Raw genomic sequence first — 57671 nt, 5'->3', positions numbered from 1 at the left:
TATTAAGTACCGCAACCAGTTTGTTTTTAAAAGGGTGTTCAACCATACAGTTCTCCACAATCTACTTCCCAATTCGTGCGTTATAACGCATAATAAACCAGTATATGCCCGTGCGCTAAAACGCACAAGCTTTTTTATTAAGAGATATCATGCAAGAAATTTCAAAACGTATTGCAAAAACATTAAAATCATTAAGACAAGAACGAGGTTGGAGTTTAGACAAAACAGCGCTTGAAACCGGCGTTTCTAAAGCGATGCTCGGGCAAATTGAACGAGAAGAATCAAGTCCAACGATTTCTACCTTATGGAAAATTGCGAGCGGCTTTCAAGCCTCCTTTTCTTCGTTTATTGAAGACAGTCTGGATAATTCAACCAATCCTGTTTATAGGGCGGGACATGCTGAAACCTTGCATCCAGATGATGAAAAAATACGAGTACTGCCTCTATTTCCTTTTGATGAGCAGTTACATTTTGAATTGTTTGTTATTGAGTTATTGCCCGAATGTGAACATCTTTCACCTCCCCATAAACATGGAGTCATTGAGCATGTCATTGTTGTGGATGGAACCATTGAGCTTTTGTTAGGCGGGAGCTGGAAAAAACTTTCTAAAGGAGAAGGGCTTCGTTTTAATGCCAATCAACCGCATGGCTACCGGAATCCAACCAATGAACTATCGCGCATCCATGATATTATTCATTACCCACCCCAATATAAATCGCCTTAATCGATTATGGTACATAAAACAAAGGCGTTAATGCCATAGTTTTTAAGTCATGAAGCCACTCATTGCGTGGCTTTCCTCCTGGCGCTGTTTCTTCAAACCAGTTGTATTTACACCAAAGGTAGATATCCAAGCTTTTCATTTGCGAAAAATGATTCATTTCTTTTAATTCGTCTGAACTCAATGGCCGGATTTGCCTATACCCTTCTATAAACCATTCAAACAGGGGTTTCCAGAGAGGCCATGGCTTATTGCATAAGTCCAAAAAAGGTTTAGCGATATCGGCAAGATACCAATGATAAACTGGCTCATCAAAATCAATCAGATGAACGCTCTCACCATCATAAAGCACATTGCCAGGACGATGGTCCCCATGGGTTAGGCCAAAATGTGCTGAGTTGATTGAAAAAGTTTTGAAGCGTGTCGTGATGGTTTGGTATAAATCCTGGATCAGAGCCTCTTCTTGACGCGCATAATCCCAAGTTTCACGCCACAAATCTTCCCAAGTTAAAAAATGATGTTCCGATGCAACATAACTTTGCGAGGCTTGATGCAATAGACCTAGGGCACGGCCCCATGTTAGATAAGCTTTTTTATCTGGATAATCAAAATTCATGATTTGCCCTGGCACCTCACGGCAAACATGAACAAAAAATTCCAAATCATCTTGGTGTACCGTTTCGACATCATTTCCTTCTTGGGATACAACCGGTTCACAAATAGGAACCTGATGCAAATATAAATGCTTCTGAAAATCAATGGCACTCAAAAGTTCATGAGCTTTTCGTATTTTTTCATGCGTCATGCGAAGGTAAAAGCCTTGGTTCTTAGATTCAAATCGATAAACACAGTTAATTTGATTATTGATAAGCTTAAGATGGGTAGGGTTTTTTACCCACTTATTAGCAGCACGATTTGCCGTTTCATCCGTAATTTTTTTTAATGTGGTCTCCCAAATCATTTTTGGATACTCTTACTGTTCAGATAATCAGCTCTGGATAATCGATAAAGCACATGTCGTTTCAATGGACTATTGTGCTCCAATTTGGGATGATCAAAATCATCCTTTGTATTATGTTGTAAACCAATTTTTTCCATAACACGTCTTGAAGCTAGATTATTCACTGCTGTAAATGAAACTACTTCGGGAAGATTTAAAGAGGTAAATGCATAATGCAAAACCGCTTTTGCTCCCTCCGTAGCATAACCCTGATTCCAATGCGTTGAGGAAAGTCTCCAGCCAATTTCAACAGCAGGGGTAAAGTGCGCTTCAAAAGAAGGGGTCATTAACCCTAAAAATCCTATCATTTCTCCAGTATTTTTTAGTTCAACAGCATACAAAGAAAATCCCTTCTCTTTATCATGTGCAATCATCCGCTCAATGCCTGCTTTTGTAGCACTCCTGTTCCCTATTCCGGGTAAAAATTGGCATACCTTTTTATCTTGATCAATAAGTGACATAGGATCAAGATCAGCTTCTCTCCAAGTACGTAAAATCAGACGGGAAGTTTCAAGAATATTCATAGGAGCCTCTATAAGAAAGCATGTTTATCATGAGTAGGTAATTAGCGTCTTCACTGTATTGCGTGGGAAGAAAACCAGCCTTTTGATAGCACGCAATGGCTTGCTCGTTTCCAATTTGTGGATCAACCACAACGGCTTTAAATTTGGAGAGTTGTTCGGCAATAAAACGCCTTATAATTTGTCTGCCCAACCCTACTCCACGAAACGATGGCTCTGCAATAAAAAGGTCGATACCAGCCAATTGTTCAGGTGTTGCCTCGTCAAACAAGGAAGCATTATGTCCTGAAATTCCTTCGGGTAAATGGTCGGAAAGACAGTAATATTGAATAAAACCAATTGGTTTTTGATTTAAATAAATAATAAAACTGGGGATACACTCAATGCCTTCAATTCGGGGTGAGTACTTTGCACTAATATCTTCCAAAGAAAACTGTTGATTTCGTGCGTATCCTTGTTTTACCGTAGGCTCTGCAAACCATTGGGTCATTAAGTTCAAATCTCTTTGACCCAATGGTTTAAATTCAAGATTCTGATTTTTACTCCCATAAACTAAGGAAGTCCAATCCAAAATACGACGCGCTGACTCCTCTGCTGAAAGACAGCTAACATCTAGAGTCATTTCATACGGCTCTTTGCTAAAATAAACGTCTTCTTCAAACAGTCTTTTTGTAATGAGTGCCTCATCCTGTGTTTTAAAATAGCCTTTTCGATCTGAATATTTTAAGCGTTTAACAAGCTCTGCACCATTACAAATCAATCGGATAGGAACAAACATAGCTTCCCGTTTTTGAGCAACGGCTTGTACTTGATTAAAAAACTCCTGATGCCAAGAATTATTCGCTAAGAGCTCATAGGTAATAACAAAGCTCGTTTCTTTAGAACAAACCTCAGTCATCGTATCAAAAATCACATCTCGGGCCTTGTTAAGCGCTGCCCATCCTTTATCATCAAGAGACCAAAATACTTGATCATCGTTACCTAGAAGTTTTAGAACCGGATCGATCCAAGCATGGTGATGCGCTAATCGAAACTGAGAAGCCAGTGTTGTAATTGCCTCGCCTATGGTTTTTTTACCGGTACCTGCAATACCCATCAAGAGTATCATCATATTCGTCGGCATCATTTATTAAAATCCTGTCACAATACTGTACTCTTCTTTATGTGTAAGCACACGCATCAAGTGCGCCACATCATATGGACTACGCAGCTCAATGAATTTCACTTTTGGATATTGGTTCTTTAAAGCATTTAATAAAGGGTTAATCCGTTGTTCATAGTTCCACATATAACTTAATAGCGACCATCGTACCGTTTCATTGCAACCAGCGGCTCTATCATCGATTTCTGAAGCCTTATAAAACAAGCGTTTAAATACCCGCCAATAACATAGCCATTTGGGTAAATTAAAGTACAAGCACATGTCGGCTTCGCGATAACGTATCTCGAATGATTTACTGGAATTACCATCAATAATCCAGCAAGGATTAGCAACTAATTCTTTTTGGAGTGACAAAAAATCCTCATATTCTCGTGGCACCCAATCGGCAATAAAAAAATATTTGTCTAAATGGAACAAGGGAATATTTAGACTCTTTTGCAACTTAACAGAAAAAGTGGATTTGCCACTTCCTGGTCGACCAATAATCATGATGCGTTGTAAGTTTATCATTTCATTCAGAGTTTAATTTACTGTGTTCTTTTCTTAAGGATGCAAATGATTGTTGTACTCATCCACTACACTATCTAAAACTTTAAGTAGTCTGTTCTTCACTTAACTGTTTAAGTACGGTTTTTATCGTAGCATGGGAAAAACCTCGGCCACTTAAGAAACGAGCCAATTTTGTATTTATCGTCTCATCTGTATCATTTTTAAATCCACGCATTTTTTTCCGAGCTTCATCTAGGGCGCGAACTTCTTCCAGTTCAATATGTTCTAAGATTTGCTCAATCACCTCTTCTTTAACGCCCTTTTGTTTTAATATTTGTTGAATAAAACGGTTTCCTTTATGGATATAACGGGCACTTAATGATTCAGCCAAACGATTATCATTAATTAAATGTAATTCCCGAAGGCGAGCTATGGTTGCATGAATCTGAGCATCTAACTCGGGTACATGCGAAAAATCCCTCTCTAATTGCCTTATGAGCTCTTTTTCACTGCAATAATGATTGGAAAGATATTTTATTGCTGCATCGATGAGTGTATTCATACTAAAGCTCTACTATAAACCACAATTTTATTTTTGCTTTTGCCAAGACAGCCTGATTTATTTAGAATACCATTATAACAGGAAAATATTGAGTCTTTTATGCCAAAAGAAGGAAAGGCCAGAGTCTTAAGTGAAGCAGAGTTTAAGCGACTGCTTATTGTTGCCAAAGATGGGCAATTCGCTATAAGAAATAGTGCCCTTGTGTATTGTTCTTTTGGACTTGGATTGCGAGTGAAAGAAATCGCCTCTCTCACTATTGCAGATGTAGCCGATTACAACTATCAATTGACTGAAGAGATTTGTTTGAAGCGCTCAATGACCAAAGGTGAAAAGCAGCGTTACGCTTATCTTGCCAATGAAAAAATCCGTAAAGCACTCCAAGCTCATCTCGATACCCTAAAACCTGTTGCACGAGACAAACCCTTATTTCAGACCCAACGTAAAAGTCGCTTTACACCCAATAGTTTGCAAAAATGGTTCAAGTCACTCTATGATAAGGCAGGAATCATTGGGGCAAGCTCCCATTCTGGTCGACGTACTTTCATTACCCGCTTAATTGAGCAAGGCGCTGATATTAAAGCAGTCTCTCGTCTTGCAGGTCATGCCAACATTGTCACCACCGCAATTTATGTTGAAGACAACCCTGATCGCCTGAAACGTATTGCTAACTTGGCTATTTTCTAAATGACACCATGGTTTATTACTTTACCTTGGTTACACTATTTGGATTTTACCTACAATGAAGTCTACCATGAGGCACGCTTTGAAAAAGACAAACGCTATTATGTACTTCGTTTAGAGAAAGATTTACTAGATGATTGGACAATCACCGCTATTAACGGACGAATAAAATCCAAGTTGGGACAAAGAAGAATATTGGATTTTTCAACGTACACAAATGCGTTTGCTCAATTCTTAATCATGATAAAAATCCGTTATCAGCATAATTATCGACTTAAAATTTTGTATAGTGAAAATATTTTTTCCCTTCACAATCTGCTGTTTCTTTTAGTATCACAAAAATATGCTAATAAAACCCATGCCAAAAGGAAGGAAAAACCAAGATCCGAGTTGAGTCAAAATAATTGTTCCACGACTGTTCAAAACAACTTATCTCATACAAAAGCATTCCAACTTGACTTATTTTTTTAATTTCTAAAAAGAAAAGTGATCATTAAATAATCAGACCGATTTAAGAGCGCTCTAATAGTGATTAGAAAGAAGCTGAGCTCTTGCCACACTTTACCATTCGCCGTAGTCCAATCGTCTCTTGAAGGTAAAATTTGGAGGTCATTTTTTTCCAGTATACCAGTAAAATTATAACTACAGACTCGAGGGCAAACATCTTCTAATTTTTCCACATAGTTATCCACTAATTTTGTGAATAAAAAAATAGCCCTACCCTTCCACCTTAAGATGGGCCATTAACCAATCTGCTTCCTCTAAAGAGTCAAAACTTATCACCACCCTACCTTTTCCTCCATCATTAAAATGCATGTTAACTTTGGATGAAAGTTTTTTCGATAATTGTGCCATCCAATCTTTCGTTTTTTGTTCAAATTGGGGATCTAGAAAAAACTCTTGTTTATCTTCTGGCATATTTAAGCGCTGAACCAATTTTTCAGTTTCCCTAACGGATAAAGACTTATTGATAATTATTTTTGCTGTTTCTGCTTGTTGTATACTCGACAAACTTAATAAAGCTCTGGCATGCCCCATTTCTAGTAATCCCATTTTTAACATTTCTTTTACTTCATCCGTGAGAGTAAGCAATCTAAGAAGATTAGTAACTGTTGTTCGCGATCTACCTAAAGTTTCAGCAACTTCACCATGCGTCATGTAACACTCTTCTATTAACCGCTGTATAGCTTGTGCTTCTTCCAATGGGTTTAAATCTTCTCTTTGAATGTTTTCAATTAAAGAAACTGCCATCCCGTTTGCTTTATTATATTTTCTGATGATTGCAGGGATTTTTTCTAATCCTACTATTTTAGCTGCACGCCAACGCCGTTCACCCGCAATAATTTGATATTCATTCCTATTATGATCTCTTTCTTTGACAAGAATAGGCTGTATAATCCCATGCTGTCGAATTGACGAGGCCAGTTCTTCTAGTGAAGCATCGCTAAAAAACTTTCTAGCCTGATTTTGATCTGGATAAATTTTTGATAAACACAGATCAATTGCTTCCAAGGATTGTATGTCATTTTTTAGATTAATTGGTTCAAAGGCAGGAAATTTCATATTAAACCGCCTCCATTTTAATGGGCTTCTCTAAATAATGTTGCTTTAATTTTTCCCGGGTTTCCAGAACAAATTTCTGCATGTTTTTAACATGCTCTTGATTATCTCCAGCTTTAGTATAACCTGATAGTTTTTCCCAATGATTAAGCTCTGCCTGTAAAGCGAATAATTTCTTTTCCCACTCAATTTGTTCATTAGATTCTTTTTCTTGAGAACCGTCTGGCTTAGATTCTTCCTTGAATTTATAATCATATTTTAAAGCACTAATAAAATATGGAATTGGATAAAAACCTGTGCGCTCTTTTTTTGCATATTTCTTGGTATAGTTAATCTTCTCTTGAATATATTCTTCTGAGTAGTTATTTATAATATTTTCTAATATAGACTCATTTAATATACCAAAAGTTACTTTTATTTCTTTATGCATCTTCTCATTTTCATAATCAATACAGCTGACTTCTGATTTTATTGTATTTTTTTTATTCTGGACTAACACCTCAAATCCAGTAATTTTTCTACCAACTCTTATTGATCCAAACTAACAGCAAAATTAGCTCGATCATTAACCTCTTCTAATGAAGGCGAAATGACATTTCTTGTAAGTTCCCGCATACTTGGATATTTATCTTCAGGAACTCCTAAAATTTTTCTAAATGTATCTAACGAAATAATTTTATTTTTTTGTAAGTTAATAAACCGTGTACTATTTTCATAAAGAGCATGACCATATTTCGATTCAAATTCAGATTGCAGATCAATGTCAATAGTACCGTATATAGATGGATTAACTAGTAAATCAAGCATGATTTTATGAAAAGAAAAATTGATGGTATTATCCTGATAGAACGTAGGTGCACCATGTAAAACTCGTAAATTTAAAAAAGAGATATCTGTAGGTACCTTATCTTTCAATAAATTCCATTCTATTTTTAATGATGCCAACCCATCAATGGACTCTTTTAGATATTGGGTATTATTACTATTGAACTTAACTGCTTTTAACAGCTTAGAAAAAGGCATATTGCATTCGACAGCGACCGAATTTTGATGGTTATTTATGCGGCCATCTCCTTTTATTGCTTCATACAAAAGCACATTGACAATTTTCCGTTGCAATACACTCATTAAAGAGTATGCATGAATAATTGTTACATGTTTACGTATTGTTTTTTCAGCGAACATTACCCATTCCGTTTGGCCTTTTTTCTTATTTTTTCCTCATCATTCTACTCAAAATAGCAGCGCGTATTATGGCAGTTTGAGGGCCTCTTATATCAGGATATTCCTTTACAACTTCACTTCTCATATCAGAAAAAAAACATCGTTGCTTAAATGTCATGTAAATTTTATCAAATACAAAATTTTCACTATTCCCTTCTGCATTGAGTACCATTTCTTTGTAATCAGGATTTTCCTTTAACATTATGATGGCTTCGTTTACCCAATCAGTTTTCTTTTTTAAATTATATTTTTCAGAATTTAACAGAATTTCTCTGAGTGACTCTTTAATTTCTTTATTAATAGTAAATGTAATAATTTTCTTATCGTCTTCATTATTATTGAGTTTCAGTTTATTCATTTTAATCACACTTCCTGAGCAATTAGAGGAATTATTTTTTTAAAGCACTCCTCAACTGATTTACCATTATTCCATTGGACATTATTGCTTAACATATTCATTTGCTCGACGATGCTCTCGTGTAGAATGTTGCTTGAAACTAAGGCATCAAAGATAATTTTGGCAATATTGGGTTTTACCTTACCTAAACTAACATTTAATTGTTTACGTCCTCTTATTTCTTTTTTTGTAACTAATGAAAATTCGAGTTCTTTTTTTAGCTTAACAATTGCTTCAAAGGATAGATTTTCTATGGCAGCCTTTAAAAGAACTTGTTGATGTTCTGCATTTTCAACTGAAATAATTAATTCAATTAACTTTATATTCTCTATTTTTCCTTCAACAATCGCTTGTTTTATGTCTGGGCTAGCTTGCAGAATCAGAATATATCTTCGAGATTGTGTTATGGACATTCCTGTTAAGTCACTTAAAACTTTTGATGTTATTTTCTCGTTATCATTTTTTCCTTTATTTTCGTTTAAATATTCCTTAACAATAGCCTCAATGCTCGCAACTCTTTCAGCCAGAGATAAGTCAACACGCTCATTATTCTCAATCCACTGTAGAACTCTTAACTTTGTACCAACAGGTCGTTGACTTGCAATTCTTGCTATAATTTCCTTTTTACCAGCAATCGCTGAGGCCAAGGTTCTACGTTCACCAGCGATTAAACGACATTTGTTCCCAAACCTGTATACAAATATGGGGTTAATTAACTGATCATCTAGTATAGTTTTTGCTAATGACTCAAGTGACTTCCAATCATTTTTCTTTTTTGCATAGTCAGGATCAGAAGGATCTATTCCATTCATAGCATCATGAAGAGTTAGTGCTAGTTCACGATTGTTTTCTGGATCAAGTTCTATTTTATCTAAGGATAATACTTCTATTGACAGTTCCCCAGCATAATCATTGGCAATCGCCAGTGTTCTTGATATGGCTTCCTTTGTCTCTCCGGTTTTGACTGGATTTAGTTTGAATTTACTAACCATAAGAAGCCTCCTTTTCTTCTATTTTGTTGTATACATTATGAAATACCCTGTCATATACATAAGAACACCATTTTTCACTCTCAATTCTAGCTAGATGTGTTTGCGGTAGATTAAATACACAATTAGGTTTTGCATCTTCTACTACCAATTCTGAATAAATAGTTCTTTGGGCGATCGGAGGTAACAACCATTCTTCTGATTTCTCTATCGAACGCAAGTCATTAAGGAACTTAGTATGTACTGCTGTTTTACGAACTTGGTTAGGTAAAATTCCCGCTATTTTGATTGTGTCATCTTTTACTCTTCTAAGTTGCTCTTGTGAAATTGCTTGGATCATACCTATGGTTCCATTAATACCATATTGTTCTAGTTCGGTTGGCAATAGTCCATGAGTTGCTGCTCGCAACCCTGCCATTGTTAGTGGGCCAAACTGTGGATTCGTATCAATAATAACAAATTGGTAATCACTGTGGGTTGACAGCATTTCGGTAAATTCTTTAAGACGATTTATAACTTTTTCTTTTACATCAACTTTTAGAACACGTTGTGCATCTTCCAGTAATGAAGCAAAAGAAGGGAAACAATGTAAATTGTCAACCCATGTTGGGTATGGATAAATAGATTTACCTATGAATATATCTGCAATACTACTAACACCATCCCAATGTGGATCATCTTCTGGTAAGTTATTAGGATCCCACTCTGGATGCGCTTTAGGCATATAACCCGTTGGGTGAGCAGGATCTCTGGTAGTTGGAATTAGGCTAGATGAAGAATTACCTTGTGGGTCTAAATCAATAAATGCCCCTTTCATGTTTTTACATTTAGCTAGATATTGTGCAAGAGTGAGTGCAATAGTTGATTTGCCAATCCCTCCTTTGTTTCCGGCTGTTGTAATTACTTTCATCCATCCCCCTTCTTACAATAAGGTGTTTTGTACTATTTGTTATTAGGCTATCTTCTTTGAAATGAATTTGCAAGCGGTAATTTGTACTATTCTTTTAAATTTATAAAAAAGAAAAATATATATCTTTTTTCTTCTATTCATAGATTCCTTATATAAAACACAGTAACTAATTGATTTTAAATGATTTATGAAAGGATAATTGTGTATCTATTTGGGAGTGATAGTGTAGGTTTATGAGTTTTTCTGTGTAGTAATATGGGGTTCAAAAGGTTTTTTAATCATATGTGTAGCTTTATGGGGTATTGTGGTGTAGTTATATGATAATGGTGTAGATTTATGGGAGAGATTTTAACTTTTATCCATAATCTACCTAATGCAATGAATGCTAGATTTTAGGCGGCTGGATCTTTTGCTCTAGAAACTTTGAAAATTCGGAGTGGCAAGTGGTATTGCGAATCTCAGTAAAAGATTATCCTGATGTTTGTTTGGGTATACTTATCTTTTGTATTAAATCTCTACCCTGCAATAAGATATGTTTAACTGGATAGTACCACACTATACTTTTTGCGTTTGCTCGAATAAGTCGCACATTGATTAACTTTGATAATAGAATAAATTCGGGAATAGATATAAACGAATGTTATTTCCATATTCTAGATTTCATTTCTAGTTGTAACAGAATAACTTCATTTGCGATTAAATAATCATACCAATTGCTACTTTGTAGCGGTGTTAGTTTGTGATTAATTCTTGCTAAGTATCTTGGTTATTCAGCTATATATGCCCGTAATAAGGGTCCACGTATTGAGTTAAATCTATTATAAGTAACCATCCAAAAACATTTATAACAACTCCCGATATGCGTTAAACTCAAATTGAATAGGGTCAAGCAAATTTATTTTCATTGTAATGCCAGATAAATTTTCTAATACGAGCAATCAATTGCTCAATACAAGTAAATCCATTCGCACCATATATTTTCCTCTTCAACCACTTCCAAAATAGCTCAATTGGATTATATTCAGGTGAATATGGTGGTAAAAAAAATAACTCCACCCATTCGTGTTTTTTCACAAATTTTGAAACCTTTTTGCTGCGATGAATAGAGCCATTATCAATAATCATCACTATCTTTTTGTTGGGTTTAGCTTTTATGTAATTGATGTAGAAATTGAATAAATATCTTAGAGTTCCTCTTTCGGCTTGTTTCCAATAAAAAGCTTGTGAGCTTAAACTCAGAGCACCAAATAATGTTTTACTTTCTCTCATTTTGTTGGTGTGGACGGGTTTTTTTTCGCCACGTTTAAACCAACCTCTCTCTACATAGGGTTCGTTTGAGAAGTGAGACTCATCTGCAAATAATATTTCTATTTCATGCTCTAACTTTTGTTTACTTAGCGATGCAACCATTTTTTCAATATAAGCTGCTTTATCTTCTTTACTCGGCGCATTCAGTGGGGGCTTTTTAGAATAGCGTTTATATACCCATCCATGCTCATGAAGTGCTCGCTTTACTGTTGTCGCACTCACAGAGCCAACCGTTTTAGTCAATTGATCTAATTGAAGATTAATTTGCCATCCAGACTGTTGGTAACCGTACTCCTTGGGCGATACACTTAGCAATTGGTTGAGCTCTTCCTTGACTTTTTCTCTCAATTGATTCGGTCGACCGCTTGAATTTTTATCTATTAATCCTGAAATGCCAAAATGTAAATAACGTTTTATCCAACATCTCACCGTGTGTGGATTACGACTCAATTGCGCTGAGATTTCACCTATACTTTTGCCTGATGAGGACAGTAAAACATAATACGCTCGCTCCCCTATATTTTTTCCCGTTCGCGAGCCTCTTAGTTTTAGAAGTGTTTGTTTTTGCTCTTGCGTGATAATCACTTTTATCGCTTTACCCATCCTTAAAACTCAGCTACTCCTTAAAAGTTGATGCGGACATTACACTATCTTTATGTTTTATAAAAGATTATGGATGGTTGCTTATTTGTCTTTGTCCATAGCGAAGATTATATTTTTTTAACGAATATTGATCGCTGGTGTTGTTGGAGCTGAGATTAGCTTCTCTACTTGAATGGATAAATTAGTTTTTATAACTATGTATCTATTATCAAGTTAAATAGGTTTATCGCTTAACATTTTTCAATAATCCATTTAACGATAAGATCTTTTCTCTCGCAGTATTTATTTAACTCATTTATAGATCTAAGAAATTTATTCCTGATTTAAGCAAAGCTTGTTTTTTAAATATTAAAGTAATCAACCTATACTAAATGTGTGACGAATTAATTATCTACAAATATTAATTAATAGGGTTGCATTCTAATTTTATGATAATCTTAATTATCTTTAGGATGATGTTTTTTGTTTTTGGACTGTTGAATTTTTTATTAAATTCGATCCTGTCTCTGTTTCAACAAGCGCTTTTAATTTTACGAAACTTCTACTAGGAATTATCGGTTTCATAAATTGTCCCCGGGGATAATTTTAGTAACTTATTGATTATAAACAATAAAAATAAACAATATTCTGTAATTCACATGGGGTTATGGAATGGTGTAGATTTATGAGGCGGCAAATTTTAAAGCAAATTATGGTGATTACAAATTAACAAACGTTTGAGAGAAAAAAATTAACAGGAAAAGTATTCAAACTTAATCGCAAAATATAAACAACTACAACTTAAGTGACAAAATATAAAATTGAGGAGGAAAAATTTGAATAATCATTTATTATACAAAGCGACATCCATGTTAGTTTAATTTTCCTTAACAGCAATGATAATGGAACAATACAGTATAAATTAGGAGTCTGAAATATTGGCGATTTATCATGGGTGTGATGCAATTAAAGCTGTAACGTAGAGGAATTACTATATGACTATTATTGATGCAAGACCTACCTGTTTTTATCATCCGATAAAAGTCATTTTTTTAGATGATAACCGTGCATTTTTGGATGCGTTAGATTTAGAATTTGGCGAAAAATTTAATATACTGACACTTACAAGCTCAGATATGGCTTTTCATCTGATTGATAATGATAGTCAGGATGTTACCCAATCAATTTTCAAATTGATGAATGATGTTAATCTAGATACTACTAATGATCGGGTTATTGGCTTTGATGTTAGTAAAATGTTAAACCTGATTTATGATAAAGCAAGGTTTGAGCATGCCCCACTGTTAGTAGTGGATTATCAAATGCCCGTTATTAATGGAATTGAATTTTGCAAAAAATTAAAGAGAAAAAATCTTTAAAATTATGCTAACGGCAGAAGCAGATAAAGATACAGCGATCAGCGCGTTCAATAACGGTTTAATTGATAAATTTATACTCAAGACAAGCGAAAATCTATATCCAGAAATTACATTAGCTGTCGATGACCTAACTCAGCGCTATTTTAGAGAGTTAACAAAGAATATAGTTAATGCGTATGAAAACTCCATTAGTGATTTATTTGGTAATGAATTATATCAACAATTATTTGCCAGTGTTTTACTGCAAGCACAGGCTGTTGAATATTATCTAGTTGATAATTCAGGGAGTGTTTTATTTCTTGATAAAGATGCCAAACCTACATGGCTTATCATTAGACATGTAAAAGAGCTATCTGATCAATTAGATTTAATGCAGGGATATGAACTACCCAAACAGACTATAGCCGCTGTTGCAAAAAAAGAGAAAATATTATTCTTGTTATCAGAAAAAGAATATAAAAACCAATAAGTGAGTGGATTAACTATTTATTTGATGCGAAAAAGCTAGATAACAATTACTACTACAGTATTACCAAAGATCATTTAACTGATTCTATAAATTGGGGAAGGGTGGTTTCATATTCCTCATATCTAGCAGAGAGATAATTTGGCAGAATTATTCATTCAAAAGAGATAGAAAATAATTTTCAATCTTTACAGTCTGCTCACGAATAGTGCTCATGGAATATAAAAATTTTTCCATCTGTTTTTGATTAATATCGCTGGTCTCCATTGACTGTGAAATTGTATTAATGAAACTCGAAGCCGATTTTGTCATGCTGTTGATGATAACAATTGAGTTTAAAAAATCGTGTTTTAATTTATCTTTATCCGTTGAGTTCATGTTAAATTCCCGTGTGCAAATCGAAAAGGTGGTTCTTTACCAACAATGGATTTAATCCATGGCATTTGGCTAAATCGATCTCTTGAATGGCCAGTGGCAAGATGAACATCAATAAAGCCCTTATCAAAAAGGAGTTTTGCACAATCCTCGCCTCTAACTGTCATTCAGCACCCTAATGGGACCACTTTGTCATCACCTAAAGGGACCACCCCATTAGCACTTAATGGGACCACCTAGTCATCACATAAAGGGACCGGGCTGTCAGCAGCTAAAGGGACCACCCCACCTATCAAACTTTGGTTAAAAATGAACATAATTTTTCTCTGTTTATTCATAAATGGGGAAATGGATGTCAAACCGGAGATTTGAGATGCACGAATATATCATTATTATTAGCCAATTGCGTCAAGGCGCTACGCTCAGAGGGCTGTCCCGTGACAAACTTGCCGATAGAAAAACGCTTAGGAGGGTGCGTGACATTGCGATAGAGCAAGGCTGGTTAGAAAAGGATAAGTCAATCCCCACAGAACAGGAACTGGCGTTATTTTTGAAAAGAGCAGTGCCAATAGCTTTTTGAGCATACAGCCATACCGGGTGAAGATTGAAGAATGGACCAGACAGGGCGTTCAGGCCAGCACTATCTATGCTCATTTACAACGAGAACATGGTTTTAAAAGTAGTTATAGCGTTGTTCAACGCTATATCAAGTCTTACAAGGAAAAACAACGAGCGGTCACCACGATATTAGAGTTTAAACCGGGCGAATCAGCACAGGTTGACTTTGGGCAAGGACCTAAAATTACTGATGGCAAAGGAGAGGAACAGAAGACCTGGATCTTTGTGATGGTGCTCTCCTGGAGCCGTCATATGTATGCAGAAATGGTCTTACATCAGGATGTTGAGACATGGCTTGCCTGCCATCGGCGTGCCTTTGAATGGTTTAATGGTGTTCCAGAAAAAATAATTATAGATAACGCGAAGTGTGCGATTACGAAAGCTTGTTACCACAACCCTTGCGTTCAAAAGGCATATGGGGAGTGCGCATCAGGCTATGGTTTTATTATTTCCCCATGTCCTCCGTATGATCCCCAGAAAAAAGGCCGAGTTGAATCCGGGGTTAAGTACGTTAAAAACCGCTTTGTTCCACTGCGCCAGTTTAGAAGCTTAAACGATGCGAACGAGCAGTTAAAGATCTGGTTAATACAAGAGGCTGGCGCGCAACCACGGCACTACTCATGAAAAGCCTTTGGTTCTATTTGAAATTGAACAACCTCTTCTTAAAAAACTGCCTAACCATCCGCCCGAGTTTGCGGCGTGGGAAAAGGTCAAGCTTCATGGTGATTGCCATGTGCAATACAAGAAATGCCGATATTCAGGTCCATATCGCCTCGCACGGCAAGAGCTTTGGCTTAGAGCAACGGATACAACTATCCGACTGTATTTCAATCATCAACTGGTAGCACTCCATCCGAAACTCGAAATACCAGGCACCAAACATACAATACCAGAACACCTTCCACCGAATGCTTTGGCTTACTCGATGCGAGATGCCCAGTGGTGCCTAAAGCAAGCACATGAAGTTGGAAGCCAATGCGTGATTGCTATTGAGGGACTATTAAATGATTCAGTCGTAGATTATCTTCGGGCTGCACAAAGCATTCTCGGTCTTAGGAAAAATATGGCGATGACCGTCTGGAGGCTGCTTGCCATAGAGCGCTTGTTTTTCAAAGCGTGCATTATAAAACAATCAAGACGATGCTAGAGGTTGGGGCTGAAAAGCAAGCCTTACCGCATGAGGAAGAACCGACAACATTGGCCAAACCCTATTCGGTAGGGGGAAAGTTCTGCCGGAATACGTCCCACTTATTACACTAATACAAACAACAGGAGACAAATGATGATAAACCCGATGCCCGAGCTATCTTCGCAGTTAAAACAACTACGGTTATCGCATGTTGCTGAGAACATCCCGCTGCGTAACCGTGAGTCTATAGAAAAGAAGCTAAGCTACCCTGAGTTTCTGGGATTACTGCTTCAAGATGAGTTATTAGGAAGGGAAAACAAAAATTAAGAACACGAATGAAGCGTGCACGTATCCGTGGTGACAAGACGATAGAATCATTCGATTTTGACTTTAACCTTAAAATCAATCGCGCTCAAATACAGGAGTTAATCTCGTGTTCATTTATTGCAGAAAAAGTTCCCATTCTCATCGTAGGACCTTGTGGAACAGGGAAATCTCATATTGCTCAAGCCATAGCTCATTGTGCGATACAAAGAGGAATCGATACACTCTGGCTTTCGCAAAATCAACTCTTTAATGAGTTGCAAGCAGCTAGAGCATCAGGTCGATTTGATAAAAAGTTCTCAGAACTGGTGAAAATGCCACTACTAATCATCGATGATTTTGGACTAAGACCATTACGCAACCCCCAGGATGAGGATTTTCACGACCTAATCTCGGAAAGATATGAGCGTGCATCAACGATCATTACATCCAATCTGGACTTTAGCGAATGGGGTTCTGCTTTCCCTAATCGATTACTTGCTGCAGCCACTATCGATAGATTAAGACATAATTCATATCGGGTTACATTAGATGGTCCCAGTTACAGAGGAGAGCGAGAAACAAAAAAGCGAAAATAACATGTATAATTAACTAAAAGTGGACAAGTTTGATAGGTACCGTTTTGACATTTTAGGCGGTCCCATTAGCTGCTGATCGACGGTCCCTTTAGCATGCTGAATGACAACTATTAATTATCAACGCATATATAAGATATAAAACCAACAAAAGGAGACAAAAAGAATAGAAAAAAGTACCACTTATATGAATTAGTTTTGACTTAATCTGACACAACTACTTGAAAAAGTGAGAGTTTCCGGTTTTGATAGAAGTGCGAACTTTAAACAAAACCAAAAGGAAAACTCTCATGATAGATAATAACGTTAAAATTATTAAACATAAAGTTGGTCTGTTGAATCTTGCCGAAGAATTGGGCAATGTGTCGAGGGCATGCAAAGTAATGGGTTTATCCCGAGACACATTTTATCGCTACAAATCAGCTGTTGAGACTGGAGGAGTTGAGGCTCTATTTGATCAAACTCGTAGAAAACCTAACCATAAAAACCGAGTTGAAGAGCCTATTGAACTAGCTGTAAAGGATTATGCAATTGAATATCCAGCTCATGGCCAACTACGCACCAGTAATGAATTACGTAAGAAAGGCATTTTTGTGTCTCCAAGTGGCGTTCGCAGTGTATGGCTCCGATATAATTTAGCTAACTTTAAAGACCGACTAAAAGCCCTGGAAGATAAAGTAGCGTCTGAAGGCATCATTTTGACAGAATCCCAGGTAGCAGCTTTGGAAAAGAAAAAATTTGACGATGAAGCCTGTGGTGAAATTGAAACAGCCCACCCCGGATATCTTGGCTCACAAGATACTTTTTATGTTGGAACGCTCAAGGGTGTAGGCAGGGTTTACCAGCAAACATTCGTTGATACCTATAGCAAAGTTGCATTTGCCAAGCTCTATACTACGAAAACACCAATTACATCAGCAGATATCCTGAATGATAAAGTGTTACCGTTCTTTGAGCATCATAAACTCCCTATGTTGCGTATTTTAACGGATAGAGGCACTGAATACTGCGGCAAGGTGGAGCATCATGATTATCAGCTTTATTTGGCCATCAACAATATTGACCACACCAAAACAAAAGTGCAATCGCCTCAAACAAATGGAATATGTGAACGCTTCCATAAAACAATTTTGCAAGAGTTTTATCAAATCACTTTTCGCAAGAAGCTTTATGATAATATGGATGAACTGCAAAAAGATCTGGACGAATGGCTCCATTATTATAATAATGAGCGCACTCATCAGGGCAAAATGTGCTGCGGACGAACACCGATGCAAACATTGACTGATGGCAAGCAAATCTGGATGGAAAAATTTATAAACTAAATTTGACCTGACAGACACTTCTGAAAAACCGAGAGTGTTCATCTAACTGTGTCACCTCGCTAGTTATCTAAGCCCTATATTTAATCTATCTTCAAAATAGATGTGTAACTGGGAAATGATAAGCGCCCAATTGTGCATGGGCTGATTCCATTTTTCCAGCACTTTTGGCAAGCACAATAAATGAGCTTAATAAGGGCGTTTTCACTGGTGAAAGCGGCTTTATTTTTAGTGTATTTGCGGATTTGTCGATGAAAGCCTTCCACAATGTTAGTAGTATAAATAATGCGCCTGAGTTCTTCTGGGTATTTAAAATATTGGGATAGAGCCTCCCAGTTATTATTCCATGACTTCAATACAGCGGGGTATTTTTGCCCCATTTTATCTCTAACTCTATTAAGTGATGCTCGGCTAGCTCTTTGCTGGTTGCTCTGTACACAAGCTTTAAATCGGCCATGAACGCTTTCTGGTCTTTACTGACTACATACTTTAGGGAGTTGCGAATTTGATGAACCACACAAAGCTGCACTTCGGTTTTAGGAAACACCTCAGCAATCGCCTCAGGAAACCCTTTAAGCCCATCAATGCTTGCAATGAGGATATCCTCTACGCCACGGGCTTTGAGGTCATTTAGAACACCAAGCCAGAAGCGAGCCCCTCATTTTCAGATAAATAAAGACCTAAAATATCCTTCCGCCCCTCCGGTGTTACTGCAAGAACTGTATAAAACGCTTTGCTAGTCACTTTCCCTCGACACGTACTTTAAAATGCATGGCATCTAAAAAGCAATAGGATATACAGACTCCAAAGACCGATTGCGCCATTCGGTAATCATAGGAAGTAATTTATCTGTGATAAGGCTGATTTTAGCTGACGATACTTCTAAACCATACATCTCGGCTAGGTGTTCACTTATGGCTTCGTAGCTCATACCCAGGGCATATAAGGCTAAAACTTTGTTATCTAGGGATTCATTCAATACAGTTTGACGCTTCTTGACAATTTCTGGCTCAAAACTACCGTCTCTATCTCTTGGTGTCTCTAAATCAAAAACACCGGAAGTGGATTGTATGGTCTTGGTCGTTTTGCCATTGCGTCGATTCGTAAGTCCGGTTTCATGGCACGCTTCCATATGCGTGTCCATTTCACCTTCCAAAGCAGCTTCTAATAGTTCTTTGATTAACGGCGTTAATATCCCGTCTTTACCCGTCAAGGATTGACCTGATTTTAATTGAGATATCGCATCTGCTTTGAAATCATTGAAATCAAAATTCGCTAAATCTATTTTTTTATTCTTATTCATTGTCACCTCTACAAAATTGTACAAATTATATCAATTTTTTAGAGATGACACAGTTATTTGAACACTACCGAAAAACCGGCAACTGTCAGATCAAGTTTGAACTACTACAACTTATATTCCAATTAATTCCCAATCCCCAAAGTACCCCTCTTTGGTTTTAATTAAATCCTCATAAACACGCATCTCTAAACCATCAGCAATCTCATCCCAACCGGTTACTTCCTTGGCTATATTAAAATAATCATCATTAATAAAAAACACTCTAGGAACTCCGTATGTCCAGATAATGCCATCAACACCAAAAAGTGTTGCTCCTTCAAAGCCCCAATCATCCATTTCTTGTTCTGGGGTATTGCGTCCGTGGTATAGTCTTAATTTCATCAATGTTCCTTTTATCTTGCTATTGTTAACACGCTATTTTCAAGATGAGGCAAAGGGATTTTTCTTTGCCTCTAAAAAATTCCTTTACCTTTTTATTTCCATCATTTTTTCGGTTAACGTCCACAACGCACGATTTAATTTCACATTTTGATCAATGGCTTTTACTTCTCTCGTTTTTGTTCGAGTGGTGTAACCGTATTTATTTAAACGATGGCCACGGATCCCTCCTTTAATTAAATTTTCTTGTAGGACATTAAACACCGTAAACAAATCATTATCTTTTTGATCCACATAACGCCTTGGTTGCAATAAACGCTCAGGAGCAACGATCATTGCGCCCTCATCATCAGAAAATTTTAGAGAATGGGCAGCTTCGGCAAAAATCATCTTTTCAGTATCGTTTAAATGAATTGAAGCCATATCATCTGATACATCGAGCATCTTGTTCGCGGTTTCAATCACCTTATAAGTACCTTCAATAACGTTCCCAACAACATCTCCCTGATGTTTAATTCTAATTTCGTCATAGGATTGTCCCGCAATCATTCCATTACCACACACAACCCGAAAAAGACCCGCCATTAGGCGATAAGAAGACAGGCCATCATGAGAATTGATAAGAACAAGTTCTGGATAAAGTCCCTGATTATTTTGAATGACATCATGGCGTTGAAAACGGAGCATGTGTTTTGCAAATGCTTTCGATTCTTGACTCAGGCTTTTGGTCTGAGTTGCCCAAGTTGGAAAAAATCCTTCTGACATTAATTTTTCAATGATTTGCTCTGTTGAGATGGGTGAGTACTGATCACTTGTTTTGTGGGAACTTTCTTGTGTGAATATGGAAGGGGCTAATTTAAATAGTTTTTCTTTTGATAAAATGGGTAACATTATGTTTTCTCCTATGTTTTTACTATTGTTCTCAAGGAACAAATACAGTATCTCAAAAAAGCGCGTAATCGTCAACAATTATTATAAAATATATTTATAAAAATTATTTACCAAAAATGTTGATATTTATTGCTGCCCTTGTTATATTGTTCTTGTCCTAATGACACATAGTAAAAACATAGGAGAACACAATGACTATTCCAGAAATTATCCAGCAACAATTGCTGCACACGAATAAAGCGATCGTTTGGTCTTGGGGCGTATCTAAATGGCATGAACTATCATCTAATGCACTTGCAATAAGAGTTCATGCGCGTTATTTAGATGGTTTTGTCTGTATCGAGTTGGATGAGGCGCAAGACTTATACAATATTTCCTTTTACCTTAACAAAGACTTTTCAGACATGCTAGTGTGGCCAGTGATACCCTATAAACCGATAAAAGGAGTCTATTGCGATCAACTGGTTGAATTCATTGATAACAGAATAGAAAGAATACCCGATTATAAATACTGACTATTGCCCTACTCCCTACCGTAGGGAGTAGGCCATTAACAGGAGTAGATTCATGAAAAAACTATCGTTTGCCGTTAAAGCAAACATGAATAAACCACCTAGAGTTCACGTGCAATCAGCCGATAAAAAAACAACCTATGGCTCATTTCAAGCAAATAACTGCGATGAATTCGATAGCTGGGACAAATTAAGCCAGGACGAAGCCATTGAACTAAAGCACTACATGAATAATCTTGTGGCTATTGAGCATTATTTTTCCACAAAGGCTCTGTCCGAACAAAAAGATTTTAGGATCCGATTACCAGGTAGTTTTATTGATGCTATTGATGAGCTCAGCAGGTTATGCTTTGAAGAACACATCGACTTGAATGTTTATGATGCCATGATAAGTGCCGCTATTGGGCAACTTAAAATAAAGACAGCAAGCCTTCCTGATGAAAAAAAACAGCAAGCGCTTACACTGCTTAATCAACTAGGATTATCTGAAAATGTAAAAACAGATGTTTCCTTGAAAATACAGGCGATATTTTCTGAATTATTATCCATTCATAACAAATCAGAAAAACTGCACCAAAAAGCCAGAACGCTTTTCAATAAAGATAAAAGTATTGCGCCAAAAACCATTGAAGAAATCGCAAAAGGTGAATTATCAACCTCTAAATGGTTAGTAGCTTGTGCTGTAGAGATTTTACTGGAGGAAAAACCAGATATAGTGCAAAAAATATTAACTGATGACGATATCTTGTTTTTGTGGGCAAATCCATTACTAAAAAATCATAGACCGCTCAAGGAACTGCTCGATAAACTAGAATCTTTGAATAACTCGGAAACGTTAAGCAATAAACTAAAATCCATGGATTAAGTTTAGTTAAATACTTTCCAAATTATCACATTTATGCTATAAATTATTATGAAAATAAAATTTTACCAAAAACAATCGGGCAAAAACCCCGTGGCGGAATTTCTAAATGATTTGCCGTCCGATGAGATAGCGCGACTTGCTGGTTGTTTAAAGAGTATTGAAGAGCTAGGGTTTGACAGCCCAAGGGTACAATTCAGGCAAATAAAAGGCTCGCTTTGGGAAATTAAAATTAAAACATCGCGCAGTGGTTATCGGTTTTTTTATGTGTGCATTCAAAAAGAAATCATCGTTCTTTTACATGCCTATAAAAAACAATCACAAAAAGCGCCAAAGCAAGAAATTGAACTGGCTGAAAAACGAATGATGGAGGTATACGAGAATGAAAGCACTTACCTTAAATGAATTTATTGACGATAAAATCAATCAAGATGAAGAATTTGCCAAGCACTATGAGCGTGAGCAAATTATTAATAATATAGCAGTAATGATTGTAAATGCCCGTAAAAAGCGACATATGACACAATCTGAATTGGCTAATAAAATTGGAACCAAACAATCGGTTATTTCTCGCCTTGAAAGTGGCAATAGTTCATTTATTCCCTCATTAGAGACCCTGGTGAAGGTTGCTGATGCGCTGAACATGCACTTAAAATTGCAATTACAGGCCTAATTACTCTTTGGCCAATATGGATTAACAGTAAACTTTAAAGGACATTAAATGGCATTAGATTTTTCCAAATTGGGTACGGGACAAACTGTTGATACTGTTTTAAAACCGAGAGAAATTTTTAATGCGTTACCCAATAAAAAATCAAACAAATTCCATTATCCCCGCGATGTGCAATCTCAAGTATGGAGCAAGTGGTTTGACCGAAAAGAGGAACGAAACCTGGTCATAAAAATGAATACAGGCGGCGGTAAAACAGTGGTTGGCCTTTTAATTTTAAAAAGTTGCTTGAATGAGAAGAAAGGACCTGTAGTTTACATTGTTCCAGATAATTTTTTAGTAGAGCAAGTTTTATCCGAAGCAAAAGATCTTGGATTAAATGCAGTCGATGACCCTGAAAATGAGAGTTTTTTAAAAGGGAAAGCAATTTTAGTAACTAATATATATAAATTAATTAACGGAAAATCAGTATTTGGTGTTGGGGATGAAGGAACTAAAATACCCATTAAAACGATCCTTATTGATGATGCCCATGCATGCGTAAATACAGTCGAAGAACAATTCACTTTGAATGTATCATCCTCTAACCCGGCACATAAAAAAATATTTAGTATTTTTGAAGAGGCAATGAAAAGGCAGTCGGAAGCAAAATATTTGGAGATTAAATCAGGGGATCCTTTTGCCTACATCTTAATCCCATATTGGAACTGGCAAGAAAATCTTAGTAATGTAATGCAGGTTTTAATTGAAAACAAAAATCATGAAGAAATAAAATTTAAATGGGCATTAATAAAAGAAAATTTAGAGCGATGTAGTTGCGTGATTAGTAAGCATGACATTGAAATTACAAGTAATTGTATTCCAATTGATGTGATTCCGTCTCTGAGTAATGCATCAAGAAAAATATTTATGACCGCCACATTATCGGACGATAGCGTCTTAACGACTCATTTTGGTGTAAGCCCCCAATATCTTAATACCCCCATCACTCCAGATTCAGCGGGGGATGTAGGTGACAGATTAATCTTATTACCACAAGCTCTTAACACCAATATGTTCGATAGTGATGTTAAAGCATTATGTTTGGAATTATCCAAAGAATATAACGTGGTAGTTATTGTCCCCTCTAACAAGCGAGTGGAGTTTTGGGAGGATGCAGCGGATCTCATTTTAAATAAAGACAGTATGCTTCATGGAATTGAACAACTTAAAACGACTCATATTGGCTTAACGATTTTAGTTAACAAATATGATGGGATTGATTTACCCGAAAATGCTTGCCGATTATTAGTTATAGATGGATTACCAGCAGCCCGAAATAATATTGATAAAATTCGCCAGAGTGAGCTTGCAGGTAGTTCGAACAGAGTAAATCAAATAGTTCATAAAGTGGAACAGGGGATGGGGAGAGGAATTAGATCTAATGATGATTATTGCGTCATTTTTCTTATGGGGAAAGATCTTACTTCTCAGCTTTATACGAGCGAAACTTTAGAACTATTTTCACCCGCGACAAAGGCTCAATTAGAATTATCAGAGCAAATAGCAGACCAAATAAAAGATAAGGGAGCTGATGAGATTAAAACTGTCATAAACTACAGTCTAAAAAGGGATCCTCAATGGGTTAAGTTAAGCAGAGGTATTATGGCAGACTTAAATTATTCCAATCAAAATAAAACTGACCCAATAAAAATAGCTTTAAGAGAGGCTTACGATTTAGATCGCTCTGGGAAACCACAAGAAGCAGCAAATAGAATTTTGAATGAAATCAATAGGTCAACTGAAGATCCTTTATTAAGAGGCGTGTTAAAACAATACATGTCGGAATATATAAACAAGTACGATAAGGTGGAATCGCAAAAAACTCAGCTATCCGCTATATCTGATAATTTAAGAGTTCTTAAACCAATCGAAGGCATCTGTTATAGGCCACTACAAAATCATACCGGATCACAAGCAATACAATGTTCTAACTATTTAAAAGAAAAATTTAAAGATGGAAACAAACTTATTATCTATGCAGAGGGAGTATTTTCAAAACTTGTATTTAGTGAAGGCACTGCAAATATATTTGAGGATGCTTTTAAAGAGTTAGCATACCTACTTGGCTTTATAGGCCAACGCCCCGAAAATGATTATGGAAAAGGACCAGATAATCTCTGGCTGTTGGATGATTTAAAATTTTTAGTTATTGAATGTAAAAATGGTGCAACCACTGATCTTATTTGTAAACACGATTGTAATCAGCTGAATGGTTCTGAAATTTGGTTTAATAACAATTATGGCAATGGTGCTAAATGTGTACCTATTATGATTCATTTATCTGCTTGTTTTGAGTATGCGTGTTCTCCAAGTAAAAATATAAAAATAATAAATAAGAGCTTGTTAGAAAAGTTAGTTAATAACGCTCGTCAATTTATAAAATCTATAGCCTCTGATAATAAGTTTGAAGACAGTCAAACTGTCAAACAACGTCTTAATCAATACAAGTTAGAGGCTGATGATATTACAGCCAACTACACAACTCATTTTAAAACAAAAAAAACCTGAACACTTTAAATATATAATGGGAAACAACTAAAAAACAGTATTTCATCAATAGTAAAAGGAATACTTCTTTAGCATTATTTTAATAGCTTTTGAGCTAGTTGAACGCACGTCTAAACAAAGGATAAGCATGGGGACTGTACTTAATTTAATTGTTGATTCGATACAAGAAGGTTTTTTACACCCATCAAGATTTATAAAAAAAATCAAAAGTCACTCTCAGCTACAAATGTTATTAAAAACACCTCCCCAAACGGCTAACGCGGATCAAATAATTCATTGGAACAGGTGGGATAGTTTTTATTTTGATAAAAAATACACCATGAATCTAAGGGAAAGATACTACTCAACACAACAATATATCCCAGAATTAGAATATATTGTCACAGTTAACGAAACAGAAAATTGGTGGTGTGATATTCGCGATATTGATTGCCTTGGCGCATCAAAATCAGATCTGAGCCTGTTTAAAACCCTTGATGATTTCGCAACAACAGTTAACCATAATTTAATCGCCGACATATCAGAACAAAATTTAAATAAAAATTTGCAGTGGGAGGGCGGACGAATATTCAATAATCCTTCATTTTATTGCTATGCATGGGATAACAACCGCATTCATTTATGTAATAGTGGGGGATCTCATCATTTTTCAGCAGCTCGATATCTTGCCTTAAAATTAAATAAAAAGTTTCCTGTTTGCGGTAGACTATATACAGTTCATTTAGACTCACAGTCCGTATTTTCTTTATTAAACCAATTTGATCTTTTTTCTGTAAATAGTAAAGACTGGTTCTTTATTAGTGAAGAATGTGAACATTTTGGTGCTCCAGTTGGATTTTACCCTGCTCCACGACCATTTTATGACCAAACAATTATTTTCCTTCCCCGTAATAATAAACGCTCAATGAGGATCTCGAAACTATTTAAACAAATTCAGCTATTTGATTTTAGCCTTTTCTTATTAAAGTCTCTAAAAAAGCAAGAGCATTGATGGCCAATGCCGAGCCATTACACACAATTTCAAAACTGGCTTTCTGATATCACAAGGGTACACACTTTAGTGATAGGCAGAAAACAAGAGGGTTACATCTATCATATGATTTAAATATTTACTTTTGATAGATGACTTCCAAAGCATCTGGATTTAATTGATAAAAACAGATTGCACGTTCCTGTTTCAAGTTCAATCAACACCAAGGACAACATATAATATACAAAAGAGGATTTGTTCAGTACCAGAAAGATGGAATTTTGGGACATTATTGTTTAATTAAATTGCAACTCAATATCCCAAATATAATCTCTATAGGTTGAAAAGAAAATATTTCTAAAAGCTATTTAAATAGCTTTTAGAACCCATTCCGGCAATGGTGCATTATAATCCAGGGTAGAGACTCTCCATACTCCCAAACCTCACTATTATAATTTCCAGTTGAGCCAAAATCAAAATTAGGGGCTAACTGTTTTATGTACATATAGGCTAATAGACCTGTGTCTCTTCCTTCAACCCAATCCGCGCATAGAAATTATTGCCTTTAAAAAATCGCTCATGCTCAATCCAATCTTGAGAGTTTTTGTCAATTGGCCAGCAAAGTGTGTGTATTTGATACTTTTTATAACGATTTTTTCCTTTGAATAGGTCATTTAAAAAGTTTTTAAGCCCTTGGCTTCTAAAATAAGTATGCCCCTCATCACCATAATGTTTAAAAAATAGCTCGGAAAATCGCTCTATAGGGCTTTTTTCGATAACAAAAAAATATGGCCAAAGGGAGAGGGTTAAGAATCAAATAGCGTTTAATATCAGGCCTTTTTAGCAGCAAATTATTATTGTAATATATTTTTAAGCGTCGAAAATTGAGAAAGCTGTGGATAGAATAACTTAGGGTAATTAATCCACCTACGATATATAGCGTTATCAAAAACTCTTTTACACTCACATCCATTGCTTACACCATAATTCCTAAATCAAAAATCTTTAAATGAGGACTTTTAACGATCGGTTAATTATAACATTCTTATGGGGAATTGGCGTGTACGGTGATTCAGGCAGTTACGTTGCACATTCTGTTTAAATTACATTAATGACAATCAATCGTATTTGATTTTGAGCGCAATCGGGTTATAATATAATTAACCATACCTGCCACGCCTCTTAATAATGCGGACCAGGGCGGGTTATTTACTTTATGCATTCAAAAATGGTTTTTAATAAACCACCTCTTTCCATACCAGAACAAATACATCACTTACGGCAAAAAGGGCTATTGTTGGATAATGAACAAGAAGCTAGCCAGTATTTGACGACCATTGGTTACTATCGTTTGATGATTTATTTTAAGCCTTTTCTCATTAGCTCTGCGACAAACACTAGCCAATTTAAACCTAACACGCGATTTTCGGATCTTTTAAATTTGTATGCCTTTGATAGAGAGCTACGCTTATTAGTTATCGATGCCCTAGAGAGAATAGAAGTCGCTTTTCGTACCGCTATATCAAATGCCATGAGTTTGAAATATGGCGCACATTGGTATCTAAACATGGATTTATTTTCTTCGACTGAGCAATATCAGATGTTTTTGGAGGAGGTTAAATCACATCTGAAACGTTCACACGAAGACTTTATTAAAACGTATTCTTTTTAAGATTCTCACCGAGGATGATGTGTTTATGTTATGGGCTGTCATTCAGCATGCTAAAGGGACCGTCGATCAGCAGCTAATGGGACCGCCTAAAATGTCAAAACGGTACCTATCAAACTTGTCCACTTTTAGTTAATTATACATGTTATTTTCGCTTTTTTGTTTCTCGCTCTCCTCTGTAACTGGGACCATCTAATGTAACCCGATATGAATTATGTCTTAATCTATCGATAGTGGCTGCAGCAAGTAATCGATTAGGGAAAGCAGAACCCCATTCGCTAAAGTCCAGATTGGATGTAATGATCGTTGATGCACGCTCATATCTTTCCGAGATTAGGTCGTGAAAATCCTCATCCTGGGGGTTGCGTAATGGTCTTAGTCCAAAATCATCGATGATTAGTAGTGGCATTTTCACCAGTTCTGAGAACTTTTTATCAAATCGACCTGATGCTCTAGCTGCTTGCAACTCATTAAAGAGTTGATTTTGCGAAAGCCAGAGTGTATCGATTCCTCTTTGTATCGCACAATGAGCTATGGCTTGAGCAATATGAGATTTCCCTGTTCCACAAGGTCCTACGATGAGAATGGGAACTTTTTCTGCAATAAATGAACACGAGATTAACTCCTGTATTTGAGCGCGATTGATTTTAAGGTTAAAGTCAAAATCGAATGATTCTATCGTCTTGTCACCACGGATACGTGCACGCTTCATTCGTGTTCTTAATTTTTTGTTTTCCCTTCCTAATAACTCATCTTGAAGCAGTAATCCCAGAAACTCAGGGTAGCTTAGCTTCTTTTCTATAGACTCACGGTTACGCAGCGGGATGTTCTCAGCAACATGCGATAACCGTAGTTGTTTTAACTGCGAAGATAGCTCGGGCATCGGGTTTATCATCATTTGTCTCCTGTTGTTTGTATTAGTGTAATAAGTGGGACGTATTCCGGCAGAACTTTCCCCTACCGAATAGGGTTTGGCCAATGTTGTCGGTTCTTCCTCATGCGGTAAGGCTTGCTTTTCAGCCCCAACCTCTAGCATCGTCTTGATTGTTTTATAATGCACGCTTTGAAAACAAGCGCTCTATGGCAAGCAGCCTCCAGACGGTCATCGCCATATTTTTTCCTAAGACCGAGAATGCTTTGTGCAGCCCGAAGATAATCTACGACTGAATCATTTAATAGTCCCTCAATAGCAATCACGCATTGGCTTCCAACTTCATGTGCTTGCTTTAGGCACCACTGGGCATCTCGCATCGAGTAAGCCAAAGCATTCGGTGGAAGGTGTTCTGGTATTGTATGTTTGGTGCCTGGTATTTCGAGTTTCGGATGGAGTGCTACCAGTTGATGATTGAAATACAGTCGGATAGTTGTATCCGTTGCTCTAAGCCAAAGCTCTTGCCGTGCGAGGCGATATGGACCTGAATATCGGCATTTCTTGTATTGCACATGGCAATCACCATGAAGCTTGACCTTTTCCCACGCCGCAAACTCGGGCGGATGGTTAGGCAGTTTTTTAAGAAGAGGTTGTTCAATTTCAAATAGAACCAAAGGCTTTTCATGAGTAGTGCCGTGGTTGCGCGCGCCAGCCTCTTGTATTAACCAGATCTTTAACTGCTCGTTCGCATCGTTTAAGCTTCTAAACTGGCGCAGTGGAACAAAGCGGTTTTTAACGTACTTAACCCCGGATTCAACTCGGCCTTTTTTCTGGGGATCATACGGAGGACATGGGGAAATAATAAAACCATAGCCTGATGCGCACTCCCCATATGCCTTTTGAACGCAAGGGTTGTGGTAACAAGCTTTGTAATCGCACACTTCGCGTTATCTATAATTATTTTTTCTGGAACACCATTAAACCATTCAAAGGCACGCCGATGGCAGGCAAGCCATGTCTCAACATCCTGATGTAAGACCATTTCTGCATACATATGACGGCTCCAGGAGAGCACCATCACAAAGATCCAGGTCTTCTGTTCCTCTCCTTTGCCATCAGTAATTTTAGGTCCTTGCCCAAAGTCAACCTGTGCTGATTCGCCCGGTTTAAACTCTAATATCGTGGTGACCGCTCGTTGTTTTTCCTTGTAAGACTTGATATAGCGTTGAACAACGCTATAACTACTTTTAAAACCATGTTCTCGTTGTAAATGAGCATAGATAGTGCTGGCCTGAACGCCCTGTCTGGTCCATTCTTCAATCTTCACCCGGTATGGCTGTATGCTCAAAAAGCTATTGGCACTGCTCTTTTCAAAAATAACGCCAGTTCCTGTTCTGTGGGGATTGACTTATCCTTTTCTAACCAGCCTTGCTCTATCGCAATGTCACGCACCCCTAAGCGTTTTCTATCGGCAAGTTTGTCACGGGACAGCCCTCTGAGCGTAGCGCCTTGACGCAATTGGCTAATAATAATGATATATTCGTGCATCTCAAATCTCCGGTTTGACATCCATTTCCCCATTTATGAATAAACAGAGAAAATTATGTTCATTTTTAACCAAAGTTTGATAGGTGGGGTGGTCCCTTTAGCTGCTGACAGCCCGGTCCCTTTATGTGATGACTAGGTGGTCCCATTAAGTGCTAATGGGGTGGTCCCTTTAGGTGATGACAAAGTGGTCCCATTAGGGTGCTGAATGACATGGGCTAAACAATTGCTCGATCAAGGGCATAATCCTAAGAAGATAATACATAAAATAGATGCACTCAATAAAAATGAGCTAATTAATAAGATTAAATGTTATAAAAAATAATATGATAAAATGGTAACCATTTGCATAGATAGTTTTTACAAGAGAGGTATTGTGTTCTTAACATTTGCTAACGGTTGTATCATTGTTCTGGGGCTTGTGCTTACGTGGTGCATTCTATTTTCTATTTTCGATGAAAAATCATCGCGGCGTTTGGGTATAAAGCTAGGGATCTTGGTGCTGTTTTTGTCTCCATTCATTGCTAAATTGAGCTATGATTTCTATGCAACTGCTTCACGGCAATTGTTTCTTATGGGTGCCAATGGCGAAATTCAATTAGCGTATTCACCATTAAAAGTGCCAAAGACCCAAAATAACCATTATTGCGATCGCTTTACAGACAGCAAAGGTAATTTATTAAACCGCTCTACAATAGGTGATAAGCATCTATTTTGTGGTGTTTTTTGGAATATGGGGGAACATGATGTGGTGTTTTTGCCTTATAAACTTTTAGGCAATAATAAAGCCATCTATTGGGCTTCACCAGAACTAAAAATTATCGGCCCAATGCCGCCTGATCTCCTTTTAATAAAAAGCAAAGCAAAAAATACCAATTCGACTTCATCAGAAAAACCCAATAGAATTTATGTTGAAGGAGGGAAAACAGCGCACATTATAGTAACAAAACAATTTGAGCTTCCATCTGATAAGGCTCACAAGGAAAAAACAATTTCCCCTGGGACAGTGTTATCAGGAGTTACTCTAAAGACTTTCGACGTCTCAGAAAAACTAAGCCAAGCACGTTTTAAATTATTCATTGGAAATACATTATGTATCGCCTCGTCAGATACACATATTAGGCCTGATTACGATACAGCAATGCTATAGCTAGCATCATCAGCCTAAATTGTTCTAATGATGAGGAACATGCGATTCCTATAGAAGCAATAGCAACCGTTTCTGGAAGAACACTATATCCTAAAGAATAAGCGGTGAGCTAAAGCACGCTCACACCGTGATCAAAAAAAAGGAACTATTATAATGCGCATAAATCTAAAAACACCAATACACTACTTCTCTTTTTTACTGTTAGTTCTGTCCTATTTGTCGCTTTCTTTTGAAACCGCTTTAAAATCAGGGGTATTTTCCTCTTATGGCGATTTATTTACCCCAATAACTCATATTTTTTACTGGCCAAGTGACGTGGTCTAATAGAAGCGACCAACCCAGTTAAGGGATATAATGCTCTTAATTGGAGGAAAAAATGTCAACACGAGTAAAATATTCAAAAGAATTTAAGTTGGATGCTGTTAGTCTTGTTTTGGAACAAGGTTATGAACGCAAAACAGCAGCAGAAAGCCTTGGAGTCAAGTACGAGCTGCTATGCCGTTGGGTAAAAGAGGCTGTGCAAGAGGAGGGTCAAGCGCCGAGGCCTGGGTAAACTTACAGAAGAACAGGTAGAGATACGCCGCTTAAGGGAAGAAGTCAAACGGCTGAAGATGGAAAAAGAAATATTAAAAAGCGGCGGTCTTCTTTGCTCAAGAAACGAAGTGAAATATGCGTTTATAGCCCGACATAAGAAGACCTGGCCTATCGACCTGATGTGTCGATTACTGGGCGTGAAGCGCAATGGGTACTACGGTTACTCCAAACGGCAAAGTCACCCAGATAACCCAGAGCGCACTGAATTAATGGATTGGATTAAAAAGGTTTCCGAGTCCTCTCAGCAGACTTACGGAAGTCGTCGTATGAGGAAGGCTCTGAATGCATTGGGCTATCCTATTGGTCGGAATAAGACGCGCAGACTGATGAAAGAGGCTGGTGTGTGGGTTCGTTATCGAAAGAAATACAAGGTAACTACTAACAGCAAACACAAAAGCCTTTATTTAATAACGAGCTAAATCGCCAGTTTACCGTTGACTCACCTAATCGAGCATATGTATCAGACATCACTTATGTTTGGACGCAGGAAGGCTGGCTTTATTTGGCAGTGGTTTTAGATTTGTATTCACGAAAAGTAGTGGGCTGGAGTATGAGCTCTCGAATGAAAGCTGATTTAGTCTGCGACGCACTAAAGATGGCAATTTGGCAGCGAAAACCAGAGCTAGGGCTTATTGTTCATTCCGATCGAGGAGTTCAGTATGCCAGTAAACCATACATACAGCTTTTGGCTCAGCATGGTTGTAAGGGAGCATGAGTCGTAAAGGAGATTGTTGGGATAATGCAGTGGCTGAAAGTTTTTTTGGTTCACTGAAGCAAGAACTGGTGCAGTGGAAAAACTACCAGACTCGTTATGAAGCACAGCAAGATATCTTGGATTATATTGCTATGTTTTATAATAGCAGGCGGCTTCATTCGTTTTTGGGATATGTGTCTCCAAATCAATATGAGCAACAGAGGGAAATGAATTTGAAAAAAGTAGCTTAACTGGGTTGTATCGTTTTACTTGACCACGTCAAAGGTTTGCTTTGCTTCTAGCGCCTGCGCTTGTTTTGATTATTCTTTCTTCTGTTAAAATGAAGAATCATGAGCTTATTTTAAAAGGGTTTTTCCTTTTTGCATCACCAATTATTGTAAGTAATAATATCAGTTTATTTTCATCCCCTAATGTAATTCCCATTTTAAATCAGCCACAACACTTCATACAGCTTTATTATTATGCTTCATGGTGCAAATCAATAACTTGGATGGGGATTATTATATTAGGTTTGATTTGGACTTTTCAAAAAGAACTAAAGCCCGTAGGAGCACAAGCCCATTAAGATATAGTGCATTCATTACCATTGCTATGGAGCGGGGGGATTATTTATTGCTTAACAAGTAATCCAGTTTGCATTGATAAAATCAAAATAACAATAAGAGGTATGTACAATTAAAACGTGGAATCCATTTATTTACAAAAGCAAAGTATATCAACTCGATCATCTAAACGAATTGCGTTGGGAATTTGTTCAACAGGAAGCTACAAATAAGCCTGAAATTCGATATGCGTTTGTCATTGAATTTGGTTTGCATTGCTTTACTCGTGGACTGAATACTCATATAAAGGAGACATGGCAAAATATTGATCCCGAATTAATCTACTCAGACTCCAGAGAGCAGCGTATTTTTTGTTTTTCTCGCTATACTGGGTTGAATTACATATCTGGGGCAAAAGCGAATTAGAGTTTCTATATCACACAAATAAGTGTTAATTATAATCAAACCGGTTGCGTGTCACACTAATTTTATTGATTCTCCCCTGGATTTTTTGTCACTCACTGAATGTCATAAATTATGAGATAAACTCAAGCCTGGCATGGTATCTATTGGATCTCAGTTCGCTTTTGCCCCAGATATGTAATCCAACTCATATTTGTGATAATTGTCACTATCTCCGGCAGTAAACTAGCTAATAACAGATTTCCGCAGCGGTGTTGCGGAAATCTGTTAAAGTAAAATGCGAAACTGTCAGCATTGCTGACAGAATTATTTTGGTACACCTCCTGATTAATCTTCTTTCGACATTAGTCTTTTATATTTGGCAGATTGATGTCGTTCAAGGAGATCAATATCATTATATCGATCGGTAATAGCACTGGAACTATGACCAGCATCATCTCGTACGTGCGCAACAGGCCGCCCACGCATATTAATATCATCGGAAATACCTGTATGGCGCAACCAATGTACTGTTGCTGACTCAAAACTATCAGCCTCTATTGAAAAGCCGGTGCTTCTTAAATTTTGTATGGTGTTATCAAAGCAGTCTTGAACCAAGCGACGAATGTGTCTTGAACTAGTCATTGCTCCTTTACCTTTTTCTTTAGGTAATAGAGGGCTTTGATCATTCATTGAAGGAAGTGGGGTTAACTGCATACTGACACGATATCGCTTGAGTGCTGCAAGCATGTCATCAGGTACGGCAATATCTCGCATTTTGTTACCTTTTCCTACCGTCTTAAACCACCAACATCCTTGGCTATCTTGATAAAAATGTCGCATTTCTGGAGTCCAACGATCACTGGCACATAGCTCAGAGATACGTAAGTACAATAAATAAAGCGCAGAAATAATAAACAATGTCCGTTCATGTCTATCGGGCGCATTATTTGCCATATTTTTAACTGTATCAAGACAAGTTCGCCATTGTTTTTCACTCAAGCGCATCACTTGTGCTTGATGTTGAGTTTTTTGGATATACTTGCTTTTTTGTTTGATCAAAGTAATCGGGTTAATGGATACTTTTTCCTCTAAGGCCAAGTAATTATAAAAACTGCTCAGCACCGTAAAAATTTCACGAATTGCTTTTTGTGATAATTGATAGTTTTGCTTATTGGGCCTCAGTCCATTTTTATGATCAATTTTACTTACAGTGGCTACAAATGGGCGCCACTCATGGTTGGGAATGCGTTCGCCGTTATGCGTAATGAATCGTGCTACTTTTTTAAATCCAATCCATGATTTTGGTGGATTGAAACAAAATTGCATGTAATTTTCAATGTCTTGCCGTTTCAAATCCAGTAATGATTTTTTCTCAATTAGCCAGGCCCATTGAATTAATCGTTCTACTTCTCGACGATATGATTCAAATGTGGCATTATTGTTATCATATTGTTTTAAAAAGTCGAGACAAAAAATTAGGTCATATGGCGCAAAAGATGGTGGCATAAATGCTTGCCAATTTTTTTCTTTAAGCTGTTGGCAAGTGTCTATTAATGGTTGTGGTATAGGAATACTTGCCATGGTCACACTCTAATTTAAAATAAATAGATCATTTGGTCTTATGCGTACTACCATCAATATTATCTTCACTGAATTCTGCTTCAAGTTCTGCAATGCTTGGCAGGTTTGATTTTAAGTTTTCAGGAATTGCCTTTGTAAGTTGATATTCAGAAACGCCTATTGGTTTTTCTATGCCTTTTAGAGCATACTCAGCAATGACTTTGCTTCTTGATTTGCAAAGCAATAAACCTATGCTAGGGTTATCGTGTTCCGTTTTAAGATACTGATCAACCAAGTTGAGATAAAAATTTAATTGTCCAGCATGTTCTGGTTTGAAGCGAACTGCCTTCCATTCTATAACAATAAATGCCCTAAGTTTTAAATGATAAAAGAGCATATCTAGGAAATAAGTTTCGCCATCAATTTCCATCGGATATTGACTACCAACAAATGAGAAACCCTTGCCCAGCTCTAATAAAAACTTGGTAATATGTGCAATGGAAGCATGCTCAATTTCGCGCTCAAGTGCATCATCATGAAGACCTAAAAAATCAAAATTATATGGACTTTTAAGTACTTCTTGCGCAAGTGATGATTGTGCCGCTGGTAATCGGTGTATAAAATTAGATGCTTTACTAGAGGATAAAGCTTGAGATTGATATAAATTTTGATTAATATTTTTTTCAAGTGTTGAGCGTGACCAACCATTTTCAATGGTTTGACTTACATACCAATCACGCATGATAGCATCATTAACTCTTTGTATTAAAACAACAATATGTCCCCAAGGTAAATCCCGCACAGCTTGTGCGCGAATTTCATTTAAATCAGGATATTCCTCGGCAAGACGTTTCATTCGTCGGATGTTTGCTACTGAATAACCCCGGGTTTCAGGAAATAAATTCTGTAGATCTCGAGATAATGTTTCAATAAAGCCCGTTCCCCAAGATTTTTGCTTCTGTTTCTCAATTATTTGTTTGCCAATGTACCAATAGTGGTTGATAACTTCTTGATTTACGGCCAGTGCTGCACGGAATTGTGAGGATTTTATTTGAGTTTTAAGCGCACTTAAAAATGACTTATAATCATGATCGAGATGAAAAGTTATTTCTTTTGACATACTTGGTTCCTTTGTTGGATTGACTAATCGATTTCAATTCAATTTGTCTTCCAAGCACAAAATTTTTGCTCACTGTCCTGTCGTGAGCGAAAATTATACGACTACGATAACTTAATTTCAAAAACTTTCTGCAACGGGCGTTGCAAAAAGTTTAATTGCCAAATTAGATATCAATAATACTTAATTTTCAAATAATTGCAAACAGTCCAATAGTATAAACTATTGGACTTATAAAAACTATCGATGCTGTTTTTGTATAGATCCCATTACCCCCAATTAAACTTTTGTGAGAATACTCTAATTGGCGTAGCGCTCCAGAACTTGCGCCCTGATGCAAAAATTTAAAATATCAGACTGGGAAGTCTCCAATAACATCATTATATTTATCTTGTGCATCAGCTAAGCTTAATTTTGAATAAATTTCTAACGAATCTCTTTTCGCATGTTCGGAGTAAGGTTGGATAAAAGCATCATCAATATTTTTTTTTCTTAAGCCAAGTAAACAAAAAGTGTCTTAATTTATGTAATTTTAACGGCTACCCAATTATATTGTTGTTTGTCATATACTTATCAAGATTAGATAAAAGTAGATAAAAAATAAAAAGCAGGATTGAAGTGTATGTACGTTAATTGGATCAAATAGATCATTAAACATACATGGTCGATTGAAACGAACGCCAAGGTATATCAGTATTTAATTTGAGAAATATCTTACAAAAAAATAAGCAAACAAATCAATTTATTTTATTAATATAAAGCTACAATGTAATTGTTTGGCGCAGCTGGATTGTTGACAGGATGTTGAAACACTAGCGAGATCAAGGATGATCTCAATTCAATGGCAATCACAGCTGCGCACAGGCACAACTATGACTTCTATGTATACAGGACGTCCCTTGGTTAGCTCACTACAGAATTTAATTCCACGCACAACAAAAAAGACCCAGAATTCAGCTTAACTTTTAATAATGAGATTACAGCTCTTTACCCAACTAACTCTTTAGCCCTATCCCAAATATGCATCAACTCATTAAGGGATAGACCCTCAAGGTTAATCAATTCACGTTCCTCAGCAATCAGTTTAACCGCTCGTAATCGTCTTTCAAATTTAGTCAGCGTTTGTCCAAGTGTTACTCTTGGGCTTAACTTACAAAAAATACACAGCGAAAACACTGCGTGGAGTAAATCACCAATCTCTTCTTGCAAAGCAGTTTGATTTTCTTTAGAACTATCATGATTCAAGTGCTCCTTGATTTCATCACACTCACTGTGAATTTGATTCATGATTTGGTCTGCACTTTGCCACTTGAACCCAAATTGGGAGGCTTCTTCTTCCAGAGCGCTAATTTTATCTAAAAGTTCCATGTTCAACCTAAAAGAGATTTGACTAATATTCTTAGAAGTACGCATTAGAATGATGCCATACTTACTTAAACAAATCAGAATGAGATCCTGTTCTTGATAATCTTAACAACTGCACACAATCATCTTTAATGATTTTATAAATTAAAAGCCAATCAGGGGTTATATGACACTCACGATAACCATGCCAATCTCCTGAAAGATTATGATCTTTATGCTTGGGATCTAAAATAGAATCTAAAAGATCTTTATTTTTCCTCTGCTTTACTATCTTTTTAAGATCACGCTTAAATTGAGTAGCCAGTTCTAATTCAAGCATTATCTATAGAATTCCAAACATCCTTCATTGTTTTAAATCGTTCGCCCTTACCTGACTCAAGCTCTTCAATTGCATCAAGCGTCTTTTTGTTCGGTATTTTTACATCAAATGGAAGACCATTTTGAAGACATACTTGACTATAGAAAAGCCGAATAGCCTCAGCAGCAGATAAACCTACTTTATGTAATATCTCTTCCGCCTGTATTTTAAGAGCAGGCTCAATACGAGCATTAATTGTCGCCGCCTTATTCATGATATTCACTCCAATACTTTTCATAATTAAATTGTATAACAAATGCGTTACATTTTCAATGTTTGTTTTACACAAAGAGGCGTCTAATTACCGATAATCAAGTTGGCCTATGGCTCCTCATAAAAACATCGATTCTGGCCCCACTTTAATCTCGCTCCTTTAAGTATCCCTCTGTAGTAATAACAATAAAATAACGTATATTTTATAATTACGTGAAATACATCATGAAATAATTAGGATAGAAGTCGCAAATAAGTATGCCCATTATTTTGAGACAGATTTGAAGCCGTAACCTAAACACAGTGTGATTAAGTCAAGACCCGGTTGCTCGACTTTAACTACTCGTAAAAAAAGATTGTACCTGACATTGAAATATTAGAATTTTCTAATATAATGACCCTATGAATACATTAATAAACACTAGCCTTGAAGTGATGAAAAATAATGCTTCTAAGGCTGAACAATTACTTAAACTTTTAGCCAATTCCAAAAGGCTTCTCATTCTATGCTATCTCCTCAAACAAGAATGCACGGTTGGCGAACTAGAACCCCTTGTCGGTTTGTCTCAATCTGCGCTTTCACAGCATTTAGCTAAAATGAGGCGCGAAGGTGTACTTTCGGTAAGAAAAGAAGGGACTCGAGTTTATTATTTTATTAGCAAACCCGAAGTGGAAGCTGTTTTATCAACGCTTTATTTAATTTATTGCAAAGAATAAAAATCGCTCCATTCATTAGAATACTCTAATGTTTTAAGGATTTCTGTCATGTTATTAAGTAGTATTACCCCAAGAAAACACAGTGCTTTTATTATTGTAATAAGTGCACTGTCGACTTCTCTTTGCGCAGGCTCGGTACCCATCTCATATTCTAAAGCGATTCAGCTTGCGCTCGCTAATAACCCTAAAATCCATGCGGCAAACGCTTCAATAGAAGCAGCGGTCGGGGCCTCAAAGCAAGCAAAAAGTATGAGTTGGCCACAATTAGACCTTGAGGTAAGCGGAGCAAGGACTGATAATCCGATGTCGGTATTTGGTTATAAACTAAGTCAAGGGAATGCCAGTTTTGCTGATTTTGGCGCCAATCAATATACTGGACTAAATACCTTATATACCAAGCCTCAAGCATTAAACCACCCAGGATATTATAGTAATCTGGATACTGCGTTTAAACTAAGCGTTCCTATTTATACTGGAGGAAGAATAAAAGCGCAGCAAGCACAGACGCGTGCTTTAGTTGCATCCGCACAACGTGGCAATCAACAAGCTCAAAATCAACTGGCGTATGAAGTCTATGTGTCCTATGAGCGTTTTTTAACAGCCAAGGAACTGGTAGGCATCGCTGAAAGACAGGTTGCTCGAGCAAAGGTGTTTCTGTCAACAACCAAGGACCTAAAAAAGCAATCTATTACCCTAAATAGCGATGTATTAATGGCAGAGGCTTACTTAAACAGCTCTCTTCTTGGTTTATCTAATGCAAGAATTCAAACAGAAGATGAACTTGATGGCTTTAGAACGTTGCTTGGTAGTCCCGAAAGCACCTTTATACCAAGTCGGCACACAACCTTGAGTGCAAAGACAAAACTCAACTTTTTATTGATGACACGAGCAATCAATGATAATCCATCAATTAAAACCCTTCATGCACGTCTTCAAGCAGAAAAAGCGGTAATTGCTGCCTCTTTGGCACTCTATAAGCCCCAAGTGTCGATGCAATTAAGACATGATTGGAATGGCAATACCATAGGTTCAGGCCTTCCGTCAGATACGATTGCGCTAGGTGCTAACTGGACTTTATTTAGTGCGGGCGAGCGCGCTGGCGCTGTCCAGGTAGCAAGTGCAAATGCAAAAAAAATTCAATTTGAGCTTGATGAGCAACGAAATCAGCTGCGATTACAATTAAAGCAAATACGGCGTGCCGAGCAACAAACTCTTTACGAGTTGCAATTAAGTCGACAAACAGCAGAGAAAGAAGAGGCAGTAATTCAAAAACTAAAGCAGCGATTTGGTCGTGGGTTGGTTCCTCTAAGTGCTTTATTGGAGAGTCAGATGAAACTAACGCAGAGTAAAGCACAAGAACTGCAAGCGCTTCATCAATCAAGAGTGCATCAAGCCCATTGGCTGATGCTCAGTAATCAACTAATTTCTAAAGCGATAAAAAGCGCATAAATTGATTGTATACCAGGAGACTATGGTGAAGGATGTGTTTTATTCCAAAAATAAGCTCAATAAAGCAGGGCAATTGGCGCGAACCTTTATTCAATCCAAGCTGACTCTGTTACTGATTGTTGGTATTCTGTTGTTTGGCGTACTTGCCCTAGAACGCACCCCGCGAAGCTATAATCCTGAAATTATTGTTCCAGCAGTAACTATTTCTGTGAGTCGCCCTGGTAGTGATAGCCAAGAAATGCTACATCAAATTGTTCGCCCACTAGAAGGGTTGATGGCCTCTATTTCAGGCGTTGAGCATACTTACGGGATGGCCATTGATGATAGTGCTATGGTTACGGTTCGCTTTAAAGTGAATGAAAATGAAGAGGCGAGCTTGGTTAAGGTCTATAACCAAATCAACAGCAACATGGATAAAATGCCCCCGGGTACTTTAATGCCTTTAATCCGCTCTATCAGTTTGTACGATGTTCCACTAGTGACACTGACATTACATGCTAAAGGCGCAAATCCAGTTGACTTACGCACGCTTGCCGATAAAGTCTTGGAGGAATTGCGCACCGTACCCCAAGTTGGGAAAAGTTGGGTAATGGGTGCATCACCTCAGGCTATTCGTGTCTGGCTGAACCCAAAGCACATGGCAGAGCACGCCATTTCAATTGCCAACATTCAACAAGCCTTCTCTGTTAATAACATCAGTCTTGACGCAGGAACATTAGAGCATGAATTAAGTGAAACATCTCTTCGCATCGAGGGCTCACTCATTTCCAATCAAGACTTAGCCAACATTATTATTGGAACTGATGGGGCCAAACCTATTTTATTAAAAGATATTGCGACTATTGAAAAGGGGCCTCAAGATGAAACTATTGCGTCCTATTTTGCCTATGGAGCACACGGCCCATTGAAGAATGCAGATATAGAACCTGCAGTAACCATTGCTCTTGCACGTCAAAAAGGAAGCAATGGTGTTGATGTAGCAAAAGCACTTTTGAATAAACTTGAGCAATTACAAAACAGTCAGCTCATTCCAAAAAATATAGATGTCTCAATCACTCGCAATTATGGAGATGAAGCTAATGATGCAGTGAATACTTTGGTCGAGCACTTAGGGATTGCGATTCTAAGTGTCGTGGTATTGCTGATGGTGTTTTTAGGATGGCGCGAAGCATCAGTGGTTGTTTTTTCTATTCCCTTAATTTTGTGCCTAGTACTTGGTATTGGCTGGCTATCAGGCCAGACTATCAATCGAATTACTTTGTTTGCGCTCATTCTTTCATTAGGCCTCTTAGTAGACGATAGCATTGTGGTGATTGAAAACATTCACCGCCATATTATTAAGGGAGTGCAAAAAAACTTTACCCGTTTAGTTATTTATGCAGCCAATGAAATTGGTAAGCCAACGATTATTGCTACCTTTACAGTGATGCTGGCGCTACTGCCTATGGATTTTGTAGGTGGAATGATGGGGCCGTTTATGGCGCCTATACCTTTTAATGCGCCATTGGCAATGATTGTATCCCTCTTTATTGCCTATAGCGTGGTTCCTTATCTTGCTTATCGTTGGTTAAGAACTAAAGCTAAAAAACAAATGAATGAGCATCATCAAAGCCATAGCACCTGGTTGCAGCGAGCGTACCTTGTATTATTCAAAGGATTACTTTACTCATCGAAAAAACGACATCTCTTTTATTTGATTATTGTACTATTGCTCTTCGCGGTATTACTCCAACCTGCCTGGCAATTTATTCGCCCTGCAGGCCCTAATGGCCCATTAAGCCCGTTAGGAGTTGAAATTAAAATGCTACCCGATGACAACGTGAATACCTTTTTAGTGTCCGTTGATGCAGGCGCTAACGCAACGTTAACGAAAACAAACGAGTTACTTCGCGAACTTAGTGCAACCATCCAAAAAAATCCTTACGTCACAGACTTGGAGCTGTACTTAGGAGAATCAGCCCCAGAAGATTTTGCCGCTCTGGTGCGTGGAGATAATCTATTAAGAGGCAGTCAATACGGGCAAATACGCGTGAATTTGGTGAACAAACATCATCGAGCTATTGGCTCACACCAAATTGCAACACAGGTTTACCAGGGACTTGTGCATTTGCAAAAACAACATCCCCAAAGCCATATCAAGCTTTTTGAAAGCCCTCCTGGGCCGCCTGTTCGCTCACAAATGGAGGCAGGTCTCTACGGGCCTAATTACAATGAATTGAGGTCTGTCGCTAATAAGATAACCTCTGAAGTGTATCCCAAAATATACGGCATGATAAATATTGATAACTCAGTGACTCAAGACACCAATCAATACCGCATTGAAATCAATCATAATGCAGTCATGCTGGCAGGCTTAGCCCCAAAAACGGTAGCGCAGGAGGTAAGCGCTTTGTTCAAGGGTATTTCCATCGGAAATGCACATGAACCCAATGCCAGACAGCCCGAGCACATCATCTTACGTCTTCCGCAAAAGGCACGTGAAGTTGCTCAAGTACTTAATCAGCTGTGTTTAAAAAATCAGCAACAACAACTAATCCCTCTGGCAAAAATTGCAACCTTACATGAAGATAAAGAGGAAAAACCCATCTTCACTAAAGATCAAACACCCGTTGTTTATGTAACCGGTGAAGTGTTGGGCACGAGCCCTGCTTATGCGGTCACTTCTGCAACAAATATGCTCAAGAAGGGGTCGTGTGGAATAACCACCAAAAGTGTTAATTCTGAATTAAATCGTCTTCCAAAAATGTTGTTTTAGATGTTTTTCAAATGCATTCACCATTGCTGTTATGTCAATTTCACCGTTGCTCTTTTTAAAATTGTACTTGCCAGTAAAGGCAATATGTGCCCATGCTATCGGTGAAATCCGGGCAAAGTTATCAATAATCTCCTGACTTACACCCTCGGCGAGCATTTGCTCATAAACAATGTTCAAAATAATACTGTTATAGGCAATGATGCAATTCGCAACCAGTCTTACAGCATGAGCACTGACACGATTGTGGACGATTTTCTTTCCTTTAAAAACACCGCGATATATTTTTCTAATGAGGCCTTGCAGTTGATGGTATGCTTCAGTGCGATTTCGTGCTGTGCGTATGGCTTTCCTGAGTGCCACGTTATCAATCAAATTGAGAACATGAATGCTTTTCAAAAGCTTGTTATATTCAAATAGTGCTTTTTTCAACCCTGAATAACGTGCAGAAGAATTAATTTTTTTGACGATTGTGCTTTGTGTATTCTCTTGCAATAACAAAGACAGGAGTATACGCAAGATTCCGCGTTTTTGTGATCGAATTAATGATGCATTAACAACACCACTCGGACAAATCATGCCCTTATTTTCGGCAACCGATTTAACGGAAAGCAGGTTTTGAGCTGCTTCTCTGATGTCCTTTATGCTTGGTACATATTCAACATCTATGGAGTCCAATATGACAAAATTCAATTGATTCAGCGAATGATTATCCCCTGTTACCATATCAATATTGATGTCTGTTTTATTGCCATTGATAAGATCATAGAGTGAATGGCCTTCATATTCATTCAATCCAATGTTCTTGGCATTGACTGCGATAAAGTTTGCGATCAATGTATATACAGAAATTCCGGGTGCCTTCCCAAGGTATTTTTTTGAATACCGCGATTGAATGGTACTTTCACTGGTTGGCATCTTCTGCCCGTCACCATCCCCTAATGTTTTATTGTCGATTAGATCCCACAACTTGAAAATAGGCAACCCATGCACAAGATTACCTGCATTGTCATTTGACGCACACATTGTATCGACACGAATGTAATCCTGATGCGTTGAGCGTAAAAGGTTGAAATTCATATCCGACATTTCAGCCATTTTTTCAGTACTAATACCAAAGGCATCGGCTAGAATACAAGCATTTATCGCAGTTTTAGGTGGCTTTGTTTTTACATTGTACCGTGATTTCATATGGGTAAACACATCCCACATGTTGGTACGATCCCCCATGTGCATCATGATATCCGGAATTTCTACCTGGGGTAATGTTTTAAAAAAGCTATCTTCCAGTTTTTCAACACCCTCATACCCAAGGCTCCAATCTTGTTCACCTGATTTCGTTTCTTTAATTTTGAAGGACTGATTTTCGCCACGATTAATTCGACTGGTTGTTCTCTCCCATGCACGATCTAATTCATTCAGAACTTCATCTAAACGTTCATCGCAATAAACAGGTATTTTTTTATAGCCAAATTCATTGGCAATTTTTTCAGCATCATCAACCACTGATTCAGCCACCAAATCATGATCAACATCACAATAGGTCACGCTATCGTTACAACAGAGCAAATTTTTATCTAAACGGTGATACATTTTTTGATATACAAAAAACTCAAACAAATGCGGATCGATTTGTTCATCATTCGCGGTTTTCTTCAAATAAGGCAAGGCGGTTTCTGAAATCCTGTCTTTCAGCTCTTGAGGTAATTTAAAGGATGCCGGGCCTTTTTTCCGGCGACCATAATGATTTTTCATGTGCTTGATAAATGCCATGACATCGGCATCTGCTTTATAGTATTCAAATGAAACATGAAGTAATACCGGTCGCAAATAAAGCGCAAATAAACGAGACTGCTCCAGGTAAAAATCTCGCTTCGCGGATTTTGCATCAAACCTGCTTCCCATTAAATAGTCTGCAATGATCGGAAATTGCTTTTCGGGCAGAATGTTATAAGCCTCCCGATTTAATTCTTCATGCCCCATGCCATATTTACGGTTGGGGAACCACTTCATAAATTTTGCCAACTTTGGAACATCAACAGCCAAATTGGTATTGTATTCCGCACGTGCTTTTTCAGCATATTTTTTAGCATCTGATATGATGCCTCTAATATGAAACATAAAGCTAGTGATCAAATTATCCATGATTTGCTGATAGCGATGGTAAATAAAACACAATACCTGTAAATACTGTTGTATTTTATTGACTCGACGTAATCTGGATGCGGCATACTGCTCTGCTAAATCGGAATAATAGCGAATCGCATTTTTGGATATTTGTAACGAGGGTAAAAACTCTTTTGCAAATGCATATAAATCGAGGAGCTCGATTGCCTTGGCTACTTCTTCCTTGATAGGATTATATTTAAAGCTCTTCTGATCTGCACGAATGACATTGAATTTTGTGCTTCCTTCTTCGCGCTTGATCAGATTTGACAGTTTTTCCTGTTGTTCCTGTGGGATTAGCTGAATCAGCTTGCCAATTCGTTCACTTTCTCTGGAAAATGCTCGTGTAAACAGATCTTGTAAAGTACGGTAAGACGGGAGCAGTATTTTCTGATTTTCAAAATATACCAACAACTGCCTAAATGTATCATTGCCTTTTGGGTAATAACGTAATAATTCGCAGAGATGAGATTCAACCAAGGCACTTTGTTTTAGCGACCAGTCTTGATAATCAAATAAGTTTAGAATGTCTTGTTTTTGTTGGTTAATGGTTTGACGTGTGATGCTGCTTGGTAACTTGGCTTTTGCATTTTTATAATATTTTACAATGAGATAGGCCACGTCATCACGTACTTCATCGAAAGTGAATTCAAAAAATTTCTGCTTGGCTTTAAAGTAAGCAAGCTGCAACCTAAAGGCAATTTGGGTCTTTGTTGCTGAATATTGACGCAACGCAATCATCTCTTGTGGATTCATTGCAAAATAAAGTTCACGTTCACCAGAATTAAAATTAGGACGGGCATAAAAATCTTCAATTTCTGGCTCGGTAAGTAACTGCAACCGATTTTTCTTTGTCATAGGGTGGTTCAAAAAAACGGAGGTTTTGCTGGACTACTAATCTCAGCAATTAAAGATGGGATTGTACGCTCATTTTTGGTAAGATAAAGTGGTTCAGTAAATCTTGGTTCAATATATTGTTTTTTAATTAGTAAAATGGACTACTCTGCATGAAAATAGGATATGCGCGCGTTTCAACAAAAGAGCAATCTTTATCCATGCAAGTTGACGCATTAAAAAAAGCCGGTTGTGATCAAATCCATGAGGAAATTGCAAGTGGTGCAAAAGCTGCCAGACCTGTTCTTGATGAAATTATGCGAAACATTCGTGAAGATGATACGTTGGTCATTTGGAAATTGGATAGGCTAGGTAGAAACTTGGCTCATCTCATCCACTTGACCAATAAATTGATTGAGAAGAAGGTCGGCTTAATTAGTTTAAATGATCCTATTGATACTTCAACTGCTCAAGGGCGGATGGTTTTTGGTATTTTTGCAACATTGGCAGAATTTGAACGTGAATTAATCCGAGAGCGAACTCAAGCGGGGTTAAAATCAGCTCGAGCTCGAGGAAGAAAAGGAGGAAGACCTAAGGGCATGTCAAAATCAGCAATGGAAAAAGCGGCTATTGCTGAAGCTCTTTATAAAAATGGAACCATCCCTGTTAAAAAAATTGCTGAACAGTTGGATATTTCTAAAACTACGTTGTATCTGTACTTACGTTCTCGAAATGTTTCTATTGGAGAAAAAAGTTGATACTTCAATTAGAAAATAAATATCTCATCATGAGCTGGTTATACAGGAAATACAGCTAATGATAGTATTCTCCAAGAGGTACTAATGTACGATCGATTATATCATTGGTTTTTTACTTTATCACAATATAGTAAAGCTCTTTACGCTTCGTTCTATTCTTCTGTTTTATATTCCGATGTGGTGAAGCGTTGGCAGGGATTGAGTATGGGGTATCTTTTATTCCTCATTATTTTGGGAGCTATTCCTTTATCTGGACGGGTAATCGTAGAATTTAATCATTTTTTTAAGGAGGAGATTTTATTCCCCATACAGTCACTCCCTCTACTGCCCATGCATAATGGCGAGATCACTTACAATCAACCTATGCCTTATTTAATAAAAAATAACAAGGGAGAGGTGGTTTCAATAATCGATACGACAGGAACAGTGTCTGACATGAATCAGGCATACCCTCAACTCACAGTTTTAATTACCAAAAATAAAATGATTTTAAGACCGCCCAGTTATAAACAGTTTTTAGGTTTGGCTAAAAACAACATTGGCAACCCCATTTATATACGTACTTTTGACAAAGGGCTTAATGGAATGCTCTCTGGCGAAGAGTGGATTCATTCCACTGGGATTTCCAGATTAAATACGTTGATGCAAATCCTTATCTTTCCCTGCATAATTTTATTTTATTTTGGTTTTTTTGGGGTTATGTTACTTTTACTGTCTGCACTGGTGCAGTTGTTTTCTGATATTTTTTTCAGCTTTAAACTCCCATTTAAAGCCGCTTGTCGTCTATTAGCTGTAGCTGCAACACCTACCTTGGTTTTATTCTTTTTTATACGATGCGGTAATTTCGCTGTTCCTGGAATGAGTTTGGTTTATGGAGTACTCCTTCTCAGTTATACTTCCTATGGGCTGTATTCAGCCAAACGGTTTAGTGTTTGATTTTATATATTCTAACTGGACATAGCCCCCAACTCATTAATTCTACGCCCTGATAAATAAGCTCAAATTGTTCATGATGTATTATTCGAGTGGCCACAATAATTCGACTTCCTGATTTTAGACAAGCCATCTTTGAAATTAATTCATTCCAGGTCGCATCAGTAAGACAAGTGGCTGCCACATAAATAATACTGGCATCCCCAAAATCGTAATGTAAAAAACTGTCATTGATAAATTGAATGCGCTCCATTTGAGGTAGATATTCTTTCTCAACATCAAGTTGTTGAAATCGTTGAATTGCCTTTTTAAGCAAGGTATTCGATTGCTCATACAGAGGTGGCAACAACTCAATACCAATAGATTTGTTAACATTAAAAAATAACATAGTGCTCAATACTGCTTTTCCCGAGCCCGAACCCAAGTCATAAAAAATATCCTGAGTGGAAGGGGTGGCTCGTTCAAGAATGGTATAAAACGACAAAAAATCGATTTCTCCATAAATAAATTCCTTATCTTGAATCAAATGCAATAATCGATACCTTATCGAAGAGGATTTTGCATGTGCGTTTTTGTAAAGTGCCTCCAAAACCTCAATCCTTTTTTCTATGCTTGACCAATCTGTCTTCTGACTTAGCTGTTTTTTTAGCTCTTTTTTCTTGAAATGGGGAACAAGTATGTTGGTTAGTAGAAGTTTTAAGATAACTAATAAAAAAGGTATGGTGATAATAAAGTAGAACATTAGGTGTCACAATGTTTTAGGAAGATATTATAGTATTACAGGTTCTTCCGTAAAAATAATGTAAAAATTCCAGCAAAAAGAATAAACTGAACTAATTTCACATATAATTTCTCTATTATTACAGATTTGCAATTGGTTTTTTCATGAAAAAAGACAAAGGAAAACATCGGCCCATCTTTTCAACTACAGCAGAAGAACCAAAAATCTCTTCAGCTACACTCACATTACAACTATTAACCAAAGCAAAAGAAAAAAATAAAGAGGCAGAAAAAAAAGAGTCTGCTGATGAAGCAGCAAAAGTACGTTGCAAGGTTTGTTTTAAAGAAATCGCACCTAAGCGTCTTTGTTCTGGACATGGAGGTAGTGGCGGCGGTGGAGGTGATAGCGCCTCATCTGATAAGACATCTGAGGAAAAGGCAAGCCAAAGTGAAGATAGGTCTCTAACGCAACCACGTACCGGAATTGAGACTACGGATGGATTGATAGGTGAGTTTGGTTCACAAGAACTTGATTTAGAATCTAGTTTTGACCCAGAAATAATTGCTGAGTTGATTGCTAAAGGACTATTGCTGATTGACAGTGATCGTGAATCAAAGACCCTTATGATTAAATTGCTTTGTGAACTCAATGAATTAACTGAAGAACAAAGGGAAGAATTAAAAAAATTCATGGAAGCGATTATAAAAGAATTCAATGAGTTTAAAAAAGAAAATAATCTTTCCGATGATTGTTTACAACTCATTCAAAATGAAGAAGGAAACATACTCTCTCTTCATATTACCATGCCCACATTAGCCTTATACGATGCATTTATACAACGGTTATCAAATAATTTAGTACCCATACCCACTCCGAAAGCACAAGAAAAAGATGAAGTAACTAAAGAGCGAACTCTTGCTCCAAATCCACTTTCGATGGAACCCAAACCTTTTAAACAAGAAAAAATTGAGTCTAATAAGGATATAGAACCTAAAAAGACGGAAGAGGGGGAACAAGAACAGGCAATATTTAACCCCTCTCCTTTCAATATGAAACCATGGTAAAGCTCTTGATGTTGATTATTAAGATAAATTGATCGATTTTAAATCACAAAGAAACCTATACCAACACTTTTATAGTGTTGAAACACGTTCAGGGGATATTTTACTTTTTTCCAATTTCTCTAAAAATTCGTTAGCGAGTGTGGCAGGATTTCCTTTTGCAGTATTAATAACAGCATCAAAATCGATGCCTTTGGAAATATTAAGCGAAGCACGTTCTTGGTTTTCAAAAAAACCAAACCGATTAGCTAGCTTACTATACTCCTCAATAGTTTTTTTAGAGCCTATGCGTGGTAAATCATCGGAGGATAATTCCAGAGAATCATCGTTAATCTGCAGTTTGACCACACGATCTGAGGTGGTTACTATCTGTACTTCTTCGTGGTAACTTTGTTGTAGCGCATCAATGTCAACAGGGTTTTCTAAAAATAAGGAGTCACCATTTTTGTCTGTATTGGCATGTTTATTGACCATATAAAACAATTCATTTCTTGAGAGAACATGCTCAGAAGAATCATCAAATAATTTATCTGCCGTGACTAGCGTTGCTAACTGATGAAATGGAAATAATCCTTCCCGTTTATCCATAGGATTATCGATGTCCGCTTTACGATTTCTCTCCTGAATACGCTCACTTAATTTCTGCACTGGGCAATAAGCAAAAACTATAGAAGTGGTTAATGTTTCGCTTGGGTTTTCTTCACGATATTGCTGGGCACGCTTTTTAAAATATTCTAAACATTCTTTGGCGCTTTCATCTGGATTTGGCACAAGATCAATAACAATAGATTGCCCAGAATTGCTCTTATCGAACACCTCATCATAAAGCATCACCGTAGGATCATCGATTTTGGTAACAAAACGTAACTCTTTAGCCAGTTTAGATATTTCGCTTTCTATAAATCCCGCCTTTTTTAGGACGTCTTCGAGGTTAGGAAGCAAGGGATTAGGGAATCCATGGGCTGTAATTAAATGACTGCCTTTGGATATAGTAAGTACCCCTCTACTGCATAATGTTACAAGTTCATCTTCAGTCATTAGTGTTTGAATGTTTTGTATAACACCCGATGCATTAAGTTTCTCAAGCATGAATAATTTGAGATTACTCGGACTCATATTAACAATTTTATCCACCATTTCATCAATGCTCGAAGATTTCCACTCATGTGTTTTAACCAATTCTCTACACAATGATGATTTTCCTGCGGTTGATGACCCTAATAACAAAACAACATGCATGGTAAACCTCTTAAATAGGGGACAATGGATACAGAGTTAAACTCATATTAATCTGCCCAGAGATTATATAAAAAAGATGTTTGATTTTTTTCTAATTCAACTTATTTTGCAAATAATTTACATTGAATGAAATTTTCTAAATGGCTTTTGATAAGATTATCTTTTGATTATGCAAGCTAAGGGTTAAACTTCCATCTTTGTAAATTACAGATTGGTAGCCGGTTTAATTCAGAATTAACACTTTTGGTGGTTATTCCACAGTACCCCAAGAAGCCCCCTTTTTCAATGGGGGTTGAAAATTTAGGATTTCATGAATCACAGCCTAATCGCTTTGCTAAAAGTCAACTCTTTTGGCTTGGTGAAATGCGCCTGACGTTGGATGTTTTTCGTGATTTAGGCTCAGCCTTTATTGTGGCTATAGTCTTGATTTATATTTTACTAACAGCTTTTTACCAGTCGTTTTTTATTCCCCTAATTATTATGGGGGCTATACCGCTAACTGTCATTGGCGTTTTTCCTGGCCATTGGTTAATGAACCAACCGTTCACTGCCACGTCCATGATAGGGGTAATTGCTTTAGCCGGAATTGTTGTTCGAAATTCGCTATTACTCATCGATTTTATTTTAGAACATCAACATCGAGGTTCCTCTATCGTAGAAGCCGTTATTGAGTCAGGCGTGGAGCGAATTCTACCGATTGTCTTAACAGCACTTGCTATTATTCTGGGCTCCGCTGTGATGTTATCCGATCCTGTCTTTGGCGGCCTTGCTATTTCTTTGATATTTGGTTCATTTGCTTCAACAGTACTTACCTTGTTTTTAATTCCATTGATCTATTTAAGTTGGTGGAAGCGTAACCATTAATTAGTATTAGGAGAATAGATGATGACTATTGAACGTATTATTCGAATTGTCGCTGGTGCCTTTGTTTTGATATCACTCGCTCTAGGCGTGTCGACCAGCCCAGTATTTATCAACGTTAATTTTTTATGGTTTACGGTATTTGTAGGAGCTAATCTTTTGCAAAGTGGATTTACAGGATTTTGTCCTCTTGAAATGATTTTAAAGAAGTTTATTGGGTAAGAGCTAGTATTCGGATATAAAAAATTAACGAAGTAAAATAAATAGGAACTAGTGTTACGAGTAATTTAACCCATAATGCCACCAGCGACATCGACAATTAAAAAGCCTCCCGTGAGCAAAAGAGCGAACCAAAGTAACTGCTCTTTTGAGTATTTTTTTAATCATGAGGTACATCCTTACTCATTATTGCTCCTCATCACCACCAGCTAATTTAATTTAAATGAAACACCATGTAAGAAAATTGCGGCAAGAATAAGAAAAGTAATTAAAGCGGTGTAAAAATGAATGGTTTTCTTAGTTTTTCTGAACCAGAAGATAAGACCAATCAATACAATAATTGCAATACCTAAAGAACCTAAAAACCATCCATTAGTAAACATTATGTTTTCCTATTTAGTCGTTCTTAGGTTGGTGGTTATGACCTCCATCACCACCAAATCCTCCCTCATAGCCAACCTCAGGATGAGCTGGAGCAGGTGTTGTTTTAGGAGTGCAGGCAGTTAAGCCCAGACCCAATAAACCGATCAATACAATTATTTTAAATCCATTAATATTCATTATTTCTCCTTAACAGCCAATCAAAATAACATGAAACTACTTACATCGTAATATACTCAATAACATAAGATAAATGCATCTTATCTTCTCCAATTTTACGTTTACACGCCACCTTTAAAAAAATTCATTTTTTAATATTCTTTACAAAATCAAGCAACTGTACTGCATCCTTCTTGGATATAGGTTTTTTAAAATAAGTAGCGCTATCGTGCAGGTTTTCCTGATTAGGGTTGGAAGTTAAAATGATCATAGGCGTATGGTTGTTTAATACTGAATTTTTTTGTATCTGGTCAATCAGCTCATGGCAATTTAAATTTTTATCCACTAAAATAAAATCATAAACTCTCATGAAAGCCAACTCTCTTGCCGAGTCATCATCTCCTGCCATATCCACCAAATGCTTCAACTCTAATAAATGCATACGAATGAGAATACGAATTCCTAATGAGGATTCCACCACTAAAAAACGCAATGGATGAGCGCTGCATTGTTCATTTTCAACCCAATCATTCATCATGCAACCTCTTTCGTGACAAACCCGCAAAGACTCTCATTATCCATTCATTTCCTGATATTCAGAATGCCCTTTATGGGAATTAAGTAAGCGCAGACCATTCGCAACAACAATTAGACTCGCACCCATATCAGCAAATACCGCCATCCATAGCGTTGCGAATCCTCCCAAGGCCAGAATAAAAAACACCCCTTTGATGGCAAGGGACAAAGTAATATTTTGGCGAAGAATACGCGCCGTTTTTCGGCTTAAATCAATGTATAAAGGCAGCATGGCTAAATTATCATTCATTAATGCAACATCTGCCGTTTCTAAAGCGGTATCAGTACCTTTCCCCATTGCAAAACTAATCGTAGCCTTAGCCAAGGCTGGAGCGTCATTGATTCCATCCCCCACCATTCCTACCGTTTTATACTGTTCCAAAAGGTGATTAATTGCTTGTAATTTTTCAGTAGGCAAGACATTCGCCTGCACTTCATCAATCCCCACCACTTTGGCAATGGCTTTAGCTGTTAAGGCATTATCACCCGTTAACATCGCTGTTTTAAGTCCTTGTTGATGCAAGGTGTCAATTGCCCATTTGCTTGTAGAGCGCAAAGTATCAGCCACCGCAAAAACCGCCAAAACTACCGCTGAATTACTCAAAATGACTGTTGTTTTTCCTTCCTCTTCCAAACGCTTAAGTTCCTGCTCTACAGCAAGAGAGCACACCTTATTATCTTCTGCCAGTTGATGATTTCCAACGTAATACAGTTCTTGACTAATAATGCCTTGCACCCCGCGGCCAGGAAGTGCTGAAAATTGCTCTACCTCAAATAAAGACCCATTAGGTTGGCTTTGCTTCCAATACTCAACCAAAGCATGAGCCACTGGATGTTCCGAATGACTATCAAGGCTTGCAGCCAGCACTAACAAGTATTCTTTTGGTTGGATTTTATCGTAAACGATAAAATCAGTCACCACAGGCTTCCCCTCAGTTAAGGTGCCTGTTTTATCCAGGGCAATTAATTTGAGCTGGTGCCCCAGTTCTAAATAGCTGCCGCCTTTGATAAGAAGACCATGTTGTGCTGCTGAAGCCAATCCGCTGACTACCGTTACCGGTGTAGAGATGACCAAAGCACAAGGGCAAGCAATAACCAATAACGTTAAGGCCTTATAAATCCAATCATAAAAAGGATAACCAAACACCAACGGGGGAATAAGTGCAATAACCAGTGCAATCAAGACCATAATTGGGGTGTAGTATTTGGCAAACTCATCGACAAAGCGTTGCGTTGGTGCCCGCTCACTTTGTGCCTGCTCAATGGCTTTACCAATTTTAGCAAGCAACGTATCACCCGAAGCCTTAGTGACTTTAACTTCAAAGGCACCGTGCTCATTTAAGGTTCCGGCAAACACGTCATCACCTACTTGCTTGCTCACCGGCATGGATTCCCCTGTAATCGGGGCTTGATTGACCGTACTTTGTCCCGATATCAACACCCCATCCAGTGGGATGCGCTCACCGGGTTTTACTTTAAATACCGCACCGACCGCTACATCTTCTACAGGCAAAGTCTGCCATTGACCATTATCCATTTTAATCCGAGCCACCTCTGGTGCAATTTGCATGAGACTGCGAATGGCAAGGCGGGCTTTATCTAATGAATAACGTTCGATTCGCTCAGCAAGAGCAAATAAAACGGTGACCATCGCAGCTTCCGGCCAGGCACCTATAATCATAGCCCCGGTGATTGCAATTAACATCAGGCTATTAATATTCATGGCCTTAGTACGAAGCGCGATTAAACCCTTCTTAAAAGTAGAAGGGCCACTTAAGATAATGGCAAGCACCGCAGGCAAAATGACCCAGATTGATTGCTCTTTGGCAATGAAATAAGCAGTTAACTCAGAGCAAAGCGCTAAAAGACCTGCCAAAGCAAGCAATGGCCATGACGAATCAACTTGCTTCTTCTCTTCTTTTGCAGAGGAGGTACTGCCTTGAACCCGAACACTCATGCCTAACGCTTCAATTTGTTTTTGCAACACATCAATAGCTGGAAGACGATGGTGCACGGTCACTTCCTCAGCAATGAAATTAAAATCCATCTGCGCCACTTCAGGAATCACTTTTAATTGCCGCCTGATTAATTGCTCTTCAGCCGGGCAATCAAGGCCTGCAACAAAAAAAGTGGTTAAGGTTAGAGGCTTTGTCATAATGAGCCCCCACATTGGCCGCAAAAATTTGCCCCTGCAGCAATAGTGGCGCCACAACTGCATTGAGTATTCTCAAGACCACTGCCACATTGACTACAAAATCGTGATCCAGGAGCTAGAGAGCTCTTACAGCGCGGGCAACTCAATCCTCTTGGCTCAGGATTGGTTGAGTAATTATTCTGTTGGCTTATTTGGCCATGATGAGAGCGTCGGTATCCGCCATGATGGCCGCCAAGACTTCCAAGCATTCGTTTTAGAAAACTCATGTTAATTCTCCGTCTCTTCAGTAAAGTGTTTGAGCATGTCCTCTAAAATACAACGCACATGCGCATCATAAATAGTGTAATAAATATGCTTTCCCTCTCTATTTGCTAGAAGAAGGCGTGCAGAACGTAACAGACTTAAATGATGGCTCGCCAATGGCACCGAAAGTTGCAGTTGTTCCGCCAGCTCTGAAACTGATTTTGGACCATGCAAACACTCGATAAGAAGCTTTAAACGATTAGGCTCACCCATCAAATGCAAGATATCGCTTAAAGTGATGATTTGGTCTTGAGTTAGCATAGTTTATTAAACAGTTAAATAAGTATTTAACTTTAAGTGTAGCTCATTCACAGCGGTTGTCAAAAACACTATCCGTTGTCCTTTGCTCAAAAGAGCTATAATTAAATGAATCTATTTTTGTATAAGGAAGAAGAATGACGACCCTTCTTTCAAATCACAGTCTTCTGATCATCTTAGGATTTGCTTTTTTTATGGGAATAATTTTAATTATTCTGGCAAAAGGGAGTTCCGGCCATAAAATGAAATTTATAACTCACTTGGGATTTTATCTTTCTCTTGCTGCCGCACTTATCTTTGCTATAGTGCTTTTTATAGATGTCTTTCCACTTATTTTAAAATGACAATCACCAATATGTTACAATTCCATCAAAGGAATCACTCATCCTCGCCTGATTTTTTAATTACTGATTTCTTGTGCCGCTCATGAAACAGGTAATACAAACCGGGTAAGACTAAGAGTGTTAGGAAAGTGGATGAGATAATGCCACCTATAACCACCGTTGCCAAGGGACGTTGTACTTCAGAGCCCGTGCCCGTAGCCAAAGCCATCGGCACAAACCCCAAAGAGGCCACTAAAGCAGTCATGAGTACCGGACGAAGCCTCGCCAGAGAGCCTTGTAATACCGCATCTTTTAAGTACATTTTTTTCTGTTCATGCAGTTTATTAATAAAGGTAATCATGACCAGGCCATTAAGAACTGCCACCCCTGACAACGCAATAAACCCAACACCGGCTGAAATGGACAAGGGAATCCCTCGAAGCCACAGTGCAAATACCCCACCAGTTAACGCCAAAGGAATGCCACTAAACACTAAGAGCGCATCTCGTACTCGACCAAAACTCATAAACAACAATAAGAAAATGCCCAATAGTGTGATAGGAACAACGATTTGTAGCCGTTGAGAGGCTGATTGCAACTGCTCAAACTGACCACCCCAGGTTACCCAGTAGCCACTGGGAATTTTGACACTCTGGTCAATCCGTTGCTTGGCTTCATTCACAAACGAGCTTAAATCCCGATTGCGAACGTTAGCACTGACCACCACACGCCGTTTACCACTTTCCCGACTGATTTGATTGGGGCTTTCACTACGCACCATTTTGGCTACTTCACTCAACGGAATAAAATGTCGTTCGCCATCTTTAGCCTGTGGCAACGGAATAAATACTTGGCGTAGTACATTAGGGTTTGTACGTAACTCTTCAGGCAAGCGCACCACTAAATCAAAACGCTTATCTCCCTCAAAGAGCTCGCCACCTTTTTTGCCGCCTGTGGCAATGACAATGGCATCTTGAACCGTGCCAATTTGTAAGCCGTAGCGTGCCAAAGCATCGCGATTGATTTCAACGGTTAGTAGCGGTAAACCACTGACTTGCTCTACTTTTACATCAGCAGCACCGGGCACTTTTTTTAATTGAGCACTGATGGCTTCAGCTACTTCCAGCAATGTATTCATGTCATCGCCAAATACTTTCACCGCAACATCACTACGAACCCCTGAAATTAATTCATTAAAGCGCATCTGAATGGGCTGAGTAAATTCATAGTTATTCCCCGGAATTTGCTTTACTGCCGCCTCGATTTCTTGT

At 37.6% G+C, this 57671-nt stretch carries 54 protein-coding genes and 9 pseudogenes (2 of these 63 cut by a window edge); 27 read left to right on the top strand and 36 right to left on the bottom strand.

The window, feature by feature from the left end; genetic code table 11:
- Positions 1 to 46 carry the beginning of a DUF2000 domain-containing protein gene (locus GH742_RS15315; protein WP_021460594.1) on the bottom strand. The gene continues 377 nt to the left of window position 1, outside the view, so only the first 46 of its 423 coding nucleotides appear in the window; the start codon lies at positions 44 to 46; its stop codon lies beyond the left edge, outside the window.
- Positions 47 to 149: 103 nt separating this feature from the next.
- Between GH742_RS15315 and GH742_RS15310 the strand changes: the two genes are divergently transcribed.
- The gene (locus GH742_RS15310) at positions 150 to 725 is read left to right on the top strand and encodes a helix-turn-helix domain-containing protein (protein ID WP_011212585.1); all 576 of its coding nucleotides are present in this window, start codon (positions 150 to 152) and stop codon (positions 723 to 725) included.
- Between the two features lie 4 nt (positions 726 to 729).
- On the opposite strand, the gene GH742_RS15305 is transcribed toward GH742_RS15310, so the two are convergent.
- The 5 genes from GH742_RS15305 to GH742_RS15285 form a co-directional block, all read right to left on the bottom strand.
- Positions 730 to 1683, bottom strand: coding sequence for a phosphotransferase enzyme family protein (locus GH742_RS15305; protein ID WP_021582668.1), 954 nt, complete (start codon positions 1681 to 1683; stop codon positions 730 to 732).
- Positions 1680 to 2246 carry a GNAT family N-acetyltransferase gene (locus tag GH742_RS15300; RefSeq protein ID WP_021460592.1) on the bottom strand — a complete coding sequence of 189 codons (567 nt, stop codon included), beginning with the start codon at positions 2244 to 2246 and terminating at the stop codon, positions 1680 to 1682. The genes GH742_RS15305 and GH742_RS15300 overlap by 4 nt, the downstream gene beginning before the upstream one ends.
- Complete coding sequence (locus GH742_RS15295) at positions 2233 to 3369, bottom strand: GNAT family N-acetyltransferase (protein ID WP_021460591.1); 1137 nt, start codon at positions 3367 to 3369, stop codon at positions 2233 to 2235. Before GH742_RS15295 ends, GH742_RS15300 begins: the two co-directional genes overlap by 14 nt.
- 3 nt (positions 3370 to 3372) lie before the next feature.
- Positions 3373 to 3894, bottom strand: coding sequence for a DNA topology modulation protein (locus tag GH742_RS15290; protein WP_239005345.1), 522 nt, complete (start codon positions 3892 to 3894; stop codon positions 3373 to 3375).
- A gap of 103 nt (positions 3895 to 3997) precedes the next feature.
- Positions 3998 to 4456 carry a regulatory protein RecX gene (locus GH742_RS15285; protein WP_021460575.1) on the bottom strand — a complete coding sequence of 153 codons (459 nt, stop codon included), beginning with the start codon at positions 4454 to 4456 and terminating at the stop codon, positions 3998 to 4000.
- A 99-nt stretch (positions 4457 to 4555) separates the two neighbouring features.
- On the opposite strand from GH742_RS15285, the gene GH742_RS15280 reads away from it, so the two are divergent.
- Positions 4556 to 5140, top strand: coding sequence for a site-specific integrase (locus GH742_RS15280; RefSeq protein WP_021460574.1), 585 nt, complete (start codon positions 4556 to 4558; stop codon positions 5138 to 5140).
- On the top strand, positions 5141 to 5608 hold the full coding sequence (locus GH742_RS15275) for a hypothetical protein (RefSeq protein WP_021460573.1): 468 nt from the start codon (positions 5141 to 5143) through the stop codon (positions 5606 to 5608).
- 246 nt (positions 5609 to 5854) lie between these two features.
- On the opposite strand, the gene GH742_RS15270 is transcribed toward GH742_RS15275, so the two are convergent.
- The 7 genes from GH742_RS15270 to GH742_RS15245 all read right to left on the bottom strand — a co-directional run bounded on the left by GH742_RS15270 (position 5855) and on the right by GH742_RS15245 (position 12128).
- Positions 5855 to 6700: a ParB/RepB/Spo0J family partition protein gene (locus GH742_RS15270; protein WP_021460571.1), complete on the bottom strand. Its 846-nt coding sequence runs from the start codon at positions 6698 to 6700 to the stop codon at positions 5855 to 5857.
- 1 nt (position 6701) lies between these two features.
- The gene (locus GH742_RS15675) at positions 6702 to 7196 is read right to left on the bottom strand and encodes a hypothetical protein (RefSeq protein ID WP_239005344.1); all 495 of its coding nucleotides are present in this window, start codon (positions 7194 to 7196) and stop codon (positions 6702 to 6704) included.
- 29 nt (positions 7197 to 7225) lie between these two features.
- Positions 7226 to 7882, bottom strand: coding sequence for a replication initiation protein (locus tag GH742_RS15670; protein WP_239005343.1), 657 nt, complete (start codon positions 7880 to 7882; stop codon positions 7226 to 7228).
- A 25-nt stretch (positions 7883 to 7907) separates the two neighbouring features.
- Positions 7908 to 8279 (bottom strand): hypothetical protein, encoded by a 372-nt coding sequence (locus tag GH742_RS15260; RefSeq protein WP_021582605.1) that lies wholly within the window; start codon positions 8277 to 8279, stop codon positions 7908 to 7910.
- Between the two features lie 5 nt (positions 8280 to 8284).
- Complete coding sequence (locus GH742_RS15255) at positions 8285 to 9310, bottom strand: ParB N-terminal domain-containing protein (protein ID WP_021582606.1); 1026 nt, start codon at positions 9308 to 9310, stop codon at positions 8285 to 8287.
- Positions 9303 to 10217 carry a ParA family protein gene (locus GH742_RS15250; protein WP_010655313.1) on the bottom strand — a complete coding sequence of 305 codons (915 nt, stop codon included), beginning with the start codon at positions 10215 to 10217 and terminating at the stop codon, positions 9303 to 9305. The genes GH742_RS15255 and GH742_RS15250 overlap by 8 nt, the downstream gene beginning before the upstream one ends.
- A gap of 885 nt (positions 10218 to 11102) precedes the next feature.
- Positions 11103 to 12128 carry an IS630 family transposase gene (locus tag GH742_RS15245; protein ID WP_021460567.1) on the bottom strand — a complete coding sequence of 342 codons (1026 nt, stop codon included), beginning with the start codon at positions 12126 to 12128 and terminating at the stop codon, positions 11103 to 11105.
- Between the two features lie 974 nt (positions 12129 to 13102).
- On the opposite strand from GH742_RS15245, the gene GH742_RS15665 reads away from it, so the two are divergent.
- Positions 13103 to 13486 carry a hypothetical protein gene (locus tag GH742_RS15665; protein ID WP_239005342.1) on the top strand — a complete coding sequence of 128 codons (384 nt, stop codon included), beginning with the start codon at positions 13103 to 13105 and terminating at the stop codon, positions 13484 to 13486.
- A gap of 4 nt (positions 13487 to 13490) precedes the next feature.
- Positions 13491 to 13955, top strand: coding sequence for a hypothetical protein (locus GH742_RS15660; protein ID WP_239005341.1), 465 nt, complete (start codon positions 13491 to 13493; stop codon positions 13953 to 13955).
- A 147-nt stretch (positions 13956 to 14102) separates the two neighbouring features.
- On the opposite strand, the gene GH742_RS15235 is transcribed toward GH742_RS15660, so the two are convergent.
- Positions 14103 to 14330, bottom strand: coding sequence for a hypothetical protein (locus tag GH742_RS15235; RefSeq protein ID WP_021460565.1), 228 nt, complete (start codon positions 14328 to 14330; stop codon positions 14103 to 14105).
- Between the two features lie 370 nt (positions 14331 to 14700).
- Here GH742_RS15235 and istA (GH742_RS15230) point away from each other — a divergent pair.
- From istA (GH742_RS15230) to GH742_RS15220, 3 pseudogenes are all read left to right on the top strand, one after another.
- Positions 14701 to 16205, top strand: a pseudogene (gene istA / locus GH742_RS15230) (IS21 family transposase).
- Between the two features lie 25 nt (positions 16206 to 16230).
- A pseudogene (istB, locus tag GH742_RS15225) lies at positions 16231 to 16976 on the top strand (IS21-like element helper ATPase IstB).
- A 287-nt stretch (positions 16977 to 17263) separates the two neighbouring features.
- Positions 17264 to 18344: pseudogene (locus GH742_RS15220) on the top strand (IS481 family transposase).
- Between the two features lie 34 nt (positions 18345 to 18378).
- Here the strand turns inward: GH742_RS15220 and GH742_RS15215 are convergent.
- The 3 genes and pseudogenes from GH742_RS15215 to GH742_RS15205 all read right to left on the bottom strand — a co-directional run bounded on the left by GH742_RS15215 (position 18379) and on the right by GH742_RS15205 (position 20867).
- Positions 18379 to 19598, bottom strand: a pseudogene (locus GH742_RS15215) (IS256 family transposase).
- A gap of 111 nt (positions 19599 to 19709) precedes the next feature.
- A complete protein-coding gene (locus tag GH742_RS15210; protein ID WP_021460508.1) occupies positions 19710 to 19979 on the bottom strand; it encodes a hypothetical protein in 270 nt (89 codons plus the stop codon).
- An 84-nt stretch (positions 19980 to 20063) separates the two neighbouring features.
- Positions 20064 to 20867 carry a DUF932 domain-containing protein gene (locus tag GH742_RS15205; RefSeq protein ID WP_021460509.1) on the bottom strand — a complete coding sequence of 268 codons (804 nt, stop codon included), beginning with the start codon at positions 20865 to 20867 and terminating at the stop codon, positions 20064 to 20066.
- A 191-nt stretch (positions 20868 to 21058) separates the two neighbouring features.
- On the opposite strand from GH742_RS15205, the gene GH742_RS15200 reads away from it, so the two are divergent.
- Entirely contained in the window at positions 21059 to 21382 is a 324-nt protein-coding gene (locus GH742_RS15200) for a hypothetical protein (RefSeq protein ID WP_021460510.1), read from the top strand.
- A 340-nt stretch (positions 21383 to 21722) separates the two neighbouring features.
- Here GH742_RS15200 and GH742_RS15910 read toward each other — a convergent pair whose 3' ends face one another.
- Positions 21723 to 21833 (bottom strand): (2Fe-2S)-binding protein, encoded by a 111-nt coding sequence (locus GH742_RS15910; RefSeq protein ID WP_162262799.1) that lies wholly within the window; start codon positions 21831 to 21833, stop codon positions 21723 to 21725.
- 57 nt (positions 21834 to 21890) lie between these two features.
- Here GH742_RS15910 and GH742_RS15905 point away from each other — a divergent pair, with 57 nt between their 5' ends.
- The 6 genes from GH742_RS15905 (at position 21891) to GH742_RS15165 (ending at position 28103) form a co-directional block, all read left to right on the top strand.
- Positions 21891 to 22244, top strand: a complete 354-nt coding sequence (locus GH742_RS15905; protein ID WP_131795759.1) for a hypothetical protein — start codon at positions 21891 to 21893, stop codon at positions 22242 to 22244.
- A 48-nt stretch (positions 22245 to 22292) separates the two neighbouring features.
- Entirely contained in the window at positions 22293 to 22646 is a 354-nt protein-coding gene (locus GH742_RS15185) for a type II toxin-antitoxin system RelE/ParE family toxin (RefSeq protein WP_021460512.1), read from the top strand.
- The gene (locus GH742_RS15180; protein WP_021460513.1) at positions 22624 to 22914 is read left to right on the top strand and encodes a helix-turn-helix domain-containing protein; all 291 of its coding nucleotides are present in this window, start codon (positions 22624 to 22626) and stop codon (positions 22912 to 22914) included. Before GH742_RS15185 ends, GH742_RS15180 begins: the two co-directional genes overlap by 23 nt.
- A gap of 48 nt (positions 22915 to 22962) precedes the next feature.
- The gene (locus tag GH742_RS15175) at positions 22963 to 25461 is read left to right on the top strand and encodes a helicase C-terminal domain-containing protein (RefSeq protein ID WP_025520167.1); all 2499 of its coding nucleotides are present in this window, start codon (positions 22963 to 22965) and stop codon (positions 25459 to 25461) included.
- A 127-nt stretch (positions 25462 to 25588) separates the two neighbouring features.
- The gene (locus tag GH742_RS15170; protein ID WP_021582677.1) at positions 25589 to 26452 is read left to right on the top strand and encodes a DUF6685 family protein; all 864 of its coding nucleotides are present in this window, start codon (positions 25589 to 25591) and stop codon (positions 26450 to 26452) included.
- 1195 nt (positions 26453 to 27647) lie between these two features.
- Positions 27648 to 28103 carry an Abi family protein gene (locus GH742_RS15165; protein WP_021460518.1) on the top strand — a complete coding sequence of 152 codons (456 nt, stop codon included), beginning with the start codon at positions 27648 to 27650 and terminating at the stop codon, positions 28101 to 28103.
- Between the two features lie 142 nt (positions 28104 to 28245).
- Here the strand turns inward: GH742_RS15165 and istB (GH742_RS15160) are convergent, their stop codons facing one another.
- On the bottom strand, positions 28246 to 28992 hold the full coding sequence (gene istB, locus GH742_RS15160) for an IS21-like element helper ATPase IstB (RefSeq protein WP_025520171.1): 747 nt from the start codon (positions 28990 to 28992) through the stop codon (positions 28246 to 28248).
- A gap of 25 nt (positions 28993 to 29017) precedes the next feature.
- Positions 29018 to 30519: pseudogene (istA, locus tag GH742_RS15900) on the bottom strand (IS21 family transposase).
- 373 nt (positions 30520 to 30892) lie between these two features.
- Between istA (GH742_RS15900) and GH742_RS15140 the strand changes: the two are divergent.
- From GH742_RS15140 to GH742_RS15130, 3 genes and pseudogenes are all read left to right on the top strand, one after another.
- Positions 30893 to 31666, top strand: a complete 774-nt coding sequence (locus GH742_RS15140; RefSeq protein WP_230305092.1) for a hypothetical protein — start codon at positions 30893 to 30895, stop codon at positions 31664 to 31666.
- 376 nt (positions 31667 to 32042) lie between these two features.
- Positions 32043 to 33205, top strand: a pseudogene (locus GH742_RS15135) (IS3 family transposase).
- Positions 33206 to 33246: 41 nt separating this feature from the next.
- Positions 33247 to 33540, top strand: a complete 294-nt coding sequence (locus GH742_RS15130) for a hypothetical protein (RefSeq protein ID WP_021460646.1) — start codon at positions 33247 to 33249, stop codon at positions 33538 to 33540.
- Positions 33541 to 34267: 727 nt separating this feature from the next.
- Here GH742_RS15130 and GH742_RS15125 read toward each other — a convergent pair.
- From GH742_RS15125 to GH742_RS15105, 6 genes and pseudogenes are all read right to left on the bottom strand, one after another.
- Complete coding sequence (locus GH742_RS15125) at positions 34268 to 35503, bottom strand: tyrosine-type recombinase/integrase (protein ID WP_021460644.1); 1236 nt, start codon at positions 35501 to 35503, stop codon at positions 34268 to 34270.
- A 28-nt stretch (positions 35504 to 35531) separates the two neighbouring features.
- Positions 35532 to 36602 (bottom strand): YhcG family protein, encoded by a 1071-nt coding sequence (locus tag GH742_RS15120; RefSeq protein WP_021460643.1) that lies wholly within the window; start codon positions 36600 to 36602, stop codon positions 35532 to 35534.
- A 349-nt stretch (positions 36603 to 36951) separates the two neighbouring features.
- A pseudogene (locus GH742_RS15645) lies at positions 36952 to 37126 on the bottom strand (site-specific integrase); the annotation flags it as partial.
- Positions 37127 to 37586: 460 nt separating this feature from the next.
- Positions 37587 to 37967, bottom strand: coding sequence for a MazG nucleotide pyrophosphohydrolase domain-containing protein (locus tag GH742_RS15115; RefSeq protein WP_021460642.1), 381 nt, complete (start codon positions 37965 to 37967; stop codon positions 37587 to 37589).
- A 61-nt stretch (positions 37968 to 38028) separates the two neighbouring features.
- Complete coding sequence (locus GH742_RS15110; protein WP_021460641.1) at positions 38029 to 38283, bottom strand: type II toxin-antitoxin system YafQ family toxin; 255 nt, start codon at positions 38281 to 38283, stop codon at positions 38029 to 38031.
- Positions 38276 to 38560 (bottom strand): type II toxin-antitoxin system RelB/DinJ family antitoxin, encoded by a 285-nt coding sequence (locus GH742_RS15105; RefSeq protein ID WP_239005352.1) that lies wholly within the window; start codon positions 38558 to 38560, stop codon positions 38276 to 38278. Before GH742_RS15105 ends, GH742_RS15110 begins: the two co-directional genes overlap by 8 nt.
- A gap of 377 nt (positions 38561 to 38937) precedes the next feature.
- On the opposite strand from GH742_RS15105, the gene GH742_RS15100 reads away from it, so the two are divergent.
- The 3 genes from GH742_RS15100 to GH742_RS15090 are packed head-to-tail and all read left to right on the top strand — an operon-like array spanning position 38938 to position 43456.
- Complete coding sequence (locus tag GH742_RS15100; protein WP_021582658.1) at positions 38938 to 39252, top strand: helix-turn-helix transcriptional regulator; 315 nt, start codon at positions 38938 to 38940, stop codon at positions 39250 to 39252.
- Positions 39253 to 39300: 48 nt separating this feature from the next.
- On the top strand, positions 39301 to 40701 hold the full coding sequence (locus tag GH742_RS15095) for a TolC family protein (RefSeq protein WP_021460639.1): 1401 nt from the start codon (positions 39301 to 39303) through the stop codon (positions 40699 to 40701).
- A gap of 22 nt (positions 40702 to 40723) precedes the next feature.
- Positions 40724 to 43456: an efflux RND transporter permease subunit gene (locus tag GH742_RS15090; protein WP_239005351.1), complete on the top strand. Its 2733-nt coding sequence runs from the start codon at positions 40724 to 40726 to the stop codon at positions 43454 to 43456.
- Here GH742_RS15090 and GH742_RS15085 read toward each other — a convergent pair.
- Positions 43427 to 46477 carry a Tn3 family transposase gene (locus GH742_RS15085; RefSeq protein ID WP_021460606.1) on the bottom strand — a complete coding sequence of 1017 codons (3051 nt, stop codon included), beginning with the start codon at positions 46475 to 46477 and terminating at the stop codon, positions 43427 to 43429. The two genes, GH742_RS15090 and GH742_RS15085, sit on opposite strands and share 30 nt — an antisense overlap.
- Positions 46478 to 46626: 149 nt before the next feature.
- Between GH742_RS15085 and GH742_RS15080 the strand changes: the two are divergent.
- Both GH742_RS15080 and GH742_RS15075 read left to right on the top strand, forming a co-directional pair.
- Positions 46627 to 47199 (top strand): annotated as a pseudogene (locus GH742_RS15080) (recombinase family protein); the annotation flags it as partial.
- 96 nt (positions 47200 to 47295) lie between these two features.
- A complete protein-coding gene (locus GH742_RS15075) occupies positions 47296 to 48147 on the top strand; it encodes a DUF1189 family protein (RefSeq protein ID WP_021582660.1) in 852 nt (283 codons plus the stop codon).
- Here GH742_RS15075 and GH742_RS15070 read toward each other — a convergent pair.
- The gene (locus tag GH742_RS15070; RefSeq protein WP_021460610.1) at positions 48137 to 48886 is read right to left on the bottom strand and encodes a hypothetical protein; all 750 of its coding nucleotides are present in this window, start codon (positions 48884 to 48886) and stop codon (positions 48137 to 48139) included. The genes GH742_RS15075 and GH742_RS15070 overlap by 11 nt on opposite strands.
- A 143-nt stretch (positions 48887 to 49029) precedes the next feature.
- Here GH742_RS15070 and GH742_RS15065 point away from each other — a divergent pair, with 143 nt between their 5' ends.
- Entirely contained in the window at positions 49030 to 49929 is a 900-nt protein-coding gene (locus tag GH742_RS15065; protein WP_203456982.1) for a hypothetical protein, read from the top strand.
- 69 nt (positions 49930 to 49998) lie between these two features.
- On the opposite strand, the gene GH742_RS15060 is transcribed toward GH742_RS15065, so the two are convergent.
- A complete protein-coding gene (locus tag GH742_RS15060) occupies positions 49999 to 51165 on the bottom strand; it encodes a hypothetical protein (RefSeq protein ID WP_021460614.1) in 1167 nt (388 codons plus the stop codon).
- Positions 51166 to 51450: 285 nt separating this feature from the next.
- Between GH742_RS15060 and GH742_RS15055 the strand changes: the two are divergent.
- Positions 51451 to 52029: pseudogene (locus GH742_RS15055) on the top strand (efflux RND transporter permease subunit); the annotation flags it as partial.
- A gap of 21 nt (positions 52030 to 52050) precedes the next feature.
- A complete protein-coding gene (locus GH742_RS15050) occupies positions 52051 to 52248 on the top strand; it encodes a DUF2892 domain-containing protein (RefSeq protein WP_032831353.1) in 198 nt (65 codons plus the stop codon).
- Positions 52249 to 52454: 206 nt separating this feature from the next.
- Here GH742_RS15050 and GH742_RS15045 read toward each other — a convergent pair whose 3' ends face one another.
- The 6 genes from GH742_RS15045 to GH742_RS15020 form a co-directional block, all read right to left on the bottom strand.
- Positions 52455 to 52628: a hypothetical protein gene (locus GH742_RS15045; protein WP_021460617.1), complete on the bottom strand. Its 174-nt coding sequence runs from the start codon at positions 52626 to 52628 to the stop codon at positions 52455 to 52457.
- Between the two features lie 13 nt (positions 52629 to 52641).
- Positions 52642 to 52806, bottom strand: a complete 165-nt coding sequence (locus tag GH742_RS15040) for a hypothetical protein (protein WP_021460618.1) — start codon at positions 52804 to 52806, stop codon at positions 52642 to 52644.
- A 124-nt stretch (positions 52807 to 52930) separates the two neighbouring features.
- Positions 52931 to 53323, bottom strand: a complete 393-nt coding sequence (locus GH742_RS15035; RefSeq protein ID WP_021460619.1) for a response regulator — start codon at positions 53321 to 53323, stop codon at positions 52931 to 52933.
- Between the two features lie 36 nt (positions 53324 to 53359).
- A complete protein-coding gene (locus GH742_RS15030) occupies positions 53360 to 55516 on the bottom strand; it encodes a heavy metal translocating P-type ATPase (protein WP_021460620.1) in 2157 nt (718 codons plus the stop codon).
- Positions 55513 to 55764, bottom strand: coding sequence for a zinc ribbon domain-containing protein (locus GH742_RS15025; RefSeq protein WP_239005353.1), 252 nt, complete (start codon positions 55762 to 55764; stop codon positions 55513 to 55515). Before GH742_RS15025 ends, GH742_RS15030 begins: the two co-directional genes overlap by 4 nt.
- Before the next feature lie 19 nt (positions 55765 to 55783).
- Positions 55784 to 56080, bottom strand: a complete 297-nt coding sequence (locus tag GH742_RS15020) for a helix-turn-helix transcriptional regulator (RefSeq protein WP_021460622.1) — start codon at positions 56078 to 56080, stop codon at positions 55784 to 55786.
- 134 nt (positions 56081 to 56214) lie between these two features.
- Between GH742_RS15020 and GH742_RS15015 the strand changes: the two genes are divergently transcribed.
- Entirely contained in the window at positions 56215 to 56421 is a 207-nt protein-coding gene (locus GH742_RS15015) for a hypothetical protein (RefSeq protein WP_021460623.1), read from the top strand.
- A 34-nt stretch (positions 56422 to 56455) separates the two neighbouring features.
- Here the strand turns inward: GH742_RS15015 and GH742_RS15010 are convergent, their stop codons facing one another.
- A protein-coding gene (locus GH742_RS15010; protein WP_021582687.1) for an efflux RND transporter permease subunit crosses the window boundary here: on the bottom strand, positions 56456 to 57671 show its 3' end. The gene runs 1937 nt beyond the window's last position; only the last 1216 of its 3153 coding nucleotides appear in the window; its start codon lies beyond the right edge, outside the window; the stop codon is at positions 56456 to 56458.

Source organism: Legionella sp. MW5194, assembly GCF_016864235.1.
Lineage (GTDB): Bacteria > Pseudomonadota > Gammaproteobacteria > Legionellales > Legionellaceae > Legionella_C.
This window is presented reverse-complemented; position numbering and strand designations above follow the sequence as displayed.

What these genes read in the sequence shown, in the direction of transcription:
- GH742_RS15280 (WP_021460574.1), top strand. Translation starts at nt 4,556, where the DNA reads ATGCCAAAAGAAGGAAAGGCCAGAGTCTTAAGTGAAGCAGAGTTTAAG.
- GH742_RS15060 (WP_021460614.1), bottom strand. Translation starts at nt 51,165, where the DNA reads ATGCATGTTGTTTTGTTATTAGGGTCATCAACCGCAGGAAAATCATCA.
- GH742_RS15665 (WP_239005342.1), top strand. Translation starts at nt 13,103, where the DNA reads ATGACTATTATTGATGCAAGACCTACCTGTTTTTATCATCCGATAAAA.
- GH742_RS15100 (WP_021582658.1), top strand. Translation starts at nt 38,938, where the DNA reads ATGAATACATTAATAAACACTAGCCTTGAAGTGATGAAAAATAATGCT.
- GH742_RS15075 (WP_021582660.1), top strand. Translation starts at nt 47,296, where the DNA reads ATGTACGATCGATTATATCATTGGTTTTTTACTTTATCACAATATAGT.
- GH742_RS15310 (WP_011212585.1), top strand. Translation starts at nt 150, where the DNA reads ATGCAAGAAATTTCAAAACGTATTGCAAAAACATTAAAATCATTAAGA.
- GH742_RS15245 (WP_021460567.1), bottom strand. Translation starts at nt 12,128, where the DNA reads ATGGGTAAAGCGATAAAAGTGATTATCACGCAAGAGCAAAAACAAACA.
- GH742_RS15660 (WP_239005341.1), top strand. Translation starts at nt 13,491, where the DNA reads ATGCTAACGGCAGAAGCAGATAAAGATACAGCGATCAGCGCGTTCAAT.
- GH742_RS15170 (WP_021582677.1), top strand. Translation starts at nt 25,589, where the DNA reads ATGGGGACTGTACTTAATTTAATTGTTGATTCGATACAAGAAGGTTTT.
- GH742_RS15020 (WP_021460622.1), bottom strand. Translation starts at nt 56,080, where the DNA reads ATGCTAACTCAAGACCAAATCATCACTTTAAGCGATATCTTGCATTTG.
- GH742_RS15175 (WP_025520167.1), top strand. Translation starts at nt 22,963, where the DNA reads ATGGCATTAGATTTTTCCAAATTGGGTACGGGACAAACTGTTGATACT.
- GH742_RS15065 (WP_203456982.1), top strand. Translation starts at nt 49,030, where the DNA reads ATGAAAAAAGACAAAGGAAAACATCGGCCCATCTTTTCAACTACAGCA.
- GH742_RS15165 (WP_021460518.1), top strand. Translation starts at nt 27,648, where the DNA reads ATGCATTCAAAAATGGTTTTTAATAAACCACCTCTTTCCATACCAGAA.
- GH742_RS15050 (WP_032831353.1), top strand. Translation starts at nt 52,051, where the DNA reads ATGACTATTGAACGTATTATTCGAATTGTCGCTGGTGCCTTTGTTTTG.
- GH742_RS15125 (WP_021460644.1), bottom strand. Translation starts at nt 35,503, where the DNA reads ATGGCAAGTATTCCTATACCACAACCATTAATAGACACTTGCCAACAG.
- GH742_RS15205 (WP_021460509.1), bottom strand. Translation starts at nt 20,867, where the DNA reads ATGTTACCCATTTTATCAAAAGAAAAACTATTTAAATTAGCCCCTTCC.
- GH742_RS15295 (WP_021460591.1), bottom strand. Translation starts at nt 3,369, where the DNA reads ATGATGCCGACGAATATGATGATACTCTTGATGGGTATTGCAGGTACC.
- GH742_RS15200 (WP_021460510.1), top strand. Translation starts at nt 21,059, where the DNA reads ATGACTATTCCAGAAATTATCCAGCAACAATTGCTGCACACGAATAAA.
- GH742_RS15235 (WP_021460565.1), bottom strand. Translation starts at nt 14,330, where the DNA reads ATGAACTCAACGGATAAAGATAAATTAAAACACGATTTTTTAAACTCA.
- GH742_RS15085 (WP_021460606.1), bottom strand. Translation starts at nt 46,477, where the DNA reads ATGACAAAGAAAAATCGGTTGCAGTTACTTACCGAGCCAGAAATTGAA.
- GH742_RS15105 (WP_239005352.1), bottom strand. Translation starts at nt 38,560, where the DNA reads ATGAAAAGTATTGGAGTGAATATCATGAATAAGGCGGCGACAATTAAT.
- GH742_RS15270 (WP_021460571.1), bottom strand. Translation starts at nt 6,700, where the DNA reads ATGAAATTTCCTGCCTTTGAACCAATTAATCTAAAAAATGACATACAA.
- GH742_RS15015 (WP_021460623.1), top strand. Translation starts at nt 56,215, where the DNA reads ATGACGACCCTTCTTTCAAATCACAGTCTTCTGATCATCTTAGGATTT.
- GH742_RS15255 (WP_021582606.1), bottom strand. Translation starts at nt 9,310, where the DNA reads ATGGTTAGTAAATTCAAACTAAATCCAGTCAAAACCGGAGAGACAAAG.
- GH742_RS15040 (WP_021460618.1), bottom strand. Translation starts at nt 52,806, where the DNA reads ATGAATATTAATGGATTTAAAATAATTGTATTGATCGGTTTATTGGGT.
- GH742_RS15290 (WP_239005345.1), bottom strand. Translation starts at nt 3,894, where the DNA reads ATGATTATTGGTCGACCAGGAAGTGGCAAATCCACTTTTTCTGTTAAG.
- GH742_RS15120 (WP_021460643.1), bottom strand. Translation starts at nt 36,602, where the DNA reads ATGTCAAAAGAAATAACTTTTCATCTCGATCATGATTATAAGTCATTT.
- GH742_RS15260 (WP_021582605.1), bottom strand. Translation starts at nt 8,279, where the DNA reads ATGAATAAACTGAAACTCAATAATAATGAAGACGATAAGAAAATTATT.
- GH742_RS15035 (WP_021460619.1), bottom strand. Translation starts at nt 53,323, where the DNA reads ATGATGAATGATTGGGTTGAAAATGAACAATGCAGCGCTCATCCATTG.
- GH742_RS15115 (WP_021460642.1), bottom strand. Translation starts at nt 37,967, where the DNA reads ATGGAACTTTTAGATAAAATTAGCGCTCTGGAAGAAGAAGCCTCCCAA.
- GH742_RS15070 (WP_021460610.1), bottom strand. Translation starts at nt 48,886, where the DNA reads ATGTTCTACTTTATTATCACCATACCTTTTTTATTAGTTATCTTAAAA.
- GH742_RS15305 (WP_021582668.1), bottom strand. Translation starts at nt 1,683, where the DNA reads ATGATTTGGGAGACCACATTAAAAAAAATTACGGATGAAACGGCAAAT.
- GH742_RS15670 (WP_239005343.1), bottom strand. Translation starts at nt 7,882, where the DNA reads ATGTTCGCTGAAAAAACAATACGTAAACATGTAACAATTATTCATGCA.
- GH742_RS15250 (WP_010655313.1), bottom strand. Translation starts at nt 10,217, where the DNA reads ATGAAAGTAATTACAACAGCCGGAAACAAAGGAGGGATTGGCAAATCA.
- GH742_RS15030 (WP_021460620.1), bottom strand. Translation starts at nt 55,516, where the DNA reads ATGACAAAGCCTCTAACCTTAACCACTTTTTTTGTTGCAGGCCTTGAT.
- GH742_RS15095 (WP_021460639.1), top strand. Translation starts at nt 39,301, where the DNA reads ATGTTATTAAGTAGTATTACCCCAAGAAAACACAGTGCTTTTATTATT.
- GH742_RS15180 (WP_021460513.1), top strand. Translation starts at nt 22,624, where the DNA reads ATGAAAGCACTTACCTTAAATGAATTTATTGACGATAAAATCAATCAA.
- GH742_RS15090 (WP_239005351.1), top strand. Translation starts at nt 40,724, where the DNA reads ATGGTGAAGGATGTGTTTTATTCCAAAAATAAGCTCAATAAAGCAGGG.
- GH742_RS15275 (WP_021460573.1), top strand. Translation starts at nt 5,141, where the DNA reads ATGACACCATGGTTTATTACTTTACCTTGGTTACACTATTTGGATTTT.
- GH742_RS15210 (WP_021460508.1), bottom strand. Translation starts at nt 19,979, where the DNA reads ATGAAATTAAGACTATACCACGGACGCAATACCCCAGAACAAGAAATG.
- GH742_RS15300 (WP_021460592.1), bottom strand. Translation starts at nt 2,246, where the DNA reads ATGAATATTCTTGAAACTTCCCGTCTGATTTTACGTACTTGGAGAGAA.
- GH742_RS15110 (WP_021460641.1), bottom strand. Translation starts at nt 38,283, where the DNA reads ATGCTTGAATTAGAACTGGCTACTCAATTTAAGCGTGATCTTAAAAAG.
- GH742_RS15185 (WP_021460512.1), top strand. Translation starts at nt 22,293, where the DNA reads ATGAAAATAAAATTTTACCAAAAACAATCGGGCAAAAACCCCGTGGCG.
- GH742_RS15025 (WP_239005353.1), bottom strand. Translation starts at nt 55,764, where the DNA reads ATGCTTGGAAGTCTTGGCGGCCATCATGGCGGATACCGACGCTCTCAT.
- GH742_RS15285 (WP_021460575.1), bottom strand. Translation starts at nt 4,456, where the DNA reads ATGAATACACTCATCGATGCAGCAATAAAATATCTTTCCAATCATTAT.
- GH742_RS15045 (WP_021460617.1), bottom strand. Translation starts at nt 52,628, where the DNA reads ATGTTTACTAATGGATGGTTTTTAGGTTCTTTAGGTATTGCAATTATT.